The 41,789-nt window shown below is 44.1% G+C and carries 40 protein-coding genes and 1 pseudogene (1 of these 41 only partly in view); 18 read left to right on the top strand and 23 right to left on the bottom strand.

Going from position 1 to position 41,789, the window contains the following annotated elements:
- Window positions 1-51: 51 nt before the first annotated feature.
- From B3143_RS02525 to B3143_RS02470, 12 genes are all read right to left on the bottom strand, one after another.
- On the bottom strand, window positions 52-303 hold the full coding sequence (locus B3143_RS02525) for an RNA recognition motif domain-containing protein (RefSeq protein WP_286739393.1): 252 nt from the start codon (window positions 301-303) through the stop codon (window positions 52-54).
- 83 nt (window positions 304-386) lie between these two features.
- The gene (locus tag B3143_RS02520; protein WP_286739391.1) at window positions 387-2,375 is read right to left on the bottom strand and encodes an ATP-dependent helicase; all 1,989 of its coding nucleotides are present in this window, start codon (window positions 2,373-2,375) and stop codon (window positions 387-389) included.
- A 288-nt stretch (window positions 2,376-2,663) separates the two neighbouring features.
- Complete coding sequence (locus tag B3143_RS02515; RefSeq protein WP_286739388.1) at window positions 2,664-3,806, bottom strand: glycerate kinase; 1,143 nt, start codon at window positions 3,804-3,806, stop codon at window positions 2,664-2,666.
- A gap of 123 nt (window positions 3,807-3,929) precedes the next feature.
- The gene (locus B3143_RS02510; RefSeq protein WP_286739387.1) at window positions 3,930-4,502 is read right to left on the bottom strand and encodes an HdeD family acid-resistance protein; all 573 of its coding nucleotides are present in this window, start codon (window positions 4,500-4,502) and stop codon (window positions 3,930-3,932) included.
- A 125-nt stretch (window positions 4,503-4,627) separates the two neighbouring features.
- On the bottom strand, window positions 4,628-5,386 hold the full coding sequence (locus B3143_RS02505; protein WP_286739386.1) for a hypothetical protein: 759 nt from the start codon (window positions 5,384-5,386) through the stop codon (window positions 4,628-4,630).
- A 32-nt stretch (window positions 5,387-5,418) separates the two neighbouring features.
- Window positions 5,419-5,616, bottom strand: a complete 198-nt coding sequence (locus B3143_RS02500) for a hypothetical protein (protein WP_286739383.1) — start codon at window positions 5,614-5,616, stop codon at window positions 5,419-5,421.
- A gap of 124 nt (window positions 5,617-5,740) precedes the next feature.
- A complete protein-coding gene (gene topA / locus B3143_RS02495) occupies window positions 5,741-8,383 on the bottom strand; it encodes a type I DNA topoisomerase (protein WP_286739381.1) in 2,643 nt (880 codons plus the stop codon).
- A gap of 31 nt (window positions 8,384-8,414) precedes the next feature.
- Complete coding sequence (locus tag B3143_RS02490; RefSeq protein WP_005232313.1) at window positions 8,415-8,864, bottom strand: ammonium transporter; 450 nt, start codon at window positions 8,862-8,864, stop codon at window positions 8,415-8,417.
- Window positions 8,865-8,935: 71 nt separating this feature from the next.
- Window positions 8,936-9,610, bottom strand: coding sequence for a hypothetical protein (locus B3143_RS02485; protein WP_286739379.1), 675 nt, complete (start codon window positions 9,608-9,610; stop codon window positions 8,936-8,938).
- A gap of 60 nt (window positions 9,611-9,670) precedes the next feature.
- A complete protein-coding gene (locus B3143_RS02480; protein ID WP_286739377.1) occupies window positions 9,671-9,910 on the bottom strand; it encodes a hypothetical protein in 240 nt (79 codons plus the stop codon).
- A 19-nt stretch (window positions 9,911-9,929) separates the two neighbouring features.
- Window positions 9,930-10,931, bottom strand: coding sequence for a hypothetical protein (locus B3143_RS02475; RefSeq protein WP_286739374.1), 1,002 nt, complete (start codon window positions 10,929-10,931; stop codon window positions 9,930-9,932).
- Window positions 10,932-11,156: 225 nt separating this feature from the next.
- The gene (locus tag B3143_RS02470; protein ID WP_005232320.1) at window positions 11,157-11,402 is read right to left on the bottom strand and encodes a SlyX family protein; all 246 of its coding nucleotides are present in this window, start codon (window positions 11,400-11,402) and stop codon (window positions 11,157-11,159) included.
- A gap of 39 nt (window positions 11,403-11,441) precedes the next feature.
- Between B3143_RS02470 and B3143_RS02465 the strand changes: the two genes are divergently transcribed.
- Together B3143_RS02465 and B3143_RS02460 are read left to right on the top strand one after the other, a co-directional pair.
- A complete protein-coding gene (locus tag B3143_RS02465) occupies window positions 11,442-13,349 on the top strand; it encodes an ATP-binding cassette domain-containing protein (protein WP_034169862.1) in 1,908 nt (635 codons plus the stop codon).
- A gap of 123 nt (window positions 13,350-13,472) precedes the next feature.
- Window positions 13,473-14,408: a lauroyl acyltransferase gene (locus B3143_RS02460; protein ID WP_104427022.1), complete on the top strand. Its 936-nt coding sequence runs from the start codon at window positions 13,473-13,475 to the stop codon at window positions 14,406-14,408.
- A gap of 40 nt (window positions 14,409-14,448) precedes the next feature.
- Here the strand turns inward: B3143_RS02460 and B3143_RS02455 are convergent, their stop codons facing one another.
- Window positions 14,449-14,856 carry a GNAT family N-acetyltransferase gene (locus tag B3143_RS02455; protein WP_034169861.1) on the bottom strand — a complete coding sequence of 136 codons (408 nt, stop codon included), beginning with the start codon at window positions 14,854-14,856 and terminating at the stop codon, window positions 14,449-14,451.
- Window positions 14,857-15,192: 336 nt separating this feature from the next.
- Window positions 15,193-16,323, bottom strand: a complete 1,131-nt coding sequence (locus B3143_RS02450) for an endonuclease/exonuclease/phosphatase family protein (RefSeq protein ID WP_034169860.1) — start codon at window positions 16,321-16,323, stop codon at window positions 15,193-15,195.
- Between the two features lie 188 nt (window positions 16,324-16,511).
- Between B3143_RS02450 and asd the strand changes: the two genes are divergently transcribed.
- From asd to truA, 5 genes are all read left to right on the top strand, one after another.
- Window positions 16,512-17,630 carry an aspartate-semialdehyde dehydrogenase gene (asd, locus tag B3143_RS02445; protein ID WP_034169859.1) on the top strand — a complete coding sequence of 373 codons (1,119 nt, stop codon included), beginning with the start codon at window positions 16,512-16,514 and terminating at the stop codon, window positions 17,628-17,630.
- 138 nt (window positions 17,631-17,768) lie between these two features.
- On the top strand, window positions 17,769-19,373 hold the full coding sequence (locus B3143_RS02440) for a type IV pilus assembly protein FimV (RefSeq protein WP_286739372.1): 1,605 nt from the start codon (window positions 17,769-17,771) through the stop codon (window positions 19,371-19,373).
- A gap of 65 nt (window positions 19,374-19,438) precedes the next feature.
- Window positions 19,439-20,767, top strand: a complete 1,329-nt coding sequence (locus B3143_RS02435) for a fimbrial protein FimV (RefSeq protein WP_175966657.1) — start codon at window positions 19,439-19,441, stop codon at window positions 20,765-20,767.
- Between the two features lie 46 nt (window positions 20,768-20,813).
- Entirely contained in the window at window positions 20,814-21,785 is a 972-nt protein-coding gene (locus B3143_RS02430) for an asparaginase domain-containing protein (protein ID WP_104427023.1), read from the top strand.
- Window positions 21,786-21,803: 18 nt separating this feature from the next.
- Window positions 21,804-22,601, top strand: coding sequence for a tRNA pseudouridine(38-40) synthase TruA (gene truA, locus B3143_RS02425; protein WP_005232340.1), 798 nt, complete (start codon window positions 21,804-21,806; stop codon window positions 22,599-22,601).
- A 126-nt stretch (window positions 22,602-22,727) separates the two neighbouring features.
- On the opposite strand, the gene B3143_RS02420 is transcribed toward truA, so the two are convergent.
- On the bottom strand, window positions 22,728-23,735 hold the full coding sequence (locus B3143_RS02420; RefSeq protein ID WP_004781856.1) for an AraC family transcriptional regulator: 1,008 nt from the start codon (window positions 23,733-23,735) through the stop codon (window positions 22,728-22,730).
- Window positions 23,736-23,967: 232 nt separating this feature from the next.
- Between B3143_RS02420 and infA the strand changes: the two genes are divergently transcribed.
- The 4 genes from infA (at window position 23,968) to B3143_RS02400 (ending at window position 25,327) form a co-directional block, all read left to right on the top strand.
- Window positions 23,968-24,189 (top strand): translation initiation factor IF-1, encoded by a 222-nt coding sequence (infA, locus tag B3143_RS02415; protein ID WP_001284370.1) that lies wholly within the window; start codon window positions 23,968-23,970, stop codon window positions 24,187-24,189.
- A 140-nt stretch (window positions 24,190-24,329) separates the two neighbouring features.
- A complete protein-coding gene (locus B3143_RS02410) occupies window positions 24,330-24,530 on the top strand; it encodes a hypothetical protein (RefSeq protein WP_005232343.1) in 201 nt (66 codons plus the stop codon).
- Window positions 24,531-24,562: 32 nt separating this feature from the next.
- The gene (locus B3143_RS02405; RefSeq protein WP_158651681.1) at window positions 24,563-24,724 is read left to right on the top strand and encodes a hypothetical protein; all 162 of its coding nucleotides are present in this window, start codon (window positions 24,563-24,565) and stop codon (window positions 24,722-24,724) included.
- Window positions 24,725-24,913: 189 nt separating this feature from the next.
- Window positions 24,914-25,327, top strand: coding sequence for a hypothetical protein (locus B3143_RS02400; RefSeq protein WP_005232345.1), 414 nt, complete (start codon window positions 24,914-24,916; stop codon window positions 25,325-25,327).
- A gap of 64 nt (window positions 25,328-25,391) precedes the next feature.
- Here B3143_RS02400 and leuB read toward each other — a convergent pair whose 3' ends face one another.
- From leuB to leuC, 4 genes are all read right to left on the bottom strand, one after another.
- Window positions 25,392-26,471 (bottom strand): 3-isopropylmalate dehydrogenase, encoded by a 1,080-nt coding sequence (leuB, locus tag B3143_RS02395; RefSeq protein ID WP_005232348.1) that lies wholly within the window; start codon window positions 26,469-26,471, stop codon window positions 25,392-25,394.
- Between the two features lie 41 nt (window positions 26,472-26,512).
- The gene (locus B3143_RS02390; RefSeq protein WP_005232350.1) at window positions 26,513-27,076 is read right to left on the bottom strand and encodes a hypothetical protein; all 564 of its coding nucleotides are present in this window, start codon (window positions 27,074-27,076) and stop codon (window positions 26,513-26,515) included.
- Window positions 27,077-27,163: 87 nt separating this feature from the next.
- Window positions 27,164-27,814 (bottom strand): 3-isopropylmalate dehydratase small subunit, encoded by a 651-nt coding sequence (gene leuD, locus B3143_RS02385; protein WP_005232352.1) that lies wholly within the window; start codon window positions 27,812-27,814, stop codon window positions 27,164-27,166.
- Between the two features lie 21 nt (window positions 27,815-27,835).
- Complete coding sequence (leuC, locus tag B3143_RS02380; RefSeq protein WP_005232354.1) at window positions 27,836-29,269, bottom strand: 3-isopropylmalate dehydratase large subunit; 1,434 nt, start codon at window positions 29,267-29,269, stop codon at window positions 27,836-27,838.
- Window positions 29,270-29,531: 262 nt separating this feature from the next.
- On the opposite strand from leuC, the gene B3143_RS02375 reads away from it, so the two are divergent.
- The 3 genes from B3143_RS02375 to ovoA all read left to right on the top strand — a co-directional run bounded on the left by B3143_RS02375 (window position 29,532) and on the right by ovoA (window position 33,164).
- Window positions 29,532-29,768, top strand: a complete 237-nt coding sequence (locus B3143_RS02375) for a DUF2061 domain-containing protein (protein ID WP_005232356.1) — start codon at window positions 29,532-29,534, stop codon at window positions 29,766-29,768.
- A gap of 185 nt (window positions 29,769-29,953) precedes the next feature.
- Window positions 29,954-30,823, top strand: a complete 870-nt coding sequence (locus B3143_RS02370; protein WP_005232358.1) for a LysR family transcriptional regulator — start codon at window positions 29,954-29,956, stop codon at window positions 30,821-30,823.
- A gap of 154 nt (window positions 30,824-30,977) precedes the next feature.
- A complete protein-coding gene (gene ovoA / locus B3143_RS02365) occupies window positions 30,978-33,164 on the top strand; it encodes a 5-histidylcysteine sulfoxide synthase (protein ID WP_286739369.1) in 2,187 nt (728 codons plus the stop codon).
- Between the two features lie 44 nt (window positions 33,165-33,208).
- On the opposite strand, the gene B3143_RS02360 is transcribed toward ovoA, so the two are convergent.
- Window positions 33,209-33,460, bottom strand: coding sequence for a DUF2789 domain-containing protein (locus B3143_RS02360; protein WP_005232362.1), 252 nt, complete (start codon window positions 33,458-33,460; stop codon window positions 33,209-33,211).
- Window positions 33,461-33,616: 156 nt separating this feature from the next.
- Window positions 33,617-34,267: an HAD family hydrolase gene (locus B3143_RS02355; RefSeq protein ID WP_286739366.1), complete on the bottom strand. Its 651-nt coding sequence runs from the start codon at window positions 34,265-34,267 to the stop codon at window positions 33,617-33,619.
- Between the two features lie 182 nt (window positions 34,268-34,449).
- On the opposite strand from B3143_RS02355, the gene B3143_RS02350 reads away from it, so the two are divergent.
- From B3143_RS02350 to B3143_RS02340, 3 genes are all read left to right on the top strand, one after another.
- A complete protein-coding gene (locus B3143_RS02350; protein ID WP_004781838.1) occupies window positions 34,450-34,932 on the top strand; it encodes an RNA pyrophosphohydrolase in 483 nt (160 codons plus the stop codon).
- A gap of 91 nt (window positions 34,933-35,023) precedes the next feature.
- Window positions 35,024-37,321 carry a phosphoenolpyruvate--protein phosphotransferase gene (ptsP, locus tag B3143_RS02345; protein ID WP_286739365.1) on the top strand — a complete coding sequence of 766 codons (2,298 nt, stop codon included), beginning with the start codon at window positions 35,024-35,026 and terminating at the stop codon, window positions 37,319-37,321.
- A 43-nt stretch (window positions 37,322-37,364) separates the two neighbouring features.
- Window positions 37,365-37,865: a hypothetical protein gene (locus B3143_RS02340; protein WP_286739362.1), complete on the top strand. Its 501-nt coding sequence runs from the start codon at window positions 37,365-37,367 to the stop codon at window positions 37,863-37,865.
- Here the strand turns inward: B3143_RS02340 and B3143_RS02335 are convergent.
- The gene (locus B3143_RS02335; RefSeq protein WP_005232372.1) at window positions 37,862-38,041 is read right to left on the bottom strand and encodes a DUF7230 family protein; all 180 of its coding nucleotides are present in this window, start codon (window positions 38,039-38,041) and stop codon (window positions 37,862-37,864) included. The genes B3143_RS02340 and B3143_RS02335 overlap by 4 nt on opposite strands.
- A 620-nt stretch (window positions 38,042-38,661) precedes the next feature.
- Here B3143_RS02335 and B3143_RS02330 point away from each other — a divergent pair.
- A complete protein-coding gene (locus tag B3143_RS02330; RefSeq protein ID WP_034169856.1) occupies window positions 38,662-40,182 on the top strand; it encodes a catalase in 1,521 nt (506 codons plus the stop codon).
- 98 nt (window positions 40,183-40,280) lie between these two features.
- Here B3143_RS02330 and katG read toward each other — a convergent pair.
- Window positions 40,281-41,789: pseudogene (gene katG, locus B3143_RS02325) on the bottom strand (catalase/peroxidase HPI); it runs 690 nt beyond the window's last position.

Here is a 41,789-nt window from a genome sequence, read left to right as displayed (position 1 = left end):
AAACTATGGGACAGCAGTGGCATCACACATGCTCTTTTTTATCAGGTGTTATTAAGTCTGTGGCTTTTCTTCAGCTTGCTTCACACGAATCCCCTGACCATGCAGGCGCAGTGTATTTAAACCTTTAATTGCTTTAACAGCTTCACGGCCATGTGGCATTTCTACGAAAGCAAAACCTTTAGACTTGCCTGTTTCTGCATCCATGACTAGCGCACAAGATTCAACAGTACCGTATTGCTGAAACAGGGTCAGCAATTCAGCTTCTGTTACAGTGCGTGCCAAGTTACGAACTAAAATTTTCATCGGATAACCTTAAGAAGATAGGCAAAAATAATCAAAAAGCACGTGCCTACTCTACTTTTTGCGTCAAACCCAGAAGGGATAGTTTAATCGAGATCAATCCCAAAATCTAAATTAATCGACTGGCGCTCGATTAAAGCACTTTTCACAGTCTGTTGACGGGTTTTGTAATGGGTTTCTGTGACACATAAATTGCGGTTCAGATCATTAAGAAAATAGCTTTCAATTTTACGTCCCTGCTCATCTACCGTTTCACGCGCCCAGTGATTGAGGTTTTGCTTGGTCAGAATCAGCTCATTCTGTGCACGAGTCAACGCTACATACAGCACACGACGCTCTTCCTCGACATCATCGAAATCCCCTTGCGCCCGTGCATGCGGATATTGTCCCGGCGTGACATTGGCCACATAACAGACTTTCTGTTCCGTACCCTTGGCCGAGTGAATGGTAATGAGGGTCACTACATCCGTATCCGACTGGCGTTCAATTTCAGAAATAGAGACCGGATCGAGCACATACTCTTCCAGAAACTCACTCACTTGAGCATGTTTAGAAGCTAGCTGTTTAACCAATTCAAAATCACCCTGGCGGCGATTCCAGTCCTTTTTATAGTTCTCGGCCAGTTGTGCTTCAATCGCCTGTACTGCCAGACCAACACAGGCCTGTACTTCGGTTTTGAGTACCGCCATTTGCTTCATGATCAAAATGGTTTCTAGCGGGATCTTGCCAAATTTTTCCAGCTTGTCGGCAATCTTTTCCATCTCTGGCTCAGCTAAAAGCTGCTGTGACAGTTTGCTTGCACTGACATCACCGATACCATTCCATAATGTCAAAAAGCGCATCCAGGCAATATCGTCCAGCGGGTTCGCCACCACACGCAACAGGCTGAGCAGATCTTTTACATGTGCAGTTTCTAACAGTTTCATCCCGCCGATGAATCGATACGGAACATTGGCCGCGATACAAGCTGCTTCAATATGTCGCGCTGCATAACTGGAACGTACCAGCACCATATGATCGGACCATTTGCTGCCTTGCAGATAATGGCGCTCTTTTATATTAATCGCGATCCATTTCGCTTCATCAAACTCATTCGGGAAAATGTGCATCTTTGGCTTGATGCCTTCACCACGATGCGCATCCAGACGTTTGTCATATTTGATTTCGGACTGATCCAGTAACCAATTGGACAGGTCCAGAATTTCCTGGGTTGATCGGTAATTCTTTTCTAGTTTAAAAATTTTTGCATCCGGCACACGCTCTTTGAAATGGTGAATATTTTCAAAATCGGCACCGCGGAAACCATAAATCGACTGCGCATCATCCCCAACACAGAATAGGCTAATATGTTCTTTGAGGGGTTCAAGTAATGCCCATTGCAGTGGATTAGTATCTTGCATTTCATCCACCAGCATATGTCGACAGATGGAAGCCACATACTCCACCAGACCTTCAGACTGCGCCAAAGCAGTCGCCACTACAGCGAGGATATCGTCATAATCCAGAAAACTACGCGCACGCTTACGCGCTTCATATTCTTTCATGATGTCGGCAATCTGGTCTTTGAGTGCCAGATATTCCGGCATCTGTTTTTCCAAAGACAGACTCAGTTTTTGCCGGGTATTCCGCGCAAAAGAATATAAATCACAGAGTTCTTGTGGCTTTGGCAGGTAATTCGGATTTTTCTTGTCATCACGCCCGCGAATCAGACGGAACATCATCAGCTGATCATCACGGTCAATAATTGAAAACTGTTCCAGACCAAAAGCCTTTGGAATTCGGCGCAGCAGATACATACAGAAGGTATGAAACGTCGATGCACGTAAGCCTTTGGCCTGTTCACCGAGTGCCAGTTCCACCCGTGCCACGATTTCACTCGCCGCACGACGAGTAAAGGTCAGAATCTGAATCTGATTCGCTGGTACACCCTGATCAATCAGATAAGCTGCACGCGCCACGATAGTTTTGGTCTTGCCACAGCCCGCCCCAGCCAAAACCAAACTGTGCTTTGCTTCTGTTGTTGCAGCTTGCTTTTGTTGCGGATTCAGTTCATCTATCAGGGAGGCTAAACTCATGGTCACTCATCAATTTGTGGATAGGTGTAGTTTAACAGATCACTCTTATTATAGCTTTGAGCTGCTCTGAAACAGACCGAACTTTTATTCTTAATTCGCTATAGGGTTGACGGCATGAATGCCGTCTGCTGGATTGGGGTATGGGATATACACTCAACCTAGCAAAGGATTTTTGTTACCTTGCGAACTCAAAATATATTTTGAGGATTCTCATCCTTGAAAAGTAAAATCTGCTTATGCGTTTATATTTGTCTTTTTATCAAGCTTTTGCGGCAATGACCATCTTACTCAAACACCCTGTTCCTGAATATTTTGAACAGTTTGAACAACTGCTTTTTCCAGATTAATTTCTGCATTCTTTAAGGCTTCTTCCAATAAACAATCTGGTGGATTAATTCTGACAATCTGGCTAAATCCAGTCTGATACAGTGACTCAATCCCTTCACCGACCAAACCTGCAAACGCAATTACCGGTTTATTCAATTGCTGGGCAACCTGTGCTATCCCAAACGGTGTTTTTCCTAAAGCAGTCTGATGATCAATCTTACCCTCGCCAGTGAAGACATAATCTGCATCCGCAATTTTTTCCGCTAGCCTATTTTGTTCCATAATTAACACCACACCGGATTGCAGCTTTGCTCCTGCAAACGCCATTAATCCAAAGCCCAATCCCCCAGCTGCCCCTGCACCGGGAAAGTTTTTAAAAGAAATATCTAAGCTTGTTTCAACCAGATCAGCGAAATGACTCAAGTTCCGATCCAATTGTTGCACCATTTCCAATGTTGCACCTTTCTGCGGCCCAAAGGTCACTGAAGCACCATTCGGTCCACACAATGGATTATTCACATCTGAAGCAATCAGGATTTCTGTATTTTTTAAACGAGTATCGAGTTGGGAAAAATCAATTTGATCAATCTGATCCAGATTACCACCACAGACCTGAATTGATTCTCCCTCAGTATTTAAGAATCGGGCTCCCAAAGCCTGTGCTATTCCAGCACCACCGTCGTTGGTCACACTACCACCGAGCCCAATAATGATTTTCTTTACGCCAAGATCTAACGCCTGTTTGATCATTTCCCCTGTGCCATAAGTCGAGGTCAACATGGGATTACGTCGAGCAGCTTCGAGCAGATGAATGCCATTGGCTTTCGCCATTTCAATCACTGCGGTCTGACCAGCATCAACCAAGCCAAAGTAAGTTTCGATCGACTGACTGGCTAATGGCCCAGTGACTTGGCACGTTACTCGTTCACCCTTTAGGTTTAAAATTAATGCATCTACAGTTCCTTCACCACCATCTGCCATTGGTACAGTAATACAATTTGCATCAGGAAAGACCTGCAAAATACCACGCTGCATCGCCTGACAGGCCTGTTCGGCAGTCATACTTTCCTTAAATGAATCGGGAGCTAGAACAAAGATTTTCATGAATATGATCGGCCGCGTTATAGGTTTTATACTAATTTGAAATGCATACCCATCTTACAGGCAAAGCTGAACATGCCAATAAAAAAAGAGCGCTCATTGCACTCTTTTTTATACTGGTCTTACTTAAATATCTGCGGAGCTTTTTGGAACACGATGCTTGATATAGGAAGCTAAAGTCAGATAGTTAATCCCTTGGAACAAAATATCGATTGCCAGAAAAGCACCTAGAACCCAGAACGGTGCATTCGGTGACAATAGAATCAGGATACCTGTAGCTAAAGTTAAAATCCCGGAAAATAAAGTCCAGCCCCAGCCGCGAAATGCTTTAAAGATAAAAGCATTCAAGACGCGAATTATTCCCGCCACAATCAAAGCAACCGCAAGCAGATGGGTCAGTACAATCGCAGTTTTCGCTGGCGTGCTAAAAGCATAATATCCCGCAATAAAATAGATGATACCGAATAGCAGCCAGAGCCAGCGAAATGTCCCATCGAAGATTTTAATCCCGGCGATCAGATGAACTACCCCACCTATCATCATCAGGACCCCAAACAGGAATACTACAGATAAGGTGGCAAAAGGCAGCGACGCTAACAGTACGATTCCAAATAACACTAATAAGGCACCCAGGCCTAAATACCATTTACGGTTTTCATGCAATTGATGCCGAACCAGATCATTTCCAACAGTCTTCATATTCTTCTCAAGTAATTGGCTATGACTTTGATTATGCTCTTAAATCATGGAGAAATTTGTTAGAAATTGACTGAGTTTACCTATAAAAATAGTAACTTATGCCGGTTTATTCAGCACTTCGTTAATTATTTTTTCCAGCCAAGTTCAATCGCCGTGATTTCATTAATCAGAGTCTGATTTAAAGATTCTGGCATTTTACTGGTGCTTTGCGATACTGGAATGTGCCCTGCCATTAGCTCAGCTTTGGTTTGGGGAAATAAAGGCTGCTGATTGGGATTAGCATAACCGACGGGGTATATCGGCTGGCCTGTAGTGAGATCATATTTATCTGAAGCGCCAAAGGCATGCAGTAATTCATGTACCAGAACAATCTTATTCTGGTCAGACTGTCTGCTTGAAGCAAATAGATTGACTGAACCAATCCGGCCTTTTTGCAGAGCCGTTGAATGCTTTAACTGCTGGGTGTGTGCAGGATCATAATAATTTAAAAAGAGAGTAACATTCGATGAAGGATCTGAACCTTGCTGCTGTTGCCAGGCATAGAAACGGAATTTTAGACTCCATAAAATATTGCCAAGCAAGGAGGCCTGCTCCGGCACTTTAGGCGGCAATTCTTTGAGTTCACGTCCCAGATTAAAATAAAAATAAGTGGGCTGTCCACTGTACTGCTGGGCCGCTTTTTCCAGATATTCTTGTGTCCCTTTTAGATCCTGAGCAGACAATTGCTGGATATATTGCTGTGTAGTCGCCAATCCATCTGCATTGATCGGATGCAACAGAACAAAGATTGGTTTGTTCCAGTCCTGATTCTGATCTCGATAAGCATTTACTGCCACCACAAATAAAATCATCAATAAAATCAGGATTCGGATTTTTTTCCACATATGAACATGCCAATAGAGAGTTAATTTAAATGTTATTTTTGTTTCGTTTTTTGATCTTCAGAGCGCAGATATAAAACACAGCTCAAAGTAACCAGCGACATAATAATCACCAGAATAATCATCATTCCCCGATCCATAGGAATACCCATTTCATTAATCTTTTCAAGCATGAAATACAGGATAGATCCTAATCCAATACTTAAGAACAGGAATTTATCTAGCCAAGTCATCGATGATTCCTATTTTAATCTTTTATTATTTAACGCCTAGAATATCCTAGAACTGTGTTGATCAAAAATACTTAGTCATAAAAAAATGCCGACTTTCGTCAGCATTTTCTTGATGTCTTATAGCTTAGGCTTCAACCCATTTGCCATCCTGATAAACCAGCGACCATTTGGTTTGCTTGCCTTCAGGGGTTTCTGATCCAATATATTGAGACTGGTTCTTACGACTGAATTTCACCAAGGTTGGATTCCCTTCAGGATCCACATCTGGCGCCTGCAGAATAAACTGATATTTTGGATCCAGCTGATCCGCCACAGTACGCAGTTCTGCCACTTTCGGTGCGCGAGTTTCACGGACTTTCGGAAACTTGCTCGCAGCCAGGAACAGACCTGCGGCACCATCCCGCAGAACAAAGAAATCATCATGCTTGGTTGAACGCAGGTGTTCCATCTTGATCGGATCAACGCGCGGAGGTGCAGGCTGACCATTCTTTAAGACTTTACGGGTATTTTCACAGCTGGTGCAGGCAAAATATGGACCAAAACGGCCAGTTTTCAGCTGCATTTCACCATCACATTTGTCACATGGAATGGTTGGGCCATCATAACCCTTAATCTTGAATTCGCCTTCTTCCAGCTCATAACCTGTACAGTCCGGGTTATTACCACAAATATGCAGTTTACGGCCGCCATCAATCACATAGCTGTCCATTGCAGTGCCACAGACTGGACAACGTTTCTTCGACATCAGATCAGCGGTTTCAGCGGCATCATCATCAGACAGTGCTGCCAGAGATTCAACCGGAGTCAGGTTCAATGTACCTTTACAACGTTCTTTCGGTGGCAGGTTATAACCTGAACAGCCCAGGAATACGCCTGTTGTGCCGGTACGGATCTGCATCGGACGGTCACATTCTTTACAATGGACTGCTTCAACTTCTACAGGCTGATTGCGGCGCATGCCGTTTTCACCCTGAGCATTGGTTAGACGTTTCTTGAAGTCACCATAGAAGCTGTCTAACAGATCTTTCCAGTTGCGCTCACCATCTGCCACTTTATCCAGCTGACTTTCAAGGTCTGCAGTAAAGTCGTAGTTCATCAGATTATTGAAACTTTCATCCAGACGGTCAGTAACGATCTCACCCATCTTCTCGGCAAAGAGACGACGGTTCTCCAGTTTTACGTAACCACGATCCTGAATGGTCGAGATAATGGCAGCATAAGTCGAAGGGCGACCAATACCTTTTTTCTCAAGCTCTTTGACTAAAGATGCTTCAGTAAAACGTGCCGGTGGCTTGGTAAAATGTTGAGATGGATCAAGTTTTTCCAGCTTCAGCACTTCACCCACTTTGACAGCTGGCAATAAAATATCGTCATCTGCCTTGTTGGTACCACGAACTTTGGTGAAACCATCAAATACCAGGGTACGACCTTTGGCTTTCAGCTCGACACCATTGGCATCGACTAAAATCGTAGAAGATAAATATTCAGCAGGTGTCATCTGACAGGCCACAAACTGACGCCAGATCAGGTCATACAGACGCTGTGCATCACGTTCCACTCCAGCCAGGCTATCGCCTTTCAGCGCGACATTAGATGGACGAATGGCTTCGTGAGCTTCCTGCGCACCGGCTTTATTACCATAACGGTTCGGCTTGGCTGGCAGATATTTCTCGCCATATTCTGCCTCAATATGACCGCGCACCATGTTGACTGCATCATCACTCAGGAAGGTGGAGTCAGTACGCATATAGGTAATAAAACCAGCTTCATACAGGCGCTGCGCCAGCATCATGGTTTTCTTGACGGAGAAACCTAAACGAGTACTTGCGGCCTGTTGCAAGGTAGACGTGATATACGGCGCACTTGGATTGACCTTGGTCGGTTTATCTTCACGGCTAATAACTTTATATTCGGCGTCTTTAATCAGATTTAGTAAAGCGTCAGTTTCAGCTTTATTATGCAGCTTTAAAGTCTTGCCATTTTGCTTGACCGCTTCCAGACGAATATCATCTTTCTTGGATTTGGTATCTGCAAAAACCTGCCAGTATTCTTCAGGAATGAACTTACGAATTTCACGTTCGCGTTCCACGACCAGCTTTACAGCGACAGACTGTACACGTCCCGCAGACAGACCACGGGCAATTTTTTCCCAGAGCAGTGGCGAAATCATGAAGCCGACGACACGGTCCAGGAAACGGCGCGCCTGCTGGGCATTGACCTTATTGGTATCTAGACGAGATGGTTGCTTAAACGCTTCCTGAATGGCATTTTTGGTAATTTCGTTAAAGACCACACGCTGGTAGCGTGAATCATCGCCGCCGATCACTTCTTTTAAGTGCCAGGCAATCGCTTCCCCTTCACGGTCCAAATCCGTTGCGAGATACACTTCATCGACTTGCGATGCCAGTTTTTTCAGTTCAGCGACTACGCCTTCCTTGCCCGGAAGGACTTCATATTTGGCTTTCCAGTCATGTTCTGGATCGACACCCATCCGGTTAATCAACGCCTGCTGTGATTTTTCCGCTTTTTCTGCTTCAGTCAGCTTGGTTCGGGTCACCGGTTTTTTCTCTGCAGTTTTCGCAGAGCCGCCCGTCGGTAAGTCACGCACATGACCCACCGAAGATTTTACGATGTAGTTTGAACCGAGATACTTGTTGATTGTTTTCGCTTTTGCAGGCGACTCCACAATCACCAAGGCACGTTTACTTCCAGCGTCGGAAGACTTCGCCGTGCTGCTTTTTGATGTGGACCGAGGAGCGTTCGCCATATTAACCGTTTAATCCTGTTTATTTCTAAAATTAAAGTTCAGCCAAAGAATGTAATAGTGCCTTGATGTCATCAAGTTGTGTGGCTCTAAGATCAGATTCTTCATCCCAATAGAGTCCTACACAGTTTGCCTGCATATCAATAGCATAAATGCCCTTTAATGCAATGGGAAAATCTTTAAATTTGTCATCCCCATGCACCAGTTCAAGCTTGTTATCAACCACGCGGGCACGCATCAGCGGTAAACGGGCATCTGGAAGCAGCACACTATAATAGGCCACCATACTGGCACGACTTTCAGTCACCTTGGGAATATTAGTCCAGTCAGGTGCAACCACCAGACGTGGATGTAAGCCCATCTTGCGGGCTTTATCACGCATAAGTCCTAATGCCTTTTCTCTAGGACTCACACGCAGACCAAAAATAGATCCCAGTACGAAAACGATGATGACAACTGCCACCCAGATTCCGGTATTTTCCATAGTTCAACCTTTATGTTCTTATATTAGATTTGCATAAGCCCGCTATAAAAGGCAAGCACCGCTGGATAAATTTAATTTCCCAGCAGCTGCGGACTATAAATAATTTCCCGTTTATTTAACTGTATTAGCTGATGTTTAATGAGTAAATTGAATGATTCTCGGACCTCTTCCTTAGGCACGCATCGCTCTAGTAACACCTCGAAACTGGCAATAAATTTAGGCCGACGTTCTGCAACAACATTGAGATAAGGCATCAGGCGCAGACGTAAATGACTTAATTTTCTTTCAGTCACTTCATCTTGAGTTTCGACGGTTTCGACGGTTTCGACGGTTTCGACGGTTTCGACGGTTTCGACGGTTTCGACGGTTTCGACGGTTTCGACGGTTTCGACGGTTTCGACGGTAGCTAAATGCTGTTTATAAAATTTTTCAATTGCTGCAGTCTGATATTGAATTTTACTAGACTGATTTTTAATAATTTTTATTCTGATTAACTCATCCACTAAAAGCTGAGCACATTTTTCTTCCACTTTTAAATTGGCTTTAAGCGAGTTGATTAAACTTTCTACTTTTGCAGGCTTAGAAAAGTTACTTCTTACTAAATTGGAGCAGTATTGAAAAATCAGTTTTTGAATGTCTATTTCTGCTTTTATTTGCTGAGCAATATTTGGATTGACTAATGGTTTAGCTGAAATAACTTTAACCTGAAATTTGGAAATTTTAAGTAAGTCCGCCACATATTCCATAGAAAAGTCATTCGACATAATCTCGAAGCAAACTTCAGAGCTTTTATATTGGGTAGAAAGCTATCCAGCAATAAAACATAGGCCAAAATCAGCAGCGTCTTTACCTATTTTAGGCATCTTCAGGACTTTTAGTTTTCCTGCACTGATTGCAGGTGCAAGCCTGACGACACCGTCTAGACTAAACCCCATGGGCGTTTTGGCATAGACCAGATAAACATATTGATATTGGGCAAGATATTGAAGGAGCTCTGTTTCAGTTTTGGGTAAGTTTTCAATATCCAATAACAGTATTTTTTTCATATGCCCTCATGAGATTATTCTAATTTAGAAACATCTCATGACTATATAACACTTCGTGACCATTCCAATAAATATATCCTTTTTCAATCAACTCTTTAAGTAAAAGACGGACATCTGACTGTGGAAATAACTGCTCGAGTAAATCACGTAATTCATAAATATCTTTAGGCTTATTTCCCTGTAATTCGCACAGCTTGCGTGCGACTTCGAGCTGTACCGGATCAATTTTATTAAAGTTTTTGAACAGACCTTGCTGGGCAGACTGGATTGGAGATTGAGCAGGTTCAACAACAGGCTCTTCAGTATTGAGCTTCGAGACTACCTGATCCAAAGCTCGTTTTTCAGCAGGTTGGTTGTCATTGAGATCTAGTTGCACCCACTGTTTCAAAACTTTTTTACGGAAACTGATCTGCTCGTCATAACGTTTGACTATTTTCAGATTAATCAGCATTCCAACTACATGCTGCGCTTTGCCTGGTAAAACTTGCAGAATATTGGTGACTGAATTTTTTAAGGTTTCGAGCGTGGTCGGTTTACCACTCATCTTGCCGAGCGCATCACAGTACTTTTTCACCAGCTGCAAAGCCGGTTTTGCTTTAATGGCTTCAATACTTGGCAACTGGATTTTAGATTTATCTTGAGCCCCTCTGGATGCATCCTCTGGCAGCACCTGAATCAGGCTGCAATCAATATCCGAAGCCTGAAGCATTTTCATCAGCATTTCACTGCTATCCATGGCTGAAATCAGCTCGACATGAGTATCTGCTTCCAGCAAAGCCATCAGCTGACCCACAATCACGGCATATTCATATTCTTTATGCTCTGCTTCCGGGACATCCAGAATAATAATTTGTCCGCTGCTGATCCAGCTGGCCAACTCAGTCAGTTCTTCTAGAGCAAACTCGAATTTTCCGGCACAGTTAAACAGATACAAGGTCGGATAATGTTCAACGATGTCACGTAACAGTTTAGCTGTAGGAAAGTTATTTTCGAGATCAAGAAGGACAACTTTTTGGTGCATAAGGCAAGATTAAAAACTGAGCTAGAAAAATACTATTAGAGTAGGAAGTGTGTGAAAGGTCAAATAGTTTCCACCTTCCATGACGATATTTAGATTTTAAAGATCATCTTGGACGAAGTAAAAGTGGTGACTTGGTTTAGGTTTATCGAGCTTCACCTGCTTAAAAGAAAGCCCTCACGACTGGAGGGCTTTCTTTTTGCTTTCTTTTTAAAAATTATTTGTAAATTAATAATGCGGTGGACGGTTGGTGACCGGATCAAAAGCATCAATCCCTTCGGACAAATCTGCAGACTCAACACGTTGATATAACAACTGCATTTGTTTTTTTAAATCGGCAATTTCCAGATTCTGGCGAGTGACCTGCTGATTCAGCTCTTCAACTAAATCATCTAAAAATGCAATTCGCACTTGCAAATCTTCAATGGGTGCGGAAAATGACGCCTGATCATTTAGATTTTGTTGTTTAGTCATTTTAAGTCCTCATTTGGGATTTCAGGAAACATTAACATTATGGCCTATATTACTTTAAGGGATGTCCAACTGGCATTTGGCGGACCTGCCTTGCTCGACGGCGCCAACTTTAATTTGGAACGCGGTGAACGAGTATGTTTGATTGGCCGTAATGGTGAGGGTAAGTCTACCTTACTTAAACTGATTGAAGGAAGTTTACTCCCGGATAGTGGTGAAGTTTCGTTACAAAATGGCATCACCATTTCCATGCTGGCCCAAGACGTGCCAATGGATTCTGGCAAGGTTGCAGATATTGTTGCTGATGGCGCCGGTGAAGCTTCAGAAGTGTTGCGTGCCTATCATGAAGCCAGTGAAGCTTGCGTGCTCGGTGATATGGAAGCCTGTGACCGCATGGGACATTTGCAGCATCAGATGGATCAGCTGGATGGCTGGGCTTTGGAAACTAAGGTTAATTCAATCCTGAGTAAAATGGGATTGGATCCGGAAGCGGATCTTGCTGATTTATCCGGTGGCCGTAAACGCCGTGTTCTGTTGGCACGTGCCCTGCTCACTCAACCTGATGTGCTGTTACTCGACGAACCAACGAACCATCTGGATGTCGAAAGTATTGAATGGCTGGAAAAATTCCTGCTAGAACAGAATAACCTGACCTTACTGTTTATTTCGCATGACCGTGCCTTTGTGGACAGTATTGCGACCCGTATTGTCGAGCTGGATCGTGGCATTTTGCGTAGCTATGAAGGCAATTATTCACGTTACCTCGACCTAAAAGCTCAGCAGTTGGAAGCAGAAGAAAAACAAAATGCCCTGTTCGAGAAAAAACTGGCTGAAGAAGAAGCCTGGATTCGTCAAGGTATTAAAGCGCGCCGTACCCGTAACGAAGGTCGTGTTCGTGCTCTGAAAGAATTACGTGAAGAGTCTAAAGCACGCCGTTTCCAGCAAGGCAAAGTCAACATGTCAACTCAGGAAGCACAGCGTTCAGGTAAAGTGGTGTTCGAGATTGAACATCTGAGCGTGAAGTTTGGTGACAATGCACCGATTATTAATGATTTCTCGGCGCTTGTAATGCGTGGTGATCGTATTGGTCTGGTAGGTGATAATGGTGTCGGTAAAACCACACTAATCAAAGCCATTCTGGGAGAAATCGAGCATGGCGGTACAGTCAAAACCGGAACCCAGCTGGAAATTGCTTATTTTGACCAGCTACGTAATGTGCTGGATCTGGAAAAATCAGTTAAAGATAACGTTTCGGAAGGTTCAGATCATGTCGATGTGAATGGCCAACGTCGTCATATCTACAGCTATCTGCAAGACTTCCTGTTCTCGCCAGAACGTGCCCGTACGCCAGTTAAAGCTCTATCTGGCGGTGAACGTAACCGTATTCTGCTCGCCAAACTGTTACTGAAACCATCAAATCTGATCGTGATGGATGAACCGACCAACGATCTGGATATGGTAACGCTGGAACTGCTGGAAGAAATGCTAGCGGAATACAAAGGCACCCTGCTACTGATCTCGCATGACCGTGCCTTCATGGACAATGTCGTCACATCGACTTGGGTCTTTGATGGCAAAGGTAATATTGATGAATATGTCGGTGGCTATCAGGATTATCTGGAACAACGTCCAGATCAGACTGTGGTTGACCAGAAAATGGCAGTCAAAAAAGCTCAAGCCAAGGCTGAAGCAGCGGTTGCACCTGTAGCACCTGCGCCAAAGAAAAAACTTAGCTACAAAGATCAGCGTGAACTGGAACTGTTACCGGCTGAAATTGAAGCACTGGAAAAAGAACAAGCTGAACTTTCCGACAAACTGGCGGATGGCTCGTGGTTTGTCACAGATGCCGCAGCAGCGACCAAAGCCTCTGAACGTTTAGGCGAAATTGATGAGATTTTGCTGGAAAAAATGGAACGTTGGGACGAACTGGAAAATATGACCAAAGGTTAATCTTTAAATCGCCTAGTCACTAAGCATCTGTATTCATACAGGTGCTTTTTTATTTTGCAGTTTTTTATTTCAAAAAGCTCTTCTGCTACACTGCTGACATCTTTGATTTTAAATATTGAATTTATGAGTCGAACGCCAGAATACCAACCCGGTGAATTTCAATGGTCATTCCTGTTACCGCAATACTGGGGTATCTGGGTGGGTATTGTATTTCTGATGATTCTGGCCATCTTACCTTGGGCGATTCAGCATCGTCTGGCAGATCTACTCGGCCAGATGGCATTTAAATATTTGAAATCTCGCCGTGAAACCACGCTTCGCAATCTGGAAGTCTGTTTCCCGGAATGGTCAGCTCAAGAAGTTCAGGACAATGCCCGTATGGTCTTTATTGACCAGATGCTCGGTGTATTTGAGACCTTGAATGCCTGGTATTGCCCAGAATGGTTTAAAGGCCGGGTACAGATTGAAGGGCTGGAACATATCCAGCAGGCTCAGGCAGAAGGTAAAGGGGCTTTATTGCTTGGCACCCACTCGACTTTACTGGATGCCGGCGGTTATTTATGTGCACAGTATTTTGAGCCGGATGTGGTGTATCGACCACAAAATAATCCCTTGCTCGATATGCTGATTTACCGCTGCCGTGCCACCATTTATGTCAACCAGATTGACCATGATGATATGCGCGGTCTGGTGCGTAACCTGAAAAATGGCCATGCTATCTGGTACAGTCCGGATCAGGATTTTGGTTTAAAACAAGGCGTAATGGCGCCCTTTTTTGGGGTACCTGCAGCCACAGTAACTGCACATCGTCGCTTACTCAAAATAACCAAAGCTGCTGCCATTCCACTCTATTTTTACCGGACTGGGGATATTAAAAATCCACGCTACTGTGTATTGATCGAACCTGCGGTAGAGAATTTGCCAAGTGCGGATGAAGTCAATGATGCAACCCGGGTAAATCTGATTATTGAACGCCAGTTGCGCATTGCACCGACGCAATATATGTGGTTCCATCGTCGCTTTAAGACCCGTCCTGAAGGCTACGATAAAATCTATTAAGAACTAGAATTAATATGAACGGTATTATTGGCAAGAAAAATCAATGATCTGTTCCCTGATAAATCCACATTGCTTGTGTATGCCCTGCACGCTCAAAACCTAGAGTTTTATAAAATTCAGTGGCATGCTGATCAGCTACCAGAATTTTCTGATGAAATCCTGAATAACGTTGCAGCATTTCTTGCATGATCAGACGACCAATGCCCTGTCGCTGCACCTCTGGGTGAACCAATAAATGCGGGAAATACACCACCAGATAACCGTCTGAAATCGCATTTCCCAAGCCGAACAGCCGACCGTTGATACGTGCCGTCACCAGACTATGAGAATGCTGCAAAGCCTGTAAAAGTAATTGAGGTTTTTCTGCAGCTGACCATTGATTGACTAGATAGAGCTGTAGCACTTCGGATTCATTAACTGAATCATGATCGGGAATCATAACTTCCATTCAGGTAATATCCATTTTTTAATTTAAATTTTATTTTAATAATCAAATAATTATAATAAAAAAATGAACCAAAAATAATTTAACCCGAGTTCTACATCCTGTAAAACCCGGGTTAATGAGGTTGTGCTTTCATATATTATAATTGCTTCTTCGTTGTTGTGATTTCCCTTTCAGCATCATTTCCATGATGTTTTCATTCAGCTTCGTCTTCCTTATGAGAATATCCTTTCTCGACTCCCTGTGCTGATGAGCTTAGAATACGTGGATTCCTCTGTACTGCCCATTCGCAAGAAGCGGAAACTGCTGTAAGCAATATCGTACACTTTTCAGCTAAAACTATAAGAATTTCCCCTCATTCTTATAAGCCATCGCAATCTTATCAGTGACTTTTTTCTCTTCTTTCTCTGCCTTTTCAATTCCTTCCTGAATCGCTTCTTTGGCTTCCTGATCATCCTGATCCGTTTCTTCCAGCGCTTCCTGATGATGCTCAAATACCCGCCCAGTTTGTAAAACCAGATAAACCGGAAAATGATCTGACCCGACGTGTTTTAAACGCTCCATATGCACCAGAGCGAAATCGGTGCTGTGAAACACATGGTCAAGCGACCAGCGTAATAAAGGATAATCGGCATGGAAGGTATTTACATAGCGTCGACCGACACGTGGATCCAGCAAACCGCTGATACGCTGGAATAAACGTGTCGTGCGTGACCAGGCCACATCATTCAGATCTCCCATCACAATGCAGCTTTCATCCAGATCCTTAATCTGATCCCCTACAATCAGTAGTTCCGCATCACGTAAGGTTGAATCTTTAGCTTCAGTTGGGCTTGGCGGTTTCGGATGCAGACAATAAAGCTGTACCGGCTGTCCGGAACGTAACATGACTTTGGTATGAATCGAGGGAATTTCATCACTCAGAATAAATTTAACCTCGGTTTCACTCAGCTCAAGTTTGCTGTACAGATGCATGCCATACAGATTATCCAGAGGTACGGGCACCCGATAGGGATAATCTGGCTCAATGACGGCCAGTGCATCCTGCCATGCCTTATCGGTTTCCAGCGTTAAGACCAAGTCTGGCTGATGGGTCTGGATCTGTTCAATCAGTAAATGATATTTGGTATTGGTGGTGAGGACATTTGAGACAATCAGGGAAATCTGACGATCCGGATCCAGCTGATCCTGCTTGACCTGCTTGACCTGTTTTTTCCAAACAAAGGTATAAGGCAAGACCATTTTCAGCTGATACGCCAAAGCAGCGATCAGGCCGACAAAAAGCAGCTGATTGAAGGCCGTCCATGGGTGATCGACGAGGAGAAAAAGTACAAAGGCAATGAAGCCCAAAACCAGAATCTGTAAACGTGGAAAATCTGCACCACGAATCCACCATTCATCTCGGGGAATCAGCGACCAGAAACTTAACCAGATGACCACGATTGCCATGATCTGGATAAACCCTACCATAAGATACACTCTTCACTAAGTTATTATTTTTTCTAAAAGAAAAATTGCTTTATCAATTTTGTATGTATCATAAAGCAGATATTTCGCTCAAGAATATTGATGTTTTGATTGTGTAGCTCTTGCAGTCACGTCCCTTTTTGATACACTCGAATCCCTTTTGATTTTTTAACGCACCGAGGCAAAGTGACATGAAAGTAGGTCTGGTCGGTTGGCGCGGGATGGTGGGTTCCGTCCTTATGCAACGTATGGTTGAAGAGAATGATTTTGCTCATTTTGAGCCATTCTATTTTTCTACCAGTAATGCGGGTGGTGAAGCTCCGGCATTTGGTGGTAAGACTGCCCCAGCACTTATGGATGCAACAGACATTAACAGTCTGAAGCAAATGGATGTCATTATTACCTGTCAAGGTGGCGATTATACCACTGAAGTTTTCCCGAAAATGAAAGCTGAAGGCTGGGATGGCTACTGGATTGATGCAGCATCTACCCTGCGTATGGATGATGAAGCAATCATCGTACTTGATCCGGTGAACATGCATGTGATCAAAGACGGTCTGGTCAAAGGCACCAAAACTTTCGTGGGCGGTAACTGTACCGTTTCTCTGATGTTGATGGGCTTAGGCGGTCTGTTCCAGAACAATCTGGTGGAATGGGCAACTTCAATGACTTATCAGGCAGCTTCGGGTGCGGGCGCGCAAAACATGCGTGAGCTGATTACTGGTATGGGTTATTTATATAATAATACCAAAGACTTGCTAGATGATCCACGTTCTCCAATTCTGGACATTGATTCTAAAATTGCTGAATTGCAACGTGGTGAAGGCTTCCCGTCTGCAAACTTCGGTGTACCTTTAGCGGGTTCTCTGATTCCATACATCGACAAGCAGCTGGAAAGCGGCCAGTCTAAAGAAGAATGGAAAGGTCAGGCTGAAACCAACAAGATCCTGGGTAACCAGCAGATCGTACCGATTGATGGCCACTGTGTACGTATCGGCGCAATGCGTTGTCACTCTCAGGCATTAACGCTGAAACTTCGCAAAGACGTTTCACTGGATGAGATCGAAGATATCATTGCAAATGCAAATGACTGGTCTAAAGTTGTGCCAAACACTCGTGAAGCATCAATGACTGATCTGACTCCTGTCGCAGTCACTGGTACATTAACTGTACCTGTTGGTCGTCTGCGTAAACTGAACATGGGTAAAGAATACCTAGGTGCATTCACAGTGGGTGACCAGTTACTTTGGGGTGCTGCAGAACCTTTACGCCGTATGCTGCGTATCTTGATTGATTATAAAAATTCTTAAGTTTCCGTCAGGAAATACAGCACAAAGCCGATCTTTATTGATCGGCTTTTTTGTGTAACTATTGCGTAAGTATTTTACAAAAAACAAACATCCCGTTAATCTATAATTTTCGCTATGCGATAATGACTGAGCTCACAGATGACTGTATATAACAAATTAAAGCTTGCCATTTTAGCCATTGTTGCTTCACAAAATATTTATGCGATTAATGTAGATCCGGTACAAATCCAGTCTGCACCTGGGGAATTGCTTTATGCGGAAATGAATTTCCGTCAATCAGATATTAACTTGCCCATTGAGGTAAGTTTAGCCTCGCCAGAAGACCTGATTTCTCTGGGTGCATCGCATCAGCCACCGGGTCATTTGAATTTTTTCACCCGTCGCAACAGTAATGGTACTGGGGTTATTACCATTACCTCCTCGCGCCCGGTCACTGATCGTGAATTAAATATCATTGTAAAAATCAAGGAAGGCAATGCAGCACGCCTACAGCATATCCGTACTGCATTAAGACCTAAAACTGATTTGTTACAGGCCAGCCTGAAACAGAATGAACAGCCACTCGCGCCTGTCGTAGTCGTGAGTGAAAAAGATATTGCCCTAAACTTACCGGTGAGTACGCGCTATACCAATGCTCAATCCAAGCCAGCCACCTCGTTTGGGGCAGAAAAACCGTTAGCCTTGCAAAACACAGCACCTCCTGCATTATCAGCCAGCTCTATCTCTAAAACCGCGATAGCTGCTGTGACCCATGAGCCGACATCGAGTATTGCAGCTCAAGTCACAAGCCCAACAAAACTTAATACTGAAACTGCGGTAGCAGCGACAAGTCATAGTTCACAGCAAGCTGGTACTGTAAACACTGCGCCAGTGAATACTCCATCCAAAGCAATCAACACGGCTGTAACTCAAGTAGATGTAACGCCAAACTTACAGGCTGCAGCGACAAAAGTTCAGGCTGAAACAAAACCAGCTGAAGTTGCAGTAGTCCCAACAAATAAAAATACAGCCTCAGCGCAAGCTTCTGCACCGACAAACACTGAAAACCAGATGGTGTCCAGTGATCCACTTGTCAAAAAATATGCAGAACAGCAGGCACGCAAGCAGGCGGCATCTACCACTGCACAGGACAAACCAAATTTAGCGGCTAAAACTCAGGCACAGCCAACAGTCATCAAACAAAGCACCTCAACCCAGGTCAAACCGACCTATGTGGTACAGTCAAATGAGTCGCTTTGGGGCATTGCCTCCAGGATTGCCAATGAACAGCAGCGTCCAGTGAGTGAGGTCATGCAGCAGATCAAGCGTGAAAATGAACATGCTTTTATTGGGGGTGATGCCAACCGCTTGCGTAAAGGTGTAGCGCTTAATTTAGCGACCATTCATACTGCGAAAACTCCGATACAGGCCGCAGCGACTAAGTCTGTTCAAGTACCCTCCAAACCTGCTGCAAAAACCAAATATCGTCTGAATGAGGCAGAAATGAGCCTGGTTGCCGAGAATCAGCGTGATTCCGGCCAGGTTTCTGCCAACTCAAACACAAAAGAAAATCGAACTTCGAAAGAGTTGTCATTAAAAGTTATGACAGCCCGTGAAAAAACCGTTAAATTAAAGAGAAACGTAACTGAACTAGAATTGGCACTCAATCAGAAGGATCACAGAATTCAATTATTAAATGCTCGTCTTGCCCAGCTGCAGAAGCAGCTTAAAGCACAACAGGCAGATAAAAAGCCAATTAATTAAAAAGTTACACATGACGATTTATTGGGATAGGCGAACTTAAGGACTCTATCCCCAAGGGGTAAAACATGCTGATTTATGTGATTCCATTAGTGATATTGATCATCGTATTAATTGTCGTAAAAAAACGACAAGATGCTCAAGAATCAGATAAAGCAAAAACTAAAACTGTAAAAGCGAAAAAACCTGGCGCTGCGTCAAAATCCACTTCACAAAGAACCAAAGTGGTCGAGCCAGCCGGAGTCGTTAAAAAATCAGCAACGCCTCTATCAGCAGAAACACGCAAGAAAATTGAAGGTCTGATTCAGGAACGTAATTTCTTTGCAGCTGAAGCTCAAATCAATCAGGCACTGAATCGCGATAATTCTCAACATGAGTTATATTTACTGCTACTCGACATTCATATCCTGCAAAAAGATGAATTTGCGATTTCACAGCTGATTAACCATGTTCGCTCTCTGGAACTGGAAGATATTCTGGCTCAGGCTGAGGTCAAAAAGCGTGAGTTTGAAAACTCTTCGGTCGCTGTTCAGGATACTATTGATTTCCCAAGTGCTCAGCCACAAACCCCTCCTGTACAGGAAAGCAAACCTTCTACAGATGCCTTTGCAGACCTGGTTGCCACTCCTGCTTCAAACGAACAGGCATTTGATGCATTACAACAGGAACTGCAACCAAGCAAACCAGCTGCTGTAGCGGAACCAGTACCTGATATCCAACCCTTAGAGTTCAACTTTGAACCGAAGATTCCAGCGGCTGAGCCAGTAAAAACGGAAGAAGCTTCGCCTGTATCAGATAATTCAGTTGAATTTGATCTTCAGATGAGTACTGCTGAAACCCAGACTGCTCCAACAGCAGCAACTGAGTCAGCACCGGTTCTGAATTTTAAGCTTGAGCTTGAACCATCTGTATCTTTAGAAACAGAATCAGCGCCTGCAACAACAGAAGAAATCCAGCCTTTAGATTTTTCTTTCTCTCTAGACACTCCAGCACCTGCTGCGGAAAAAACAGCCGAACCTGCGACTGAGTTTGATCTTTCTGGCCTTGATATTGCAACGCCTGCAACTGAAACGCCTGCTACGACTGAAACATCTGGACTAGATTTCAAACTTGATAATATCGAAGCTGTAAAAGAAGCTCCTGTTTCTACAGGGGTGAATTTTGAGATTCCGACAGCGCCAGTAAATACAGCAACCGATCAACATGATCCATTGGTGCAGTCTTTCCCGGAGCTGATGGAAGTTAATGAAGCGAACCTTAACCTGGAGCTGGCACAGCAATATATCCAGTTAGGCGCTTATGCAGCTGCCCGTGAAGTCATTGCTGAACGTGAAGCTGAATATACAGCAGCACAACGTCAGCAAGCCGATCAGTTGCTGAATCAAATCGCATCTTAATCAATTTCCCTTTACACTAAAGCAGTCACATTTGGCTGCTTTTTTTATGATGAAAGATATTGCACTGATTTATATGGGCGGCACCTTTGGCTGTGTCGGTGACCCGCTCTCCCCTATGTCTGCCGATTTATTTATTCCAAAACTGGAACAGCTGCTTGCTACGGATCAACCGTTGATTCAGTATTACTGCGCTCCTGTGATTAAGGACAGTAGTGCCTGTACTGCTACAGACTGGTTAGAACTGGTGCAATTTATCCAAAATCTGCAATCTGAACAGCAGATACAACATTTTGTGATTATTCACGGGACAGATACCCTGAGCTATGCCAGTGCAGTATTGGCACATTTTATGGGGAATTCAGCTCATATTGTGCTGACTGGCAGCCAGTATCCCCTCCTGAATGCTGAAGGCGATGCGCAACGCGAATTTAGCGATGCCATGGACAATCTGAGCTTTGCGCTCGCTTCAGTAACTCAGTGTAATGCAAATGTTTATCTAGCTTTTCATCAGCAACTGATTCATGCTCAAACTACCTTAAAGCAGCATACCACTGAGCTGAATGCCTTTACTGGTCTGGACGCTCATATCGCTATTCGGGCCAACCAGCAAAGTTGTCAGGTTACGGCAGACGATATTACCAAAGCTCCAGATTTTAACTGCATGAGCTTGATGATGCAGCCGATTGATTTAGTCCAACAGTTCAATAACCTGAAAAATATTTTAGCCCATCCGCCACACTTCCTATTCCTGCAAGGTTTTGGAACCGGCAATCTGGCCGTCAATCCAGAGATCGTAGATTTCATCAATCAGCTCTATGCCAAAGGCTGTATCTCGGTCTTAACTACTCAAGTGCCTTTTGGTGCCACCGATCAGCGTTATGCCATTGCTGAATGGGTGCATGATTGCAAAATTCTGCTCAATGAAAGTTATGGCCATGCTGATCTTTATGCAAAAGCCCTAAAAATGTATTTACAATATGACACGGTAGAGCAATGGCATGCCCATTGGTACGATTAGTCAGGTTTTGAGGTCATTATGCAGCGTTTTGCAGTGGGAATTGAGTTTTGTGGAACGAATTATCGAGGTTGGCAGACTCAACAGCCGGGCGTAATCAGTGTTCAGGAAACCATCGAGAAGGTACTCAGCAAAATTGCCGATAAACCGATTATTCTGCATGGTGCAGGCCGAACCGATGCCGGCGTGCATGCGACCAATATGGTTGCACATTTTGATACCCATGCCTTGCGTTCTGAACGAGGCTGGTTAATGGGCTCAAATAGCCAGTTACCTAAGGATATCTCGATCCAATGGATCAAGGAGATGGATAATGGCTTCCATGCACGCTTTAAAGCACAGGCACGCCGTTATCGCTATATTGTCTATAACCATCCGGTACGCCCTGCCTTGCTGCATAAACAGGTCACGCATATTTACTATCCACTTGATGTCAAAAAGATGATTGAGGCAGCTGCAAAGTTTGAAGGCACGCATAACTTTGAAAGTTTCCGTGCAGCAGCCTGCCAGTCCAATCAGCCGGTACGTCATGTACGTCATTGCCGCCTGATCCAGCATGGGCCTTATCTGATTCTAGATATTCAGGCGGATGGCTTCCTGCATCATATGGTACGCAATATCATGGGCTGTTTACTGGAAATCGGTCAAGGCATGTATGAGGTTGACCATATTGACCATATTTTTGCAGCAGAAGATCGTAAAGCAGCCGGAGTTACCGCACCACCGGACGGTCTGTATTTTATTCAGGCTGAATATCCAGAGCATTTTGACTTACCCAAAATACCTTTGGGTCCATATTGGTTGAATATGCCGGAATAAGCTAATTATTTTTAATTTTTAAATCCCTCCTAACCTCCCTTTAAAAAGGGAGGAACTCTCCTCCTGAGCAAAGCTTAAGCACTGCTTTAAGCTGAAGCGCAAGAAAGGAGGGACTTAGGATGGTAATTAACGCTGCTTCCGCTTCCGATATTCCACTGGTGTTTCATTGGTCCAGCGTTTAAAGGCACGGTAGAAGGTACTCGGTTCCGAGAATCCAGTCAGATAAACAATACGCTCCACACTTTCATTGGTACTCGCTAATAAACGTTTAGCCAGACGACAGCGATAATCGGACAGAATCTGCTGGAAACTAGTATTAGCCTCACTGAGCTGGGTACGTAAACGACGTGGAGTAATATTCAGTTGAGCGGCTACAGTTTCCAAAGTCGTTTCACCGCTTTCTAAAGTAGAACCGATTGCACGACGCACTTCCCCGACTAAATCGTAACGAGCCAGTTCCTGTAATTTTTCAATCGCCAGCTGTTCATGTAGCTGCAACAGTTCCGGTTCTGCCTGCCAAAGTGGAAAATCCAGAATACTTGGATCAAAATACAAACGGGTTTCTTTCTGCCCCAAACTTACCGGACATTCATAAACCCGGAAATATTCTTCATCTGCCGCGCCTTTGGAAAAATTAAAATCGATATAGATCGGTTCAAAACGGCCTTCAGTAATAAATTTAAAGAAACGCAACACACCTGACATCGCACATTCGGTAAAGTGACGATTGACCAGACTTTCAGCAAAAGGCTGTTCACCATTGGTCAGATAGCAGCGATCATCTTCGACCACCAGCTTGGCATGAAAGGCATCACTGATCAGACGCTGATAAGCCAGTGCACGTTTCAAGCCTTCACCAAAATTCTCTGATGAAATAAACAGATGCTCAATCACCTGTCCGCGATAGAGTGGCAAATGTTCACCCAGATGCAATCCGATATCCGGGTCCTTACTGACCTCTTCTGCGGCAACCCAGAAGGCATACTGAGCACTAAGCGGAGTACGGTCATTGGTCTCCACCTGATTTAAAGCGACTCCTGCTTTCGTCAGAAGTTCTTCTGTTGGCAAACCTGCACGACGAATCGCCTGATAGCCTAAACGCAATACGACTGATGCATCCGTTAGCTGACTCACTCAAAAACCTTCCTTGTATGTACTTCATTTATACTTAAAAAGATTGAAATTAGATTAACTGTGATTGACCAAACTGACAACAGATACCATACGCTTTTTAGTTAAAAAAGTTTAAACTCATACTTCGCTTATTTTACTGACAGATGATCAGTCTAACGCCCATTACACCTTGTGTTTTGCGAAAAAATTGACTATAATTTGCGCCTTTCCAATTTATTCATTCAGGTAGGCTATGGCCAATAAAGAGGAACTCATCGAGTTCGAAGGCGTTGTCACCGAGACGCTTCCTAATACTATGTTCCGTGTACGTTTAGAAAACGGTCACGAAGTAATTGCCCATATTTCTGGTAAAATGCGTAAACACTATATTCGTATTTTGACTGGCGATAGCGTGAAGGTCGAAATGACTCCTTATGATTTGACTAAGGGTCGTATCACATACCGTGCGCGCTAAGTTTTAGCGGAAGCAAAAGCCACTCATCCAGTGGCTTTTTTATTGCCTTTTCTTTTATATCAATTCCCCTGCACATTCCCTATACTGCATTCGAAGATAATCATTTCTATTTTTCCTCTAATAAAAACAGTGAATCATTCATGCAAAAAATCTTGTTTTCTCTGATCCTAGGAATCAGCCTGAGTGCCTGCGCCACTACCAATTCGACAAAATCACGACAACTAGATCAGCAACTACAGCAATATATCGGCCAATCTGCAGAGTCAATTCGCAAGGATCTGGATTTAACTGCACTCGGTTTTAAGACCTCAAAAGCACCTGTACAAACGGAAAACGTCTGAGTTATACCGTACTTCGCACCATTGAACTTCCGTTGGGAACACCCGCCATTCAGCAAAGTGTCAGTATAGGTGCCCCTGTACGACTCGCAACTGCACCCGGCCCGGGTTATCAGGTTGAAATGCCTTGTCAGATTCATTTACAGCTAGAACAAGGGACTGCCCAATCCGTGCAATATAGCGGACGTGCCTGTTAATACTCATTTTTGCTTTTTATTCATTTTGAAGTGAATATAAGAACATTCTAAGTTGTCTTGGATTTGATGGCTACAGCTAACATCTAACTGCCTGATTATTGTTGTCTTACCTAATAATAAATTACAACAGTTCCTCTCACACTTTGCTACTACACTGTTTTTAAGCGTTCCTTGAGTAGGAGTGATGTGATGTTGTTAAGCAAAGGGACTCCTCTGGTATTGGGCTTGAGCATCCTGTTGCTCGGTCTGTCAGGGTGTGCACAGACACCCACGATCAGCCAGGCCGACCGTGAAGCTTATTTACAGCAATTTATTGGCCAGAGCAGCCAGTATATTGATCGCAATTTAGATTTGAAACGTTTGGGTTATCAGCAAATCAGTGAACCTGAGCTCAGCTCCCAACAGCTCAGCTATGTCGTAGAACGTCCTGTGACCGTGCCCTTACCGATTGCCCAATTTCCGGCAGCAGGTACAGGCACAGTTCCGGTTCCAGTCACTGTGAGTCCTGCATCAGGGTATGATGTGAATTTGCAATGCAAGATTACCTTTTTGCTTAAAGACAATATTGCAACTTCTGTCAGCCTTACGGGTCGAACCTGTTAATCAAAATCAGTCATAAAAAAACGCAGCTCAAGGCTGCGTTTTTTACGTAGAAATACTGAGTAACTTAATTCAATGCAGTCACAACTGCCTGACCCATTTCCACCGTACCCACTTTAGTCATGCCTTCAGACATGATGTCAGCCGTACGCAGACCTTGGTCTAAAACATTACCTACCGCATCTTCAATAGCTTTTGCAGCCGCTTCTTCACGGAAGGTATAACGCAGCATCATGGCTACAGACAGAATGGTTGCCAATGGGTTTGCCAGGTTTTGACCTGCGATATCTGGTGCAGAACCATGGCAAGGTTCGTACATCCCTTTACCATTTTCATCCAATGAAGCTGATGGCAACATACCGATTGAACCAGTCAGCATTGCAGCTTCATCAGACAGGATGTCACCGAACAGGTTTGAAGTCACAATCACATCAAACTGCTTAGGCGCACGTACTAATTGCATCGCAGCATTGTCTACATACATATGAGACAAGTTAATGTCTGGATATTGCTCTTCTTTCAGTGCAGTCACGGTTTGTTTCCAAAGCTCAGTCACTTCAAGCACGTTGGCTTTATCGACTGAACATACTTTACCGTCACGCAGGCCAGCAAGTTCGAACGCAACTTTGGCAATACGCTTGATTTCAGATTCTGCATAAACGTCAGTGTTAAAACCTTGTTTTTCGCCATTTTCCAGTTCACGGATCCCGCGTGGCTGACCGAAGTAAATACCGCCGGTCAATTCACGTACGATCAAGATATCCAGACCAGAGACAATTTCCGGTTTCAAGCTAGAGGCATCAGCCAATTGTGGATAAAGAATCGCTGGACGTAAGTTCGCAAACAGATTCAACTCACTACGTAGTTTTAACAGGCCACGTTCTGGACGGATTGAACGCTCAATCGTATCCCATTTTGGACCGCCTACAGCGCCGAGCAGAATTGCATCTGCTTTTTTCGCCTGTTCAGAGGTTACCTCTGGATAAGGTGAACCGTGTGCATCAATCGCAGCACCACCTAAAAGACCTTGTTCCCATGTTAAACCCAGATTGAATTTTTCATTAACTCGTGTAAGCACCTGTTCTGCGGCTTTTACAATCTCAGGACCAATACCGTCACCAGCTAAAATCAAAATTTGTTTAGACATGAGCTTTTCCATTTATAAGGTCAGGCATCCACCTGACTAGGTTAAATTTTTTTTTCTACAAACTCTGCAATGCCATTGATGACATTATAGGGTTTGCAAAAACGACGAATCACTTTCTGCTCTTGCAACAGGTCCACACACAATGGATCAGGTGCAGAGGCATTTAATAAACTGGTGCTACGTGCATTTCGGTCACGGAACATTTTCAAGGTATAGCGTTTATTCGCCTTAAACTGCTGGAACAGATGCAAGGTCTCAGCCTTATCCTTGCTAATCGGATAGAAACGCACCACCAGTTCATGCTGCCCTTCCGGCACAGATAAATAAATCGGATTATCCTGTTTCAGGTTTTTGGCCTGCAAACGAACCAGACGCTGATCTAGCGCTTCTGGGCTGATTCGCTTGGTGGACTCATCCACAATCATGGTCCGATCTAAACGTTCAAACTGACAATCCGGTGTGCCTGCACAATAAATCAAAGCATTGGATTTGCTTTCTGCATCTTCTTTGGCATGTTTAAGTTTGAAGGTATCAATGCTCTGACACGCGGTCATCAGCACTGATACTGCACTTAGAGCAAGCCACTGTTTCCAATACGTTGCCATGATGTCTGTATTAACCTATCAAAAAAATTAATAATCTTCTGATATTAGCAAGGCCTTCGCAGTCATGCCATGACAATTTTTGCTGTTTTATGAATGAATTTCAGCAAATACCCATGGGCGTGATTGTTTGGTTTTTTCTTCGTAGGCACGAATATCATCTGCCGCCTGCAAAGTTAAGCCAATATCATCCAAACCATTTAACAAACAATGCTTACGGAATGGGTCCACTTCAAACTTGAAGCTTTCGCCATTTGGTGTACGAACTTCCTGCGCTTCCAGATCAATCGTTAACTGATAACCTTCAGCTGCTGCACATTCCTTGAATAACTGATCAACCGTTTCTTCCGGCAAGATCACCGGCAACATGCCATTTTTAAAACAGTTATTAAAGAAAATATCAGCAAAGCTTGGCGCAATCACAGTACGGAAACCGTATTCATTCAAGGCCCAGGGCGCATGCTCACGGCTTGAACCGCAACCGAAGTTAGCACGTGAAATTAAGATCGATGCACCTTGATAACGTGGCTGGTTTAATACGAAGTCCGGGTTAATCGGACGAACCGAGTTGTCCTGACCTGGATAACCTTCATCCAAATAACGCAATTCATCAAACAGGTTTTCACCGAAACCGGTACGTTTGATCGATTTCAAAAACTGTTTTGGAATAATTAAATCTGTATCGACATTGGCACGGTCTAAGGGTGCAACAATACCTTGTTCAACGGTATAAGCTTTCATATTTCTGCTCCTGCGTACCAATTAAAATGAACGGACATCAACAAAGTGACCGGCAATCGCTGCAGCAGCAGCCATGGCTGGGCTCACCAAATGGGTACGACCGCCATTACCCTGACGACCTTCAAAGTTACGGTTTGAAGTTGAGGCACAATGCTCGCCTGGCTGCAATTTGTCAGCATTCATTGCCAAGCACATAGAACAACCTGGTTCACGCCATTCAAAACCAGCTTCGATAAAGACTTTGTCCAAACCTTCAGATTCTGCCTGCTGTTTCACCAAACCCGAACCCGGAACGATCATGGCCTGTTTAATGCTAGAAGCCACTTTACGACCTTTGATCACTTCAGCCGCAGCACGAATATCTTCGATACGTGAATTGGTGCAGGAACCGATGAATACACGGTCTAACTGAATATCTGCTAAAGCCTGACCTGCAGTTAAGCCCATATATTGATAAGCACGGTTCCAGTCATTGCGCTGTACATCATCTTTGGCCTGTTCTAAAGTTGGGACCGCTTGAGACACCGGAATCACCATCTCAGGAGAAGTCCCCCAAGAGACTTGTGGTTCAATCTCTTCACCTTGCAACACCACAACTGTATCGAAGTGCGCGCCTTCATCAGAATGCAAGGTATTCCAGTACGCAACCGCCTGATCCCATTGCTCGCCTTTCGGTGCATATGGACGGTCTTTGACATACTCAATGGTTTTTTCATCGACTGCGACCATACCGACACGTGCACCCGCTTCAATTGCCATGTTACATACGGTCATACGGCCTTCGATCGACATGTCACGGAATACCTGGCCACCAAATTCAATTGCGTGACCTGTACCGCCAGCAGTTCCGATTTTACCGATAATGGCTAAAACCACATCTTTCGGTGTTACGCCCTGACCTAATTTACCGTCAACGCGTACCAACATGTTTTTCATTTTCTTTTGAACCAGGCATTGGGTTGCCAATACATGTTCAACTTCTGAAGTCCCGATCCCGTGTGCCAAGCAGCCGAATGCACCATGTGTCGCGGTATGTGAGTCACCACATACAACCGTCATACCTGGCAAGGTTAAGCCCTGCTCAGGACCAACAACGTGCGCGATCCCTTGACGAATATCGTTAATATCAAATTCAACAATATCGAACGTCTTACAGTTGTCATCCAAGGTTTGTACCTGGATACGTGAAGTATCATCTTCAATCCCAGCCACGCCCTGCTCACGCTCTTTTTTAGAGGTCGGTACGTTATGGTCAGGTGTTGCGATGTTGGCACTTAAACGCCATGGCTTACGGCCAGCAAGTTGCAAGCCTTCAAAGGCTTGTGGTGAAGTCACTTCATGCAATAAATGACGGTCGATATAAAGTAGAGCTGAACCATCATCTCGTTGTTTTACTAAATGATCATCCCATAACTTATCGTATAATGTTTTTGCTGTTTGGGTCTCGCCTGCCATGTCGATGTGCTCCACTGGACTGGGTAAATTCTTTCGCTAATTTTGATTATATCGCTGCATTCACATAAATCTAATTTATCATTTTTATTAGTTAAAAAACTTTTTGGAATCTTTTAAAATTTAAATTAAATCATAGTTTAGCTCTCTTTTTATAAATCTAATTTTCCGATCGTTTTATTAAAAATATTCGTTTTTACAAATTAAATGAGAATTATTATTATTTCCTCATCGGCACAAATTATCTGTTTTGAGGAAGATCCACATGGCACATATTCAACGTTTCGTAGAAAACAATCAGCGCATGTTCAAAAAGACATTTAGCTATTACATCATGCACATCACCGTTGCGATGTTAGTGGGCTATTTTGTCACAGGCAGTTTAACCATGGCGATTGCCTTGAGTTTATTAGAACCGACTGTACAGGCGGTTGCTTTCTTCTTCCACGAGAAAATCTGGGAAGCAAAACGCCAGCAACAGGATGAGGAAATCACCGCATAATTTTTTGTCGATCTTCCTCTTTTAGCCACCTACCCTCGGTGGCTTTTTTTATGACATAAAATAAAACATTTAAAAATGTGTATTAATTCAACATTAAACCAAGAGTTCTATATTTTTACTTTGATTTATTCTTAAATTATTACAATAATAAACTTAAGCATAAAAAAACTTTATAGGTGATCAAGATGAATCTCGCAGCTTTTGAAGCCTTTGTAAAAGTCATGGAAACAGGTTCGATTTCTCTGGCTGCAGATCAGCTTTTTATTACCCAACCGGCTGTGACCAAACGTATTCACAGTCTGGAAGAATATTTCGGGGTGAAATTATTTGAATCTGCGGGCCGTGGTGTACAGGCTACTCATGCGGCACATTCCCTGCTGCCTAAGGTAAAAAACTGGCTGAACGAGCTGGGTGATATTCACTATACCCTGAGTCATGAACAGGGTCAGGTACAAGGTAAACTGAAAATTGGCACCAGTCATCATATTGGCCTGCATCACTTACCGAGCCATCTGCGTGAATATGTACAGCAATATCCAAATGTGACGCTAGATGTACATTTTGTAGATTCAGAACAGGCACATGAACAGGTGATGGCGGGTGATCTGGAACTGGCTTTCCTGACCTTGCCACCGCATGGTGATGAACGTCTGAAATATGTCACCATCTGGAATGATCCTCTGGTTTTTGTGGTAGCGCCGTTCCATCCGCTGGCTCAGCAAAAAAACCTGTCTCTTGAAGATCTGGTGAATTACCCGAGCCTTCTACCTTCTGCGCAGACCTATACCACGCAGATTACTATGGCCGAGTTTGAAAAACAGGGTATCAAGCCGAAAACGACCATGAGCAATAACCCGCTTGAATCCATCCGGATGCTGGTTTCGATTGGTTTAGGCTGGTCAGTCTTACCCAAAACCCTGGTCAATCATGACCTGCAAGAACTGGATCTGAATCTGGAAATGAACCGTCAGCTCGGTATGGTCTGGCATCCGGGTCGTACTCAATCCAAGGCAGCTGAAGCATTGGTTCAACTGATGCAAGGCCCGTCAATTTAAAACTAATTTTTACATTTCTCTGCTGCATCAATATCGGTGCAGCATTTTGTTACCTAAATACATCGCATCTGTCACTTCCTTTCAAGTACTTTTAAAAGCATCAAATTCATTTTCCTGAAGATGAAAAATTAAAACGTACTCAAGGAAGCACCGAATGCAGATCAAATCTTCTGATTCCAAAACTTTATTACCTTCTTCTCATGACCTGCTCGAAGAAATGGGTTTATGGAAACCGCTTAAACCAACGCTACAGCCTACTCCCAACCTTGATTTTGAAGATGAACCGACGGCGCGTGCCGTATTACGTGATTATTTTCTAAATACCTTTGACACCTATGAGCAACTGTTTGACTGTCTGAAGAATGAAGAAGCCTTTTATGTCAAACCGATTGCCTTACGTCATCCACTGATCTTTTATTTTGGTCATACTGCCACTTTTTTTATCAATAAGTTGTTGCTGGCTCAACTGATTCCGGAACGTTTAAATCCGCATATGGAAAGCATATTTGCGATTGGTGTAGATGAAATGAGCTGGGATGATCTGGATGAACAGAACTATCACTGGCCTAGCATTCAGGCGGTACGTGATTACCGGCATCAGGTACGTGCCCTGGTCTTGAAAGTGATAGAACATGCGCCGCTACAACTTCCACTAAAATGGCACAACCCCTGGTGGACCATCATCATGGGCATTGAGCATGAACGGATTCATCTGGAAACGTCTTCAGTTTTAATCCGCCAGCATCAGTTACGTTATGTACAAAATCATCCGCAGTGGCGTGCCAATGTCATTACCGGTATTGCACCTGAAAATAGTCTGGTAAAGGTACCGGCAGGTCAGGTCAATTTACATAAAAATTTCGAACATGCTTTTTATGGCTGGGACAATGAATACGGCCACCATCATGCCGAAATTGAAGAATTCGAAGCCTCTAAATATCTGGTATCTAATCAGGAGTTTTTAGCCTTTGTGGAAGCAGAGGGTTATCAGACAGCTAACTACTGGACTGAAGAAGGCCAGCAATGGTTGGCATTTTCTCAAGCCACACATCCTACCTTCTGGATCAAAACTGAACTGAATTGGTCCTTAAGACTGATGCTGGAAGAAGTTCCGATGCCTTGGGACTGGCCAGTCGAAGTGAATTATCATGAAGCCAAGGCTTTCTGTAACTGGAAATCAGTACAGATCGGAGAGTCCATTCGCCTGCCAACTGAAGATGAATGGTATCGACTGTATGCAGTTTCAGGACTGGATCCCAAATTACCAAGTCCTGAGCAAGCCAATATTGAATTAAAATATGGCCCTAGCTCTTGTCCGGTGGATCATTTTCAGCATGGCGATTTTTATGATGTTCAGGGCAATGTCTGGCAATGGACCGAGACCCCGATTTATCCTTTCGAAGGCTTTCAGGTCCATCCCTTCTACGATGATTTTAGTACCCCTACTTTTGATGGCCAACATCATCTAATTAAAGGCGGTTCCTGGATTTCAGCCGGTAATGAAGCCCTGCACAGTTCACGCTATGCCTTCCGGCGACATTTTTTCCAGCATGCCGGTTTTCGCTATGTTGCCGCGGAAGAGACATCACCGCAGTTTCACTCGCAATATGAAAGCGATCAGCTGATTTCCCAATATCTGGAATTCCAGTATGGGGCGGAATATTTCGGTGTTCCAAACTTTGCCCAAAGCCTCATCAAACTAGCCCGTCCTTATTTTCAGAACATTCCGTGTCATAAAGCGCTGGATATCGGGTGTGCAACCGGACGCGCCAGCTTTGAACTGGCCCAAGATTTTGATCAGGTCACCGGTCTAGATTTTTCAGCCCGTTTTATTCAGCAAGGTGTGGTGCTGGCGCAAGGAGAGACCCTGCGCTATAGCATTCCTGTTGAAGGTGAACTGGTGGAATATAAATCCTGCTCACTGGCAGAACTTGGACTTGAGCAGGCTGCCAATAAAGTCGAGTTTTATCAGGCCGATGCCTGCAACCTGAAACCTCAGTTTAAAGATTATGATTTTATTCTGGCAGCTAACCTGATTGATCGTCTGCATCATCCTAAAGCTTTTCTGAGTGAGATTCATAAGCGCCTGAATATAGGCGGCATTTTGATGCTGGCCTCACCTTATACCTGGCTGGAAGAACATACAGCACGCAGTGAATGGATCGGCGGATTTAAGCAGGCAGGAGAAAACCTGAGTACCTTAGAGGGCATCAAAGCTTTACTCAGTCCACATTTTGAAATGCTGGACGAACCTTTGGATGTGCCTTTTGTGATCCGGGAAACAGCGCGTAAATATCAACATACCCTGTCCCAAGTAACTTTATGGAAACGGACACAGTAATACCCCAAATGAAAAAGCCAATCAGTTGATTGGCTTTTTGTTCACTACTCAATTCCGCTAGTGGCATCCTCATGCAGAGATTCATTAAGCTGATCCACCACAATGGCCCATTCTCCATCTGAAGCAATTTTTTCAGCCAGGAACTGGCGCTGCGCATCTGACCAGTACGGCGCCTCCATCAGGTTCACATCTTTGGGTAATTGATGCTCATGAATAAATTGGGCAATCCCTTCTGCACTCGAATCCAGACCTAACTGTGCGAATAAATGAGTCATACGCGGTCTAACTTGGGTCATTTTCATTACCTCTGCGCTTGCTATCGTTATTGTCGACTTGCTTTATTTGCTCTGAGCATAGCATGTTTATTCAGCAACGAGCATGTCAAAAAGTACCCTCTTCTGCTTATAAAAAAGCATAACCGAAGTTGTGCCTGATTAAATCGAAAGAATTGCTTAAATCGACCAGTCCTGAATTTCCCAGCCCTGTTCTTTAGCCAGCGCTTCCAGACGCTCATCCGGATTCACTGCAATGGCATGATTCGCATGTTCTAGCAGAAAACGGTCATTGATTGAATCTGAGTAAGCCCAAGACTCAGTCACCTCACGACCAGCCAGCCATTGTTCCAGACGCGTCAATTTGCCTTGCTGATAGCAGGCGATATTGGTCACCTTACCCGTATATTTACCGTCAATGACTTCAGCATTGGTGGCAATAATTTCAGTAATGCCAAACTCACGGAAAATCGGTGCAGTAATAAAGTCCGAAGTTGCAGTAATGCCGACAATTTCATGCCCTGCATCTTTATGGCGCTGAATCGCTTTAAAACCTTCCGGACGCATCTGTGGGCGAATGACTTTTTGCATGAACAGTTGATGTAATTCGGTCAGATAATCATGGTCATGTTGAGTCAAAAACTGGAATACAAATTCATTATAGGCATAAGGATCCAGTTGACCCTTTTTATAATCCTCATAGAACTTGTCATTCATGGCGCGGTGATGAACGGGATCCACCAGGCCTTCATTGACCAGGAATTCCCCCCAGGAATGATCCGAATCGGTGTTTAACAGAGTGTGATCGAGATCAAATAGCGCCAATTTCATGAAAATACTCGTAAAAACTGAAATTTAAGAAAAAAATTGTAAATCTATCTCCGCTAGTCGATAGAAATTCGTTAAGATCATAGCAATTTTAACATTTTTAAACTTTGCTTTTTTTCGAGTTGGATAAAGAAATAATATTCCCCGAAAGCAAAGGCATAAATTAAACAATTTTAGGTAGCCAAATGATCGACTCAGAAGGTTTCCGACCGAATGTCGGGATCATTTTGGCAAACGATGCTGGACAGGTTTTATGGGCAAAACGCATTGGTCATAATGCATGGCAATTTCCACAAGGAGGTATCCAATATGGAGAAACCCCTGAGCAGGCACTTTATCGTGAGCTGAGAGAAGAAGTTGGATTACTGCCTGAACACGTCCAGATTATCGCGCAGACCAAAGGATGGTTGCGTTATCGTTTGCCGTATCGATACATTCGCACGGATTCAGATCCGGTATGTATCGGTCAAAAACAGAAGTGGTTTTTACTCAAACTGACGGCGCCCGTACAGAACATTCAGCTTGATCTGTCCGATCCGCCCGAATTTGATCAATGGCAATGGGTCAGTTACTGGTATCCATTAGGCCAAGTGGTGAATTTTAAACGCGATGTTTATCGCAAAGCCATGATTGAACTCTGTCAGCAATTACCACAACAAAAACCTTAAAAAAATCGCGTGCATGTGCAGATTTTTTGCTCGGCTATTGTTATAAATAAACTAAATTACTGGACTTCTAAAAAAATACGGAGCAGCACCCATGTCGAATATGCAACTGGATACCCTGAGACGTATTGTCCAAGAGATTAATGCGTCTACCAGTTTGCATGAATCACTCGATATTATGGTCAATCAGGTCGCTGAGGCCATGCATGTGGATGTTTGCTCCATTTATCTGCTCGATGAACGCAACCAGCGTTATCTATTAATGGCATCTAAAGGCCTGAAGCCCGAAGCTGTCGGTCATGTTTCTCTACATACCGGTGAAGGCCTGGTTGGTCTGGTCGGTCAGCGTGAGGAAATCGTTAACCTCGACAATGCCCCTAAGCATGATCGTTTTCTGTATTTACCGGAAACGGGCGAAGAAATTTATAATTCCTTTCTGGGCGTTCCGGTCATGTACCGCCGTAAAGTCATGGGCGTACTGGTTGTCCAAAATCAAGAATCCCAAGATTTTAGTGAAGCAGCCGAATCTTTCCTGGTTACGCTGTGTGCCCAACTCTCAGGCGTAATCGCTCACGCCCATGCGGTCGGCAATATTGATGTATTCCGCAAGCCAAATAATTTACCGGCATATAAAACCTTCCAGGGCGTATCCGGTTCTGGCGGGATCGCACTTGGCCGCGCCATTGTGCTTTATCCCCCTGCAGATCTAGGCGCTGTTCCGGATCGTGAAGCAGATGATATTAGCGAAGAACTGGCTTTGCTAGATAATGCTTTAAATTCGGTGCGTGAAGAAATTCAGTTCCTGGATGACAAAATGCAGGATGCGCTGATGGCCGAAGAACGTGCTTTGTTCAGTGTGTTCCTGCGTATGCTGGATGAAAATGCCCTGCCATCAGAAATTAAAGCACTGATTCGTGATGGTCACTGGGCACAAGGTGCGGTTCGCATCGTGATTGATAACCATGTGGCGCAGTTTGTCCAGATGGAGGATGATTACCTGCGTGAACGTGTTGCTGATCTGAAAGATCTGGGACGTCGTATTCTGGCCAAGTTGCAGGAAGCCGATGAAAGCCATCGCGAACTGACCGATGAAAGCATCCTGATTGGTGAAGAAATTTCAACGGCTGCACTGGTGGAACTGCCTGTTGATAAGATTGCCGCGATTGTCACCACTGAAGGTGCCATGAATTCGCACATGGTGATTGTGGCACGCGCACTCGGTATTCCGACTGTCGTGGGTGTGACTGAACTGCCCATCAATACTCTGGATGACGTCGAGATGATTGTCGATGCGCATCAGGGCCGTATCTTTATCAATCCACCACGTCGTCTGCGTACCCGCTATAAAGAAATTCAGAAAGAAGAAGAACAGATCGCTAAGGATCTACGCCAGTACGAGACTAAAGACGCAATTACGCCAGATGGTACCGCTGTACGTCTGTTTGTAAATACTGGCCTGATGATTGATGTGGTTCGTGGTGTACAGCGTGGTGCCAAAGGTGTTGGCCTATACCGTTCGGAAATCCCGTTCATGCTACGTGACCGCTTCCCGGGAGAAGAGGAACAACGTGCCATTTACCGGCAGCAACTGAGTCACTTTGCCAATAAACCGGTAGTCATGCGAACGCTGGATATTGGTGCAGATAAAGACCTGCCATATTTCTCGATTAAGGAAGAAAATTCAGCATTGGGCTGGCGCGGAATTCGTTTTACGCTGGATCATCCTGAAATCTTCTCTTCACAAATTCGCGCCATGCTGAAAGCCAGTATCGGTCTGAACAATCTGCATATCCTGTTGCCGATGGTGACCAGTGTCAGTGAAGTTGAAGAAGCACTGTATCTGTTAGAACGTGATCATCATGCCGTTCAGGAAGAAGAACAGGTCAAAATTACCAAGCCGCAAATCGGGATTATGGTGGAAGTGCCGAGCGTACTGCATCAGATTGATGAGTTTTCTGAACTGGTTGATTTCTTCTCGGTCGGTTCTAACGATTTGACCCAATATTTACTTGCTGTCGACCGGAATAATCCACGTGTGGCCAATGTCTATTCACACTTACATCCAGCGATCCTGCGCGCCCTGACCCGTCTGGTAGAGGATTGTCACCGTAATAACAAACCAATCAGTATCTGTGGTGAAATGGCCGGTGATCCTCTATCGGCCGTACTATTAATGGCCATGGGATTCAATACCCTGTCCATGAGTTCTAGCAATATTTTGAGAGTCCGAAAAACGATTTGTCATGTACCGATGCCGGATGCACAGGAATTACTCAAACATGTACTAAAACTGGACAATCCACTCATGGTAAAAAGCTGGATGGAGCATTATTTTAGAACACATGGTTTAGGAGATATGGTGAAATCCACCACCCGTATGGTCAGCGCTTAAGGAGGAACTTTTTTCAGGTTCCTCTGCATCAGTCGAGGTACTTATGGAATTTGTGCTTATCCTGCTTATGCTAGCTGCAGCGTTTTATTTTATTATTGTTGCACCGGCCTTACGTTCGCAAAAATCCAGATATACATCTTCTCGTGATCGTAATAACATTAGCTCCAGTCATCAGTATATCCGTGAAACTGAACGTCCTAAAGCCTGTCCCTTATGGGGAATTGAAATTTCTCGTACCCAGCAACGGCGTTTAGGCAAGAATGATCCATCGGTCATTGCCGCAAAACTGTATCGGCAACAGCTAGGAAAATTTGCCAGTTTTCAGCAGACCCGACCTATAGCTGATGTTGATCAAAATAGATCTTCGAGTTCTGCGACCCTGCCCCGTTTTTTTCAAAATATGTTTCCCGAAGAAGCTTCTTCAACCACCCGGCGGACTTCACCGCATTCTTCGAAAAGAAACTCATCTTTTAACTATACCCCACAGAATCCCTTAAAGTCAGCTCCTGCCCAAAACAGATCTACGTCTTCCTGGCCGCCCTAAGCCGCCCATAAAAAAGGGCGATCATCTTGTTGATATCGCCCTTGTTTGTGCTTGGTATAACCACGTTTTGCATTTTTCTTACGGTCTACAAAAACCTGGCTTTTGTTGACTTCATGCATGTGTTTTGCCACAAAATTGTGGATCACCACCTGCTTGGCTGTTTTTTTCTTGGCCATTTTGCTCTCTATGTGACTTGGAGGAAGGAGTGAGATAATTATAGGGCTGACTGACTAATTTTCAAGCATATTTGCCAATGCTTTTTTAAAAATAAAGCCCATTTAGCTAGGATTTTCTGTATGCAAAAATGCGAGCTATAACCAGAAATACCATTATTCCATTCATTATTGTTATGGGTTTCTTCAGCCAAACAAAACTCAATTAAAAAACCATTTAAAATAAACCAGTTATAAAATTCATTTTAAATACCACTTTTCACTTATTATTTTTATCCTTTGATAAAAACATATTATGGACTTAGATATTGTTATTTTCGTTTAATCCCATTCATTATTCGAGTTATTCAAAATATATAGAATTTGATATTGTCAGAGATTGGAAAACCCGTTACTTTTTTTAAGAGTAACCATTTAATTTTCAATATTTTAAACTTCATTAACTTTAAAAATATTTTTTGAGTGAGCTCACTCAATTATATCCTGAATTCCATTTTGTGCTGTGACACCCTTTATTTAAAGATATTGTAAATATAGTGAAACCTGATCTGATTAGCATATATTTCAATATTTTATGAATACTAGATAAACGACACAAGATATTCAAAACTTGGAGAGGAAAGATGAGCCAAGATTTTAAAAAATGCCCTGTCACCCACCTGACCACTGAAGCTGGTGCACCTGTGGTCGACAACCAGAACAGTATGACGGCAGGTGCGCGTGGACCTTTACTTGCTCAGGATTTATGGCTGAATGAAAAACTGGCTAACTTTGTTCGTGAAGTGATTCCTGAGCGCCGTATGCACGCAAAAGGTTCAGGTGCATTTGGTACTTTTACTGTGACCAATGACATTACTGAGTACACTCGTGCAAAAATTTTCTCGGAAGTTGGCAAAAAAACCGAAATGTTTGCCCGTTTTTCTACCGTCGCCGGTGAACGTGGTGCAGCTGATGCAGAGCGTGATATTCGTGGTTTTGCCCTGAAGTTCTATACTGAAGAAGGTAACTGGGATCTAGTCGGTAACAATACACCGGTATTCTTCCTGCGTGATCCACGCAAATTCCCTGACTTAAACAAAGCAGTAAAACGCGATCCGAAAACCAATAAGCGTAGCGCCACCAATAACTGGGATTTCTGGACTTTATTGCCGGAAGCTCTACATCAGGTCACCATCGTAATGTCCGATCGTGGGATTCCAGCCGGCTATCGTCATATGCACGGTTTCGGCAGTCATACCTACAGTTTTATCAATGCCCAAAATGAACGCTTCTGGGTAAAATTCCATATGCGTACCCAGCAAGGCATCAAAAACCTGACTGATGCTGAGGCAGCAGAGCTAATTGCTAAAGACCGTGAAAGCAGCCAGACTGACCTGTTTGATGCGATTGAACGTGGTGATTATCCGAAATGGAAAATGTACGTTCAGATCATGCCTGAAACCGATGCCGAGAAAGTGCCTTATCATCCGTTTGACCTGACCAAAGTCTGGCCGAAAGGTGATTATCCGCTGATTGAAGTAGGTGAATTCGAACTCAACCGTAATCCGGAAAACTATTTCCAGGACGTAGAACAAGCAGCTTTTGCGCCAAGCAATCTGGTACCAGGCATTAGTTACTCACCGGATCGTATGCTACAGGCACGCTTAGTCAACTATGCTGATGCTGCACGTTATCGCGTGGGCGTGAATCATGCCCAGATTCCGGTCAATGCTGCACGTTGTCCGGTACATTCAAATCATCGTGATGGTTTGGGCCGTATGGACGGCAACTATGGTTCATTGCCGCATTATGAGCCGAACAGTTTCAGCCAGTGGCAGGAACAGCCAGAATTCAGAGAGCCACCACTCAAAATCACGGGTGATGCAGATTTCTGGGATTATCGCAAAGATGATAATGACTACTTCAGCCAGCCACGTGCCCTGTTCAACCTGATGAATGATGAGCAGAAACAGGCTCTATTTAATAATACCGCAGCCGCAATGGGTGATGCGCTTGATTTCATCAAGTACCGTCATATCCGTAACTGTTATGCTTGTGATCCAGCCTATGGTGAAGGTGTTGCCCAAGCTCTTGGGATGAGCGTAGCTGATGCCCAGATGGCTCGAGCAACTGATCCAGCCAAAGGCCTACCAAGCTTTCTCTAAGTTTTTCAGCTTGAACTGAGCGAATAAAAAAACCACCCGAGGGTGGTTTTTTTATTGGTGTTAAATTAAAGCATCAGGAATATGAATTGCAGTTCAATTTAAGCGGCTTCACGTTGATGTTTAACATCATAACGGTCAGCGTTCATGACTTTGGTCCAGGCTTTGACAAAGTCACTTACAAATTTTTCCTTATTGTCATCCTGAGCATAGACTTCAGAATAGGCACGTAAAATTGAGTTAGAACCGAAGACCAGATCGACACGGGTTGCAGTCCATTTCAGGTCATGCGTTTGACGGTCACGGATTTCGTAAAGGTTTTCTTCTACCGGCACCCAGACATTATTCATATCCATCAGGTTCACAAAGAAATCATTGCTCAATACACCGACCCGATCAGTCAGTACGACATGCTTGCTTCTACCATGATTAGCACCTAGGACCCGCATTCCACCAATTAATACTGTCATTTCTGGTGCTGTAAGTCCCATCAATTGAGTACGATCGACCAGCATTTCTTCTGGCTGAGCGGAGTAGTTCTGTTTTAACCAGTTACGGTAGCCATCATGCAACGGTTCCAGATCTTTAAATGAATAGACATCGGTTTGTCCCTGAGTCGCATCTCCTCGGCCTGGAATAAATGGCACCTGAATATCTACCCCAGCTTCCTGTGATGCTTTTTCTACTGCGGCCGATCCGCCCAGTACAATCAGGTCAGCGATACTGACTTTTTTCTCCAGTCCTGCCTGAATTTCTTCAAGTTTGTTCAGCACTTTATTCAAGCGCTCCGGTTCATTACCAGCCCATTCACGTTGTGGCTGTAAACGAATACGGGCACCATTGGCCCCACCACGATAGTCCGAACCACGATAAGTCCGTGCACTGTCCCAAGCGGTATTGATCAGCTCAATGCGACTCAAGCCGCTATCAAGCAGTTTTTCTTTCAGGTCCGCAATTTCACTCTCATTTAAGGTGTAATCTACTGATGGAATTGGATCTTGCCAGATCAGGTCTTCTTCCGGTACATCCGGCCCCAGATAACGAGATTTCGGCCCTAAATCACGATGGGTCAATTTGTACTAGGCACGGGCAAAAGTTTCGGAAAAATACTCCGGATCACGATAGAATTTTTCGGAAATTTCCCGATACCCCGGGTCGATTTTCAGCGCCATATCGGCATCGGTCATGATCGGATTACGGCGCACATTGGTCATATGCGCATCCAATGGGCGATCTTCTTCTTTAATATTAATCGGCTCCCATTGCCATGCGCTGGCCGGGCTCTTTTTTAGCTCCCAGTCATAGTTCAGCAGCAGATAAAAGAATTTATTGTCCCAGCGGTTCGGGTTAGTCGTCCAAGCACCTTCCAGACCACTTACCATGGTATAGGCGGCATTACCGGTTTCTTCCAGGTTATTCCAGCCCAAACCCTGTAATTCGAGTGGTGCAGCTTCTGGCTCCGGTCCAAGTACATCAGCCTTACCATTTCCATGTGCTTTCCCGACGGTATGTCCACCTGCCGTCAGAGCGACGGTTTCTTCATCATTCATGGCCATACGGTCGAAGGTGGTACGCATATCCTGTGCGGTTTTTAACGGATCCGGTTTGCC

The sequence above is a fragment of the Acinetobacter sp. UBA1496 genome, from assembly GCF_002324975.1.
Lineage (GTDB): Bacteria > Pseudomonadota > Gammaproteobacteria > Pseudomonadales > Moraxellaceae > Acinetobacter > Acinetobacter variabilis.
The sequence above is the reverse complement of the archived record's forward strand: the minus strand, read 5'-3'. Positions and strand labels throughout refer to the sequence as shown.

Bases quoted from the DNA above. Each gene is read 5' to 3' on its own strand.
- B3143_RS02525 (WP_286739393.1), bottom strand. From the start codon at position 303: ATGAAAATTTTAGTTCGTAACTTGGCACGCACTGTAACAGAAGCTGAA.
- B3143_RS02520 (WP_286739391.1), bottom strand. From the start codon at position 2,375: ATGAGTTTAGCCTCCCTGATAGATGAACTGAATCCGCAACAAAAGCAA.
- B3143_RS02515 (WP_286739388.1), bottom strand. From the start codon at position 3,806: ATGAAAATCTTTGTTCTAGCTCCCGATTCATTTAAGGAAAGTATGACT.
- B3143_RS02510 (WP_286739387.1), bottom strand. From the start codon at position 4,502: ATGAAGACTGTTGGAAATGATCTGGTTCGGCATCAATTGCATGAAAAC.
- B3143_RS02505 (WP_286739386.1), bottom strand. From the start codon at position 5,386: ATGTGGAAAAAAATCCGAATCCTGATTTTATTGATGATTTTATTTGTG.
- B3143_RS02500 (WP_286739383.1), bottom strand. From the start codon at position 5,616: ATGACTTGGCTAGATAAATTCCTGTTCTTAAGTATTGGATTAGGATCT.
- topA (WP_286739381.1), bottom strand. From the start codon at position 8,383: ATGGCGAACGCTCCTCGGTCCACATCAAAAAGCAGCACGGCGAAGTCT.
- B3143_RS02490 (WP_005232313.1), bottom strand. From the start codon at position 8,864: ATGGAAAATACCGGAATCTGGGTGGCAGTTGTCATCATCGTTTTCGTA.
- B3143_RS02485 (WP_286739379.1), bottom strand. From the start codon at position 9,610: ATGGAATATGTGGCGGACTTACTTAAAATTTCCAAATTTCAGGTTAAA.
- B3143_RS02480 (WP_286739377.1), bottom strand. From the start codon at position 9,910: ATGAAAAAAATACTGTTATTGGATATTGAAAACTTACCCAAAACTGAA.
- B3143_RS02475 (WP_286739374.1), bottom strand. From the start codon at position 10,931: ATGCACCAAAAAGTTGTCCTTCTTGATCTCGAAAATAACTTTCCTACA.
- B3143_RS02470 (WP_005232320.1), bottom strand. From the start codon at position 11,402: ATGACTAAACAACAAAATCTAAATGATCAGGCGTCATTTTCCGCACCC.
- B3143_RS02465 (WP_034169862.1), top strand. From the start codon at position 11,442: ATGGCCTATATTACTTTAAGGGATGTCCAACTGGCATTTGGCGGACCT.
- B3143_RS02460 (WP_104427022.1), top strand. From the start codon at position 13,473: ATGAGTCGAACGCCAGAATACCAACCCGGTGAATTTCAATGGTCATTC.
- B3143_RS02455 (WP_034169861.1), bottom strand. From the start codon at position 14,856: ATGGAAGTTATGATTCCCGATCATGATTCAGTTAATGAATCCGAAGTG.
- B3143_RS02450 (WP_034169860.1), bottom strand. From the start codon at position 16,323: ATGGTAGGGTTTATCCAGATCATGGCAATCGTGGTCATCTGGTTAAGT.
- asd (WP_034169859.1), top strand. From the start codon at position 16,512: ATGAAAGTAGGTCTGGTCGGTTGGCGCGGGATGGTGGGTTCCGTCCTT.
- B3143_RS02440 (WP_286739372.1), top strand. From the start codon at position 17,769: ATGACTGTATATAACAAATTAAAGCTTGCCATTTTAGCCATTGTTGCT.
- B3143_RS02435 (WP_175966657.1), top strand. From the start codon at position 19,439: ATGCTGATTTATGTGATTCCATTAGTGATATTGATCATCGTATTAATT.
- B3143_RS02430 (WP_104427023.1), top strand. From the start codon at position 20,814: ATGATGAAAGATATTGCACTGATTTATATGGGCGGCACCTTTGGCTGT.
- truA (WP_005232340.1), top strand. From the start codon at position 21,804: ATGCAGCGTTTTGCAGTGGGAATTGAGTTTTGTGGAACGAATTATCGA.
- infA (WP_001284370.1), top strand. From the start codon at position 23,968: ATGGCCAATAAAGAGGAACTCATCGAGTTCGAAGGCGTTGTCACCGAG.
- B3143_RS02410 (WP_005232343.1), top strand. From the start codon at position 24,330: ATGCAAAAAATCTTGTTTTCTCTGATCCTAGGAATCAGCCTGAGTGCC.
- B3143_RS02400 (WP_005232345.1), top strand. From the start codon at position 24,914: ATGTTGTTAAGCAAAGGGACTCCTCTGGTATTGGGCTTGAGCATCCTG.
- leuB (WP_005232348.1), bottom strand. From the start codon at position 26,471: ATGTCTAAACAAATTTTGATTTTAGCTGGTGACGGTATTGGTCCTGAG.
- B3143_RS02390 (WP_005232350.1), bottom strand. From the start codon at position 27,076: ATGGCAACGTATTGGAAACAGTGGCTTGCTCTAAGTGCAGTATCAGTG.
- leuD (WP_005232352.1), bottom strand. From the start codon at position 27,814: ATGAAAGCTTATACCGTTGAACAAGGTATTGTTGCACCCTTAGACCGT.
- leuC (WP_005232354.1), bottom strand. From the start codon at position 29,269: ATGGCAGGCGAGACCCAAACAGCAAAAACATTATACGATAAGTTATGG.
- B3143_RS02375 (WP_005232356.1), top strand. From the start codon at position 29,532: ATGGCACATATTCAACGTTTCGTAGAAAACAATCAGCGCATGTTCAAA.
- B3143_RS02370 (WP_005232358.1), top strand. From the start codon at position 29,954: ATGAATCTCGCAGCTTTTGAAGCCTTTGTAAAAGTCATGGAAACAGGT.
- ovoA (WP_286739369.1), top strand. From the start codon at position 30,978: ATGCAGATCAAATCTTCTGATTCCAAAACTTTATTACCTTCTTCTCAT.
- B3143_RS02360 (WP_005232362.1), bottom strand. From the start codon at position 33,460: ATGACCCAAGTTAGACCGCGTATGACTCATTTATTCGCACAGTTAGGT.
- B3143_RS02355 (WP_286739366.1), bottom strand. From the start codon at position 34,267: ATGAAATTGGCGCTATTTGATCTCGATCACACTCTGTTAAACACCGAT.
- B3143_RS02350 (WP_004781838.1), top strand. From the start codon at position 34,450: ATGATCGACTCAGAAGGTTTCCGACCGAATGTCGGGATCATTTTGGCA.
- ptsP (WP_286739365.1), top strand. From the start codon at position 35,024: ATGTCGAATATGCAACTGGATACCCTGAGACGTATTGTCCAAGAGATT.
- B3143_RS02340 (WP_286739362.1), top strand. From the start codon at position 37,365: ATGGAATTTGTGCTTATCCTGCTTATGCTAGCTGCAGCGTTTTATTTT.
- B3143_RS02335 (WP_005232372.1), bottom strand. From the start codon at position 38,041: ATGGCCAAGAAAAAAACAGCCAAGCAGGTGGTGATCCACAATTTTGTG.
- B3143_RS02330 (WP_034169856.1), top strand. From the start codon at position 38,662: ATGAGCCAAGATTTTAAAAAATGCCCTGTCACCCACCTGACCACTGAA.